A 57,286-nucleotide genomic window follows, 5' to 3' on the forward strand; every position below is an offset into this window, starting at 1 on the left:
TAGCCATAACCGCCTTAAAGCTAGAATCAAACTAGCTAAGCTACACAGAAAAATTAAGTTTTTAAGAACGGACTTTTTCTATAAACTAGCTAACTATTTGGCTAAACAATACACCCATGTTTTCATTGAGGATTTGAACATGAAAGCGATGTGTAAGCTGTGGGGTAGAAAGATTAGCGATCTAGCTTTTAGTGAGTTTGTAGCTATCTTAGAGAGAAAAATACAGGTGCACAAGATTGATAGGTTCTATCCAAGCTCTAAGACTTGTTCTAATTGTGGGACACTCAAAGAGGATTTAAGCCTAAAGGATAGGGTATTTAATTGCCACTCTTGTGGCCTTTCTTTGGATAGAGATTTAAACGCAAGTATTAATATTCATAGAGTTGGGGCATCAACTCTTAGAGTAGAGGCTGTAAGACCCGCCTAGCTGGCAAGCCTTGATGATCCTAGAATCCCCTAGCTTTAGCTATGGGGAGTATGTCAATTGCCCTAGAGTGTTAAGTGCTTTATTAATGTTGATGGTGTGCTTTTCAAAGTCTATATCGCCCCATTGCAAGGCTAGTATTTCACCCACTCGCATACCACTAAAGAAGGCTATTGTTAAATAGGTCTTTAAGTAGGGTTGATCACACCCTCTTAGGATTTCTAACACCCGATCTAAGCTAAAGACTTCAATTTTTCTAGGGGCTGGAGCAATTGTGATCTTTTGCTTGTAGTAGGGGGTCTTTTCTAACTGGCCTCTACTCACTGCAAACTCTAAAAAGCTTCTAAGTAGCGTGGTTAAGTGCACAATGCTATTTGTGTTGTAATTATTGTTGATAAGGCCTTTATAAAAGTTGCTGATGTGATCATGGTTTAGCTCAGCTGTGGGCATTTTCACATCTACTTCTAATAACTTCACAATGGCTTTAAGGCGCTTTTCTATGCTATATTGTGAGCTTTGCTTATAACCAATGTAGCGCTGCTTATATTCCTCTAGCGTGCTAGCTAGTGGTACTTCTAGCGGATCAATAAATCTTTTTCTAGCCTTTGCCGCCTTCACTCTGTCCTCTAGCTGATCTAGTGCTCTAGCGCGGTTTTTCTCTGTATCTTTTAGCTTTAGGCTTTTGCGTACTCGCTTGCCATCTTCTGTATAGTATTCAGCATAAAGCTGATCTTTTCGTGTGTATACACGCATGTAACTCCCTTGTTTTAAATTTGTTAAGGCTACTGGCCTTTGTGTGATCACTTAACCAACCGCTCCTACAAACCTATAAAACCCTATAAATCTATAGACTAAGAGCACGGAATTTTTGTTGTACTCCTGTTTCAATCATGGTTGGTTACTAGTTGACTTGTTTTTAAATCTGCTAATAGAGTTATCTATCCTCAGGGCTCAATTTAGCGGAGTTCCCTACTAAATGCTTAAACAGGTTTAATAGAAGAGATTAGCTTTTATTTTCTAAAGTTCAAAATATTCTGATTATGGTGGTTTATTTTATAAGCAAATGGATAGCCAAAGGGATATAATGGTTTGTTCTCCTGTATTAACGCCACATTTCCGCAAAACTCGTATCCACAATCCACCATCAATCTGATAACATCGCCAACGACATTTGTTTCCTTCTTGTTGACGGTAAAATCACTAATCACGATAGAACAGTATCTCCTACCTTTTAAAATTCTCTTGATTCCACCAAACAATGTGTACAAGGCCTTTAAAAAATCTCCATAAGTTTTTAAATTTTCTAAGTCTAGTCCACTGTTATTATAAGAGACAATCCCCAATCTTGCTCCATTTCTATATCCTTTTATACTCTTGTTACTCCTTATACCCTCTGATTTATTTTTTAAAATATTATAGTAGGGTGGGGAGGTAACTACATAATCTATGCTATCCTCCTGCAACTTTTTCACTAAATCTAAGTTATGGCCCAAAATATACTGGTAATGGTCATGTTCAATTGCACCCAGTGTACTCAGTCTATTTTTGGCCAACTGATAATACTCTTTACTTAAATCAAACCCAATACCATATCTCTCTAAGTTGTAAGCAGCAATTAAACTTGTCCCACTACCACAAAAGGGATCTAAAATAGTCATGCGTTTCTTTGTAAAAAGCTTGATGAGTTTCTCAATGTCTTTGACTAAAAAAGGTGCAGGATGTTTGAAAGCCTCCTTATCAAGCCCACATTTTTCACTAAACCAAAAGCTAGAAGTTAATTTGAGCCATTCCTTACCTGTTAAATCATTTAAAGTGTTGCGTTTATCGTACTTTCCTTCTGCATTACCCATTAATTGCCTTTAGATAGGTAGCTAAGTTTGGATTCTTGGTATGATTTAAGTTATCCACATCGCTATAGGTGATGTATTTCCAATTGTGATCTCTTATCGCTTTTGTCAATGTGTCTTTGAGTCTGAGTAATTCATCTTTTCTAGCATCAGGGATTACGATGATTTTATCTACATTGCTATGCAGAACAGAAGCTCTATGCAACGCTGTGATGATGTTAGTTGAATTCTCAACCTCAAATATACACTCAATTTTATTGTCCTTTATGAATATGATGTCAATCATTTCTGCTCGGCTTATAAAATATTGCTCTTGATTCAAGTTTGAAACTTCTTGCAAATCTAGGACATCACAAATACTCCTCAAATGTATCTCTTGTTCTTTAATCACGATTCTTTCTGGCTGTTCTCTCTTACCCACATAAATCTTATAGCCAAGTTTTTTGCCTATGTTGCCAATATGGTAAATGTATTCTGTGTGTTTGGTAGCTTGCAGGACACTTTCTGCGTCTTTGTTATAAACATAGCCACTACTTGACTTGAGGGCAAATTTTTTTAAACTTGCTTGGATACTGCTCTGTGTAGGTGTCAGACCATTAGGGAAGTTTTTGTAGATCGCTGCAAGTGCATCATCTAGTGTGATCAACGCTTTTGTTTTAAGCGCATACAGTATCACTTTATCTACTCGATCGCTCAATGGAACATGATAAAGGGAAATATGCTTATGAGGCTCTTTTAACCACCATAGTCCATCTACCTTGCTAGCCTTGCCGCGCTGATTTGTAATGATAAAAGTCTTTCCAATTTCAGCGGACAAGGCTTTTTTGATGTCGCCATCGCAGTCATGGCTAAAGATATAGCCGCTACTTGTAATTTCAGCTAGTATGGCATCAAATAAGATGACAAAAGGAGTGGGTTCGTTTCTAGCAGAAATGGCTCTTATGCCTATCTTTACTATCATCTTATTAAGATTATCTAAAGATTTGCTTTTATCTGGAGTTGTAGTTCTTTTGGTACATCTAATGTAAAAATCTGTACCAGAAGTTCCATATGGATTTGCCACAACAGACTCTCCACTACGCCTATTTTTCTGGTGAATCACCTTCTCTATGATAAAACCCGCATCTTGCAAGCTTCTAATAAAACAATTCCATATTTGAATATCCTTATTGTGGAATGTGATAACCATTTTTCCATTATCTTTAAGTACTCTGTGTAGCTGTTTTAGAGCATTTGTAAATTTTATGCCATAATTTTTCAAGTCAAATTTTTTGTTGATTGTGATCTCACTGTTAAAATCAATCTCTCCAAATTTAACGTCATATTTCTTCAGCCAAACTAACCATAGATAAGACAGATCAAAATACTGCACAAGCCCGCCATAAGGTGGATCTGTCAATATAAAATCCACCGAATTCTCACTAACATAGTCTGTTAAAGTCAAGACATTAACACTCCCGTATTTTAAGCTAAAGGCATTGTCTGATTTCCTCTTATTTGCACAAGCAACCCTTTTGAGCTTTATTTTGTTTTTATCTATGTAGGTATTTGAACATTTCAAGGCACTCTCAACAGACTGTTTACCAAAACAACTGTTATAAAAAACAATGAGTGGATTTTGCTCCATCTGCCTACTAGAACACACATAGGCACTTCTACCCCAGCTTGTGGAGAAGTTTCTACGTGCTTGTTCTCTTCTTGGTATATTCATTTTACAACATAGATGTGTTGCCATCAAGAAACCAAATACTAAGAATTTCTTGATGTCCTTATCCTTAACTTTTAGAATTTTACTAAATACCAATGATAGGACATAAAGATTTCTCTTTGTCCAAATAAATTTAAAATTATTCCCCCCTATTTTTTCAATAAAATTTGCCGTGAATGAATAGCTGTCTAAAAATTCTTCGTCTATATAGTCCAATCCTAATTTTTGTAGATTGATTGTCTTTGCAAACAATAGCGCTTCTAAATCTTGCTGTATCTGTACTCTGCGCGTACTATTTTTAAATTTATATTTTTTGTATTCACTCAGACACACTTCGTAAATCTCGTTTTTATCGTATTTGATATTGTGGATAATGCCATCATACTCCCACAATTTTTTATAATATTCATCATCTCTCACACTAGCAACAATTTCTAACGCTACTTTTTTAAAACTATCATGATCAAAATCTGAAGTATAAACCTCAATAAAAAATGAACTCAATGGGTTTAGATCAAAACAAATGGCCTTTCTATTAGCTCTTAATGCTTCAATTGCAGACATCCCACTACCACAGAATGGGTCCAAAAATACGCCATCTGGAGGTGTGAATGCTTGAATGTATGCATGCCAAATATTATGGGGCTTCTTACCCCAATACTTCATTGCCGTATAAACTGCGGGGCGTTTGCTCTCAACAAGCGCATTATTAATAGGATTTTCTAACATCTAGTGTCCTTTTGTCTATAAATTCTACAAACTCGCTGGTGTGGCTGGTTTTTTATGCTATTACAGCAGTCTTCTTTCCACTTGTATTAACTAAAGATATGTCAAAGAATAAGCAGGTTGTTCCCAACACATCTTAGCATAGGTGTTAGCATAGCCAGATTTAGGGCGCAGTGTTGGGGGTAAGTCTCTTTTATCTTGCTTTTAAATATTTCATGATCGCGATGAGTTGTGGGTTATTCTTAGGACTGGCATGTTCGCACAGCAAATCGCCACGCACACAAACTCTAAAAAGAAATTGTTAGCAAATTGATAGGAGTAATCACCACTTTCACCACTTTCAATGCATGGTAGATCATCTATGGCAAGTCTAAGAGTAATGCAATTTTAAATTGTATCACTTTATTTTATGCCACATCACAGAAGTATCGCTTGGACAAGACAAGCCCCCACACTCGCTAAAACAATCCCTTTTTAAAACTAAGCTTGCTGTTAAATTAAAATTTGCCCTATAACCCTTCTATCAAATCCACACTAAAGACAAACCTACTAACACCAACAAACCTAGCAACCGCCTAATTTGTCCTAAAAATGTCCCTATAAATCCTTAAAGGCTTAACAATGTACTAACGAAAATATTGTTATAGCGCTACAGACTCAAGCATGGTAATTTATAACCATGCTCTTTAATCCTCTACAAATGCGAAATGATCACCTCGCCAAATTCAGAACTAGAAACCTCGCTAGCTCCTTCCATCAAACGGGCAAAGTCATAAGTAACTTTTTTACTCGCAATGGCTCCTTGCATGCCCTTTACAATCAAATCAGCAGCTTCAATCCAGCCTAGATGGCGCAACATCATCTCCGCGCTTAAAATGATTGATCCGGGATTGACCTTATTTTGCCCCGCGTATTTAGGTGCGGTGCCATGTGTGGCCTCAAAGAGCGCGACGCTATCATTTAAATTAGCCCCCGGAGCAATGCCAATACCCCCCACCATAGCCGCTAGCGCATCTGAGATATAATCCCCGTTTAAATTCATGGTAGCAATCACATCATATTCTGCGGGGCGTAATAAAATTTGTTGTAAGAAGGCATCTGCAATCATGTCTTTAATCACAATTTCTTTACCGGTTTTGGGGTTTTTAAGGGTACACCAGGGGCCTTTATCTAGCAACTTAGCGCCAAATTCTCTTTGTGCTAGGGCATAACCCCACTTCATAAACGCCCCCTCAGTGTATTTCATGATATTGCCCTTGTGCACAAAGGTAAGACTATTCCTATTATTATCAATGGTGTATTCAATGGCTTTACGCACAAGTCTTTCTGTGCCCTCTAGGCTGATAGGCTTGATACCAACGCCACTAGTATGGGGGAAACGGATTTTAGAAACTTTGAGTTCTTCTTGTAAAAATTTGATGAGCTTTTTGGCCTCTTGACTGCCTTGAGCAAACTCAATACCTGCATAGATGTCTTCGCTATTTTCTCTAAAGATAACCATATCCACTTTGCCCGGCTCTTTAACTGGACTAGGGCTACCATACCAACGCACAGGTCTTAAGCACACATAAAGGTCCATTTTTTGGCGCAAAGCCACATTTAAAGAGCGAAAACCCTCCCCCACAGGAGTGGTCAAAGGCCCCTTAATAGAGACTTTAAAATGGTTGATCGCCTCAATGGTATCGGGCAATAGCCATTGTTCCTCTGGAGTGAGCGCGCTCTCATTTTTAAATTTGTTATAGCACTTCTCGCCCACAAACACTTCATACCACGCAATTTTCTTAGCTCCCTTATAAGCTTTTTGCACGCTCGCATCCACCACCTTTTGCATCACAGGCGTAATATCCACACCGATTCCATCGCCTTCAATAAAAGGAATAATGGGGTTATTTGGCACATGCAATTTATCCTCTTTAAAAGTAATGGCCTCGCCCTCTGTAGGCTGAGATAGGTATTTTGGGTTATAAGACATGAAAAACTCCTTGAAAATAGTATGCCTGACATTGTAGCACAAAGCTAGTTTAAAATCTTTTGGCTAAAATGGGGCTTTTTAAGCAGGGGAGCGTTTATGGCTGGTGAAGTGAGTTTGGATTTGGCAGATTTAATAACCTTCAGCAGAAATCCCACCCGTCTTTAGCGGGTGGGATGAATGCCACCTACCCTTGATTCTCTATATATCTTTTGATGGTTTCTGGATTAGCCTCTCCTATGGAACAAGCAAAAAAACCATCTGTCCAAAAAGTTCTCTTGTTCCAAAAATGCCTTCTCAAGAGTGGAATAAATCTAGACTCTCTCCAAATTCTATAGGTGGTTATCTGCTTGATTCTTAGTATTATTGAGCTAATAGAGATTCTAGGGATATACTGAATCATCAAGTGTAGATGGTCTTTATCTGTTTCCATTGCTATAATGAGAAAATCTGAATTTTTCTCTATTTCCTCAACTATAGATTTTATAAAAGTAGCTATCTCTCCTATGAGTAACTTTTTTCTATATTTACACACCAAAATCAAATGAGCTTTTAGATTGTGCTTACTTCTATTGGTAGATAAATAGCCTTTCAGCTTATAGTGGTTTTCTTTCATTAACTTAACAAACCTCTTGGAGTTAGTTTTATACAGTTATTATATGATTGTTGTATAATAATATAAAATAATTAAGGGAATAAAAAATTGCTTAGGGCAATGAAATTTAGAATTTATCCCAATGCTGAACAAAAGGTATTGATGCACAAGCACTTTGGTTGTGCTAGGGTGATTTACAATTATTTCCTAGAATACCGCCAAAAGCAATATGCATTGGGCATTAGAGAAAATTACTTTAGCATGCAAAAGGTGCTCACTACTCTTAAAAAACAAGAGGCTTATTCTTATTTGAATGAGTGCAACTCTCAAAGCTTGCAAATGGCATTAAGACAACTCACTACTGCTTTTGATAGGTTTTTCTCTAAACTAGCGGATTATCCTAGATTCAAATCTAAAAAATATGCCAAGCAGTCTTTCTGTATCCCCCAACACTTAGAAATAAATCTAGAATCTAATCAGATTAGGTTGCCAAAATTCAAAGAACCCATCAAAGCCAAGTTCCATAGATTTTTGTCTAAAAACTTTGCAATCAAACAAGGCTTTATCTCTTGCGTGACGGATAGATACTATTTTTCTGTAAGCTATGAGGATAACAAACCTATACCCAAGCCTAAAGTTATTCAAAAAGCTGTAGGCTTGGACATGGGTTTAGAATCTTTGGTGATAGCCAGTAATGGCGTGTTCTATCCCTATAAAAAGTTTTTCCAAAATCTACAAATTAAACTCATCAAAGCCCAAAGGAGGTTATCTAAAAAGCTAAAAGGTTCACACAACAGCAGAAAACAAATAAAGAAAGTGGCACAAATCCATGCTTCTATCAGGAATAGCAGAGAAGACTACTTGCATAAAATCAGTAACGAAATAACCAATCAATACGATCTTGTTGCAGTAGAAACCTTGAGAGTTAGAAACTTGGTTAAAAACCATAAACTGGCTAAGGGTATTGCCAATGCTAGCTGGTCTAGGCTTGTTAGTCTATTAGAATACAAAGCTAGCTGGAAAGGTAAAACTCTACTTAAGATTGATCAATACTTCCCTAGCTCTCAAATCTGCTCTACTTGTGGAAGTAATACAGGTAAAAAGCCACTGCATATTAGAAATTTTGTCTGTCCTTGTTGCAAAACACGCCACCATAGAGACCTAAATGCGAGTATCAATATTAGAAACTATGCTTTAGGTATGCTAGATGATAGGCATGCAATCAAGGTAGACAAAACTAGGGTAGGGATTACCCGAAGTTACGCTTGTGGAGATTCCTCTAATGGGGTAGTAACTCAGTATGGTTTATTACTAGATACTACTAGTTATGGATCGTTGAAACAAGAAGCCCACCCGTCTTTAGCGGGTGGGTGATTCACTGTCTAAGGCTTTGGGGCAAGTGAAAGAAAACACCGCGCATGAAAGCCATGTACTCAATGTTTTAATCGCAGGTGGCACGGGCACGGGCAAAAGTACCTTGATCAATGTTGTCTTTGGTGAGGAAGTCGCTCGCACGGGACAAGGCGCGCCCATCACCCAAAAAATAGAGTGTTACAAGCAAGAGGGCTTAACAATCTATGACACAAAGGGGCTTGAGATGAAAGACTTTAGCACCACAAAGCAAGAGATTAACAATTTTTTGGAATGCAAACGCCAGCAAGATGCTAACAAGCAAATCCACATTGCATGGATGTGTATCCAAGAGCCAGCAAGGCGCATTCAAGAGGGCGAAGTGGAGCTTTACCACTTGTTAAAAGAGCATAAAGTCCCTACCATCGTGGCAATCACCAAAGCCCAGCAAGACAAGGATAACAAGGGGGAGAAGTTTTCTAGTGTGGTGCAAGAGTGCTTTAAGCTTGATGAGGCACATTTACAAAGGGTGCGGGCTTTGGAAGTACAAGACGATGAGGGGGAAGTTAAACCAATCATGGGGGTTGATCAGCTCATGGAGAAAACCAAAGCCCTTTTACCCCAAGGGCTCAAGGCAGCGTTTAATCGCAAACAAAAATACGACCTAGAATTGCGCCGCAAACAATGCAAAGAAGACGCACACAAGGCAATCGTGGGCTACACCACAGGTGCGGTTGCTATAGGCGCGACCCCGATCCCCTGCTCTGACTTTGTCCTACTCGCCCCCACGCAAATTGCCATGATCATGCACATTAGCAAGATTTACGGGCTAGAGATTTCTACACAAAACGCTGAAAAACTCTTGGGGGTCTTTGTGGGCGTGCTAGGCGTGGGCTATGTGGTGAGAACGGCTGTGGGTGGCGTTTTAAAGTTTATCCCCGTAGCTGGTAGCGTGGTCGGTGGCGCGATTAACGCCACAGCAGCTGGGGGCACAACGACTTTGATGGGTAAGGCGTATGTGGCGTATTTGGACGCAAACATTGAGGACTTAGAAGGGGCAATACAGGGTTTTAACGCTAAGGTATTTCAAAAATACCTAGATATGGTAAAATCCGTAAAGTCCTATGTTTAGAAACCCTATTTTAATCTTAAGGCAAGTATAATCTAGTCTAAAACACGAAAGGAAAGTCATGTCTATTACGCTGATTAATAATGAGACCAATGAAAAATTTGAGTTTGAAACTATCGCACGCACAAGAGGCCCTCTGGCGGTGGATTTTTCTAAGCTGTATGAAACTGCTGGGATCGTCTCTTATGATCCGGGTTACTCTTCTACGGCTGGATGCCAGTCTACTATTAGCTATATTGATGGCAAAAAGGGTGAGCTTTACTATAAGGGTTATCCCATTGAGGAACTAGTAGCCAAGTATAAATATGTAGATGTGTGTAAACTTTTACTTACCGATGAACTACCTAAAGATGAGGAAGAGTCTTTAGCCTTTGAATTAGAATTACGCCACAGAAGTTTTATCCACTCCACACTGATGAACATGTTTGCAGCCTTCCCCACCAATGCCCACCCTATGGCTAAACTTAGTAGCGGGGTTTCTATTTTAGCCACCCTCTATTTTGAACATGACACCATGAAAAATGAGGAGGATTACCAAACTATGGCTAGGCGTATTGTGGCTAAGATGCCTACTTTAGCAGCCATTTGCTACCGCAATGAAATTGGCGCGCCCATTATTTACCCTGATGTAGGCCGTAACTATGTGGAAAATATTTTATTTATGCTGCGGGCTTATCCCCATGAGCGCCTGCGCTACACCACAAAGGGCGAGACTGAGATCACTGCTTTAGAGGTAGAGGCCTTTGATAAGATTTTGACATTGCATGCTGATCACGGGCAAAATGCTTCCTCAACAACCGTGCGCAATGTTGCCTCTACAGGGGTACACCCCTATGCTGCTATTAGTGCGGGAATCTCTGCACTCTGGGGGCATTTACATGGCGGAGCGAATGAAAAGACCTTGATCCAACTCCAAGAAATTGGCGATGTGAAGAATGTGGATAAATACATTGCCCGCGCTAAGGATAGAAGCGATCCCTTTAGACTTGTAGGCTTTGGACACCGGGTGTATAAAAGTTATGATCCCAGAGCGCGGATTTTAAAACAGCTCAAAGATGATTTACAGGCTAGGGGCATTAAGATGAATCCAAGACTTGATGAAATTGCTGCTAAAATTGAAGAAGTTGCCCTTAAAGATGATTATTTTATTGAGCACAACCTCTATCCTAATGTAGATTTTTACTCAGGCACTATTTTAACAGCCCTTAAAATCCCCACCCGCTTTTTTACCCCCGTCTTTGTGATTGCGCGTACGGTGGGCTGGTGTGCCCAACTTCTTGAGCATGTCAAAAACCCCAAAGCGCGCATCACACGCCCAAGACAAGTTTATATGGGTAGATAGTTGTATACCCGTATTTTAGGGCTTTTTAGACCCGCTTCTTTTTTTGTTGCCTTGCTTTTTTATGCCATTATCTCTCTAATTATCTTCCATGTGCCCCTCTTGGACTACATTACAGATCACAAGGGGGGATTTGGTATTATTTTTGGTCTAAGCATTGCTTATATCTGCACCACTAACATGGTTTTAGTGGCACTCTCTTGCTTAGGTCTTAAATTTTTGCGCATAAGCTTAGCTTTTTTAACTTTCTGTAATGGGGTGGCACTCTACTTTATAAAAACCTACCATGTGTTTTTAACCAAAAGCATGATGGGCAATGTTTTACACACAAATTTTCTTGAAACCAGAGATTTATTAGGTTTGCATCTGTGGTTTTTTGTGTTTTTAGGTTTGGCTTTAGGGAGTTTGTTTTTTTTTATCCCATCAAGAATACAACCCTTAAAAATAAAGCTCTTATTTTTCTAGGTTCAGCCTTGCTCTTTTTTATCTGGAGTTTTACCCACGCCAAGCAGTGGCTTTTTTTAGACAAGCATGCTAAATACATAGGGGGGTTAACTCTACCCTACAGCTATAGCATCAATCTTATCCGTGCTGCTTTTAACTCTTTTAACACCTCCCCCCCTAAACTCTTTTCTAATGCTAAGGCGCAAAGTAAAAACCAAGTCGTGGTTTTAGTCATTGGGGAGAGTGCTAGACGGGCAAATTATGGCATTTATGGCTATAACAGACCCACCACACCCAAATTACAAGCACGGTTAAATAAACATGAAATCCTAGCCCTTAAAGCTACTTCTTGTGCCACTTATACCACAGCTGCGCTAGAGTGTATGCTCACCTCTAAAGAAGGCTATGAAAATTTACCCTCTTTTTTGCACAGGCAGGGGGTTAGTGTGGTGTGGTTAAGCCTTAATAATGCTGAACCACCCATGCGCATTGATTGGCATCCTAAAGAATACAAATGGCAAGATTGGCTACACTCTTTAGGCGTGCCTCCCCCCTTAAATTTTGATCAAGCGTTAGCAAAATCTCTACCCTTTTTACTCAAGCGCTATCAAGATAATCTTTTAGTGGTTTTACACCTCAAGGGCTCCCATGGCCCACTTTATGTAGATAAAGTGCCCCAAAATTTTGCCCCCTTTAAGCCCATTTGTACCCACAAAGAACCCCATACCTGTAGCCTTTCTAGTCTGATTAATGCTTATGATAACACCATTGCCTATAATGATTTTGTGCTTGATTTATTAATCCAAGAATTAAAGCAAAGCAAACGGCCCGCCTTACTCCTTTACATGAGTGATCATGGTGAGAGTTTAGGCGAACATGGCATGTATTTACACGGCACACCTTTTTTAATCGCCCCTGATTTCCAAAAGCAAATTCCCTTTATCATCTTTACCAATGGCTTTAAACCCTCCCACCTCCCCTCAAATCAAATTTCTTATACCCAAGATATGATTTTTTCAAGTATTTTAAATGCCTTTGGAATGCAAAAAAGCAACGCCTACAACCCCGCATGCGATCTATTCAAATGAAATTTAAAACCCTCTATCCACAAAGCTTTCCTAAACACCTCCCCATTAAAAGCCTAATCTGCTTCTTTTTAATCTTTCTTATCGGAGTGATTACCCCCTTTCCTAAAGTACCCAAACAAGAACGCGTACCTCTAGCTTTTGAAATCACAGAACACTACGCGCGTTTCATGCCTACTTTGTTTTCCTTTGCCTACCCCATATTTAAAAAAGATCCGGTAGGTTTGATTCAAATTATGCATGTCAGCATTGCCACCACCATTACTACACACTCTTTAAAATGGGCGCTTAATTCTGTAAACCTTTTTGATCGCCGTCTAGGGCAAAGGCCTAATGGGGGGAATAAAAACATGCCAAGTGGGCATTCCTCTATGATTTTTTGCGCGCTAGGCTTTTTGGTGCGCCGTTATGGCGCTCTTTGGCTGTGGTTTTTGCCCTTAGCCTTTTTAACTATGGGTGCGCGTATTTATTACAACGCCCACACTATCGGCGCGCTTTTAGCCGGTCTAGCTGTGGGGGTGATCTGTGCGCTTTTATTAAGTAGCCCTAAAGAAAAATCCAACTTTTAGCATAGTGATTAGCTTAGCTTAAAGTGCTAAAGATTTTCAAATAGGGCTTTTGTGCTTTGTTTAAAGTCTTTATAGGGCTATCCTATTTGCGTTTATAAATCTCTGGGTGGGTGGTTTTAAAACGCCTATGAAACCAAAACCAGCTTTCCGGGTGTTCTCTAATGATTTGCTCGCTTAAACTTGCTTGTGCCTGCGTGGCTTCTAAAATATCAGCTTGGCTATCCTCTGTATTTTTGGCTCTAATGGGAGGGTAGTAGCGCACATAGTAGTGGCTATAATCCTCATTAAAATCAATGATCACGGCTACAATATCTATATTAAAGCGCCGTGAGAGTAAAGAGGCAATAGTGGTGTGTGTGGCGTCCTCTCCAAAGAATTTAACCACCACGCCCTCCTTAGGCGAAATGTTTTGATCTATTAAAATCCCCACTAAACCCCTGCCTTGATTATAAATTTTTAATAGTTCTTTAAACGCCCCTGTTTTATTGATAAAACGCACCCCAAAATCCTCGCGGTGTTTGATCAAAAGGCGATTAATCGCCTCAAATTTGGTCAGACGCCCCAAAGATCCGCGATCATATTGGCTATAATACTGCGCCAAAGATGTCCCCACCGCCTCCCAGTATCCAAAATGCATGCCCATTACTACCGCTTGGTTATTTTGCTCTAAAGACTTGAGTACATTTTCCTCATCAATGCGGGTAAAACATGCATCATAAATATCTTTTTTTAAAAACACCACCCGCATGCTCTCTAAAATCATAAAAGCAAAATTAGAATAACCCCGCTTGATAATGGCTTGTTTTTCAGCCTCGCTTAAGCTATCTTTAAAGGCAAAATCTAAATTAGCTTTGGCATCAAAATAGCGCCGTCTATCTAGTTTAGCTAACACAAAACCCACAAAATGCACACAACCCACAAACCAGCGATGGGGGATCTTAGCCAAACAAAAACCTAGTAGATTTGTGATCCATTCAAGCGCATAGATACAAAAAATCCGCCCCTCTTTTTTTAACACTTCTTTCATACTTTCCTTTCTAAAACCTGTAAAATCGCTTCTTTAATTGCAATAGGGGGGATTTCTTGGATAGAAAAATCCTTTTTATCGTAGTTAGCTTTGGAGTTGGCACATAAATAAACATGCCCCTCTCCTTCTAATTTAAAGCGCTCAGGGGGGGTGTTGCCATAAAGAGTTACTGAGGGGATATTAAGCGCCCAAGAGAGGTGTACTATGCCTGTATCCCCACCCACCACTACAGACATCTGTATCATCACAGATTTAATCTGATCTAAAGTAAGAGGGGGGAGTAATTGTGTGGGCAAATGGGGGCTAAGTTTTTCATAGAGTTTCTTAGCTTGCTCTCTTTGCTTATGGGCTAAAAGCCATATCTCTAGCGCATACTCTTTTAAAGCAAGCCCTAATGTATAAAAACACTCTAAAGGATAGGTTTTATTAGGCCTAGAGGTTTCAAGTACAAAGAGTACCTTTTGAGAATCCTTTTTAGTAAAATCTAAAGGGGGGTAGGGAGGGCAGAAAAAAGCTTGTTGTCTGTTTTGCAAACAATCTTGCCAATTACAAGGTGGGTAGAGGAGATTAAAAGCCTCTTGCAAGATTTTTTGGTTGCGCTTAAGAATGTGTTGTTGGTAGGCAATGTTAACTGTATGGCTGTAAAACAAACTAGCTAGTGATTCTCTAATAGATTGCCTATCAAAGCCTATAAATTTTTTCTTTCTTAAAAAAAAACCCAGTAGGGCAGATTTGATCAAACCTTGCATGTCAATGACTAAATCAAAGATGCCCAAATGGTGCAAACTTTTATAAAAGCGCCAGATTTTTAAAGGGTTTTTAGAGTGCAGGGTTTTTTTATAAGGCAGGGCGTGTAAAACATCAAGGCAGGGGCAGTTTTTTAAAAGGGGCGCAAAGGTTTCATCAATAAACCAGTGGATTGTTACTCTGTAGCGTTCTTTAAGAAAGGGCAAAAAAACAGCGCTTAGTACAACATCGCCCAAAGAAGAAAGCCTAATAATGGCAACGGTCATACAAACTCAATAGAAAGATCAACGGGCTTAACAAGCTTACCCACCATTTCTTGACATAAATAAGGATCGCTTTGGCAGTGAATCTTGAGGGTTTTATGCTGGAGGCTGTAGTGTATTTTAGGGAGGCGAATCACACATAGGCTCTCTGCTAGGCCTAAAAGAAAGCTAAGCCACTGCAAGGTGAGAATGGGGGGCATGATGGCGCTTAAATGGGCGATATTGCTATCTTTAGGGATTTTTTTATGGCTAAATTGTACTAAAAGACAAATAATTGCCCTATCTTGGTGGGAAAAGCCATAACTTAAAGCGTTTAAACTCAAATAAGCGCTGTGTTTGTGGGCGTTGTAGAAATTTAAGATTTTACCAATGCTAGAGAGTTGCCCGGCGATTTTGAGGTGGTAGAGGTATTTTTCATCTACGCCATGTAAGGGTTTGAGGGCTTCAAATAATTTAGTGCATTCCTTTTTGACCTCTTGGCTGTGTTTGGAGTGGGGTAAAAAGCGATCAAGCAAGGAGAGTAAGGAGGGGTTAATGCCCTTTGGAAAGCTATGATTATGCGATCTAAGCATATCGCTTAAAAACACGCCTTCTCTAACCCCCACCCCGCTAGCCACCACCATACTTGCTTTAAAATGCTCTAAAAGCATGGTAAAAATAAGTGTCCCGCTTCTAATGCTATCAATGCGATCCTCTCCTACTCCTAACTCCTCTAACTCTGTATCTGAACTTGTGATGATTTGACTTAAAAGCTTAAGATTGGGGGCAACCTCCATTTCAAAGCCATGTACAATTTCAATAGGGTAGTTACTCTGCAACATCACCACTTTAGCTAAAGCGCGAATCGTCCCGCCCACACCAAAGATACAGGTTGTTTTAAAATTAGAGGGGATTTTGGCAAATTCCATGCGGATAAAATCTCTAGCCAAACTTAAATTACTTTTCTTATCAAAGAAGAGTTCTTTTAAGCGAATCGTGCCTAAGTTAAGCGAAATTAAACCCTTGATCTTGCCATTTTCAATTAGAGCACATTCAGTACTCCCCCCGCCAATATCAATAGTAATCCCGTCTCTGCGGTGTAATAAATTTGCGCAAGCAACCCCCCCATAAAAGGCTTCCTTAGCCCCATCAATGACTCTAACCTGCAAACCACACACCCGTTTAACTAAAGCGATAAATTCTTGAGCATTGGGCGCATCGCGCACCGCAGAAGTGGCTACGCATAAAATCTTGCGGCTTTTATATTTTTGCGCAATTTCTTTAAAATCATTTAATGCCCGCAAAGCGCGCTTCATGGGGTTTTTTTGTAAAACACCTTTGTGTTCGTAAGTACTCTGAGAAATGCGCACTTTAGACTTGATCTCATAGAGTAGATAAAATCCAAACTGGCTAGTTTTTTTAAAAATGGCCATGCGTACAGAGTTTGAACCAATATCAATAACCGTGGTAACCTTTGCCATGAAGGGTTAGATTTTTTCTTGGAGAGTCTGGTATTTGTACTGGAGTTCCTCTTGGCTTTCTGTATTGTGTGGATCAAGAATGATCGCATCTACAGGGCACACACTCACACAACCGGGCTCATCGCTATAACCCACGCATTCTGTGCAACGATCTGGATCAATGCTATAAATCGGATCGTCTTGATCAATGGCCTCTGTGGGGCATTCCTCGCGGCAAGCATCACAGGCGATACATTCTTGATTAACTAGTAAAGACATATAAAACTCCTTATAAATTTTTAGGGATTTTCAAAGACAATAGACAAACTCACCCCCACTAAAGCCTTTTGGCAGGCTTGGGGTTTTTTAATGCCCATGTCAATTTTATTAATGACAGGAAAACACTGCTTAAGCCAGCTTGTGATTTCTAATAAAGCCTCTTCTAAAAGCCCATAATGGGCTGTGGCAAACTTATTTTGTACCACCTCTAAAACATCCATGTAGTCTAAATATTGGGGGGCTTTTTGCTCTTTAGCAGGTGTGTAGTGATAATCAATGCACAAATCTACAACAATGGGTTGGGGGTTTTTTTGTTCGCTCTCAAGAGTGCCAATAATCACCTCTAGTTGGTAATCTTCTATATGCAGCGTCATTTAAGTCAAAGTACCTTTTTTTCTTGCCCGCTTAATAGTTTTAATAAATTAGGCCAGTGCTTATAAAGCGTGATACAAAAAACAAGCACCATAGGGGTTTGTGTGCCTACTTGATTTAGAATATTAATAGAGGCGGGTAAACCTAGCTTTGGCAAAAAGAAAATAAGAAGAGTCGCGCTACCCACCCCTACAATGGAGGCTAAAGAGGAAATTTTTAACACCTTGCCAACAAAGGCCCAAAGAGCCAGCCCTAATAAACTCTCTACTGGGATTAATAGTACCACTGCGCCCATTGTGGTACTCACACCCTTACCCCCGCTAAAGTTTAAATAGGGTGAGTAACAATGCCCTATAATGGTTAAAATAGCCACCATCCACTGGGCTGAAAAATTAAGCCCGGCAAGTTTTGCAAGAAATACCGTAAACACCCCCTTTAACAAATCTAGCACTAAAACCGCTGTGCCCATTTTCTTGGCTTTAGAAGAATCAATGGTAGTTAATACGCGCATGACATTCGTCGCGCCAATGCCTTTACTCCCCTGTTTGGTAATATCTACATTGTAAAGTACTTTCATGATCACATAACCAAAAGGAATCCCCCCAATGAAATAACCCAGAGCGTAAAAAATCACATTGATATTAGTGATAAATATCAAGAAATTTTCCATCAACTACCTTTACTTAGATTGGGCGCATTATAACACATTTAAAAGGTGCGGGTATAAGGACCTGTGATCCACACACCCTGATTTCCTAATAAAAAATTGACTTTGTAACTTTCTTTAATCCCTTGCTTTTTATTCTTTAAAGTGTGTTTAATCGCTAGTTCTATGGGTGGGAGTTTTAGGGGAGTGTTAGCTTTAACTCTAAAGGCTAGAAAAAGCGGGCGGTTATGATTAAAATCCCAACCTGTGCGCCATCTGGGCAAAGTGGTTTGGCTTTTAAGCAAACGATTGCCCACCTGTACCTCAAAAGAGGCTAAATAGTAGGTGCCGGGTTCTAAAAGGCGGCTTTCAATCTTGGCTTTTTTGAAGGTATCTCTCCAGAGTAAAAAAAACCAGTTATTGCTCCCTAGCACAAATTCCTTTGAATTCTTTTCCCCTAGTTTGCGCCAATAAGTTTTGATCGCTGTGCCTTGATAGCCAATATCAAAAGTAACCAAACTAGCAACATGGGAGGGTTTAGGTGTACATCCAAAAAGCAATAAAATAAAACACAGATAAAATAATTTCATGCTCAAACTAGTGTAGCCTTTTTAAAGATTAGCCGCTATCAATTTCTTTTTAATTTTAAATCTTTGCTGGCTAAAAAAATATCCACCTCTTTAGCATGCCCTAGCAATAAAAGAATATCGCCTTGTTTGAGAATAAGAGGGGATTCTAAATTTAAATTGTACTCCCACTGGCTAGCATGTTTGAGGGCCACAACTTTGAGATCTGCTTTAAACGATTCTAGAAAATCTTGTAAGGCCATGTCTGCATGGGTTGTATCCACGCTTAAGCGCACCATACGCATATGAGTTGTGATTTCCATTACATCTAAAAGCGGGTTTAAACTTAATCCCTTCACCAATCTTTTAGCCGCATCTCTTTCTGGATAAATCACGCGATCGGTGCCAATTTTAGAGAGGATTTTTCCATGAATTAAGGTGGAAGCCTTTGCAATCACTTCAGAAACACCGCATTCTTTAAGAGCCATTACGCTTAAAATGGAGGCTTCTACATTTTGCCCGATACTCACAATAGCCGTATCCACTTGGGCAATCCCGGTATCTTTAAGCGCTACAATGTCTGTAGTATCAATAATAAAGAGATTATCACAAATCCCTCTAAAATTTTTAATGCTATCTTGATTAATGTCGGCTGCGACGACTTGTTCCCCATTTTCTATCAATCCGCGCGCTACATGCGATCCAAATTTGCCTAAACCTAAAACCGCATAAGTCTTCATAAAACCACTCCTTCTTCTGGATATTTAACGCTATGTGTCTTGCTTTTGCGCACCAAAGCCATGCTAAAGGCTAAAACACCCACCCTTCCCATAAACATTAAAACCATTAAGTATAGTTTACCAAAATGGCTAAAATTAGCCGCTAAAGAAAGATCGCCTCCATTGCCTGTACTAGCCCCTACTGTACCAAAGGCTGAACAAACCTCAAAAAGTAAATTGATAAAAAATTGATTGTGTGTATCCTCTGTAGCGCTTAAAATCATGATAGAGATAGTGATATAAAACATGGCAATGATGAAGATTAAAAAAGATTTTTTGATAAGTTCTTGGGGGATAGCGCGTTGGAATAAAACCACTTCTTTATCTTTAAGGGCGCAATAAGCATAAAGAAGTAGCAAAGTTAGGGTTGTAACTTTAATGCCCCCTGCTGTACTCCCCGGTGCTGCTCCAATAACCATGAGTAAGGCGCTAAAAAATAAGCTTTGATCATGCAAACCAGACATATCAATGGTGTTAAAACCTGCTGTTCTAAGATTAATGGATATGAAAAACACGCTCATGATTTTATGTGGCCAACTTAAAGTACCTATGCTAGTAGGATCGTTCCACTCAAAGAGCAATAAAACCGCCATACCAAGCAAAATACAAACACCCGTAGCGATGAGTACGATGCGCGCATGGACACTGAGTCGTGAGTGTTTGTTATAATTATAGCATTCATTCAACACCAAAAACCCTAGCCCCCCTAGAATGATCAACGCACAAATCACCAAATTCACCGCTACATTATCCCGGTAATCTGCCAAATTAGAGGAAAATATACTAAAACCGGCATTATTAAAAGCCGAGATTGCATGGAAAATCCCCGCCCAGAATGCTTGTTTAAAAGGCATTTTAAAGATAAAACAACCCGTTAAAACTAATGCCCCAATTCCCTCTATAACTAGAGTGAAAACAAAGATCTTTTTTAAATAAGAGACCACCCCTTGCATATTTGGATAATCTAAAGATTCCTTAAGTAAAAGCCGCCCTTTAAAATTAACCTTTTTACCAATGAGTAAAAGCAAGAAAGTAGCTAGCCCCATGTAACCAAAACCACCGGCTTGAATTAAGCCTAAAATTACAGCCTGCCCATAGCCTGTTAGATCGCTAGCCGGATTAATTGTAATGAGCCCGGTTAGACAAACCGCTGAGGTGGCCGTGAAAAAGAGATCTAAAAAGGCGATGGGCTTAGTGTGCATAGGGGCAAGCCCAAGCAAAATAGCCCCAGTGAGAGCTAAGAATACATAGCTGATAACAATGCTTCCAAAGATTTTATTCACAACCGCTATTCAATCCTAGAATTAATGCGTGTTGAAAAATTCTTGGATTTGTGTATTTTGGTGGGTTTTTAATAAGGCTAGTTGCAATAGTATACGGGCTTTTTGGGCATTAAGATTATCAGGGGTAACAAAGCCATAAGCTAAATCATCAACTTCGCCTAACTCCACCACCCCACTCCCGGTACGGCTTGCGCGCACTACAACTATTCCTTGTTTTACAGCCTCTGCCATAGCCTCAAGCATAGCGCTACTAGGATTGCCATTACCCATACCAGCCACCACAACCCCCATAGCCCCTTGATTTATGGCTGCTTTTAATAAAGAAACACCACAGCCTACATGGGTATAAATTAGCCCAACTGGGGGGAGGGGCTCTAAACTAGTTAGGGCTAACTGGCTTTGTAAAGTGTGTTTTCTTAGAGGTTGCATGTAGAAATGTACTTTTGCATAATAAACACTCCCTATAGGTCCACAATTAGGCGAAATAAAGGTGTGTAAACTGCTAGTGTTAGATTTAGTTACTTCACGCGCTGCATGGATAGTATCATTCATAGCCACTAAAACCCCCTTGCCCGCACTCTCAGAGTGGGCGGCTATGGCTAGGGCGTTATAAACATTTAAAGGCCCATCTGCGCCCATGCTTGAGCCATTACGCATCGCCCCTACAAGTACCACAGGTTTATAAGTTTGCACGGTTAGATTAAGAAAATAAGCGCTCTCTTCCATAGAATCTGTGCCATGTGTGATCACAAAACCCTTTATATCTTCTCTAGCTGCTAGGGTGTGGATGCGCTCTAATAATTTAAACCAAGTATTTGTATCCATATCTTGCGAGCCGACATTGCTCACCTGCTGGCTTTCAACACATACCCCTTTTGGAATTTCTAAAGACCCAAGAATACTAGAAATATCCACCTTAGCACTCTTATAAGTCCCCCCAACAGGGCTATCCCCAGCCCCTGCAATTGTCCCACCTGTAGCCAATACCATTACTTTTTCCACGCATCAACTCCTTTTGGAAACGCATTCTATCTAAATACATTTAATTACAAAGGTTATACTAGGAAATTTCTAAAAACTTTTGGGTTGTTTTAAGTTGGCGCATTTGTAGACCTAAAGTTTGTTGTTCTTGCTTAAGACGCTCAATAGTCATGCCAATTAATGCCTTAGCGCTTTCTAAAACCTCCAAATCTAAACAGCTATGATCTAAAAAAGGGCAAGTCTCTACTAAATAGGAAGCTTTTTCTAAATTATCCTCTAGTAGCGCAATTTTAAGTTCATCGGCCCAATTCATTCTGGTGAATCTCCCTCCAAGCTTCTAATAGCCCTTTGGCTACGCGCATGACTAGATCGATCTTATTAGTATCATTTTCTACATTGGCTTGGGTGAGTACTTTAATTTGGTGGGTGTATAGCCCTGTTAAATACACCGCAACTTCCCCGCCCCTTTCATAATCTAGGATATTTAGAAGTTCTGTAAAAATATCCGTTACTTTATTGATGTAGGTAATTTTTCTCTCAATATCCTCTGCCTCAATATAACGCTTAGCTTGGGCGGCAAATTTTAAGATACCTTCATAGAGCATCTCAATGAGTTTAGCCGGAGATTCTACCGTTACGGCATTTTGCTGGTATAAGCTGTATGCATTTGCTTTAAACATCATTTTCCCTTTCAGATTTTAATTCTTTTTGGCGGCTGCTTGATCGATCATCATTTGCACCGCATCAAAGGATTTATTTGCCTTAGAAATGCGCTCATCATAAGCCGCAAAGCGTTCTGCCATCATGTCATAACGGGTTTTAAGCATTTCCATTGCATTCTCCTTATCTCTTTTTAAATTTTTAGCGTCTTGATCTAAAGAGTCCTCGTATAACTTCAATCTAGCGTTACCACCATCGACCAAACCTTGTAAAACTTTATCTAACTTGATAAAAATCCCGTCTTGGTGAATCTCCTTACCCCCCATGCTCTTAACATCGCTACCATAGAAAAAATCTTGAGCGGCTTGTGGATCAGCATTAAGCGCATTAGTGAGTCTACCCTCATCTAAACTCATTTTTCCATGCTCATCAAGCGTAATTCCATATTTCATAAGACTATCCACACCCTTAGCCGTTGTGATGGTAAAAGCAATGGCATTATTAATAGAAGAGCGAATTGTACGGATATCCCCCACGCCATTAAACACACCCGCAATTTTAGTATCTGGATCGTAGCGGGTTGTTTCATCTAATTTAGGGATTAATGCATTATAGGCTTTGACAAACTCTTTAATGTGATCAACAATGGCTTTACTATCACGGGTAATACTAATAATGGCTGGTTTGCCCGGCTCAGTTTTGGCTAATAAACTCAAAGATACGCCATTAATCACATCATTTACTTCATTTGTAGGGCGGGTGATAGTCGCACCATTGTAGGTAAATCTAGCATCAGAGGCACTTTGTAGTTTTTTAAAGGCAAAGAGATTGTGTAATTTAGCATAAGTTTGGCTTAAGCCCTCAGACAAACCCAAACTATTTACAGCTGCCTTACCATCAGCGCCCACACCGGTTATACGCAATTCACCGCTTTCACTATTAAGGATTAATTTGCCGTCTGTGCCTAAAGAAGCGTGCAACCCTTCAATGCCATTAATCGCCCTAACAATGGCTTGGGCATTAACATCGCTAGAATTGCCCCGCGCAGTGATAGCCCCCAAATTAATAGCTTGCCCATTAAAATTAATAGTGCCCTTGATTTGACCGGAAGCAATGCCTGTTGTACCCTTAAGTAAATCTTCTTGATCTGATTTAGTTTTAACAAAACCTAGTTCAGCTGCTTTAGCCCCTCCAACTTCAATTTCTAATCCCCTTTGATCATTAAGCACTAAAGACTTTCCATCATTAATTAAGCCAACATTAATCTGCCCGCTATCTACTAAGTCTTTAGTTTGTGCATTATCCTCTAGGGCTTTTTTAATGGCTATTTGTAGGGCTTTATTTTTATCTTGCACAGAAGCCTTATCAAGATTAAGACTAATAGGGATTTTAACCACTCCACCCTTATCATCTCTGAGCTTGATAAAAAAATCATCTTCTGTACTTTTTCCATCTTGTGTAGTGCCCCCTATGGCTAAATTAATGGACGCATCGCTAGCAAGAGTAGAAATCACACTAGAGCCAAAATACACGCGGTTATTAGCCCCGGGGTTTTTAGTGTTAATCATTAACTGGTAGGGTTTATCCCCCCCGGTTTTCATCACAATCCCCATCACTTCACCACCTGTGGCATCTGTAATGGCTTGGGCGACATCGCCTACACTCATGCCAGCTTTAATATTAACCGTGTAGTTTTTATTGTTGGTATAAAAGTGTAATTTGGTATTAGCTTGGCTAAAAGCATCATCGCGATCTCTAAAATGCGTACCCACCTCGTTAATATCCCCTTGTGCTAGATCTTCAACTTCTACTTTAATATCTTGCACAGGAATACCCGGGCTTACAGTGGCCTTAAGCGCTCCACTGCTCACGCTACTACTGCGACTAGTGTAAGTTGAATAATCTGTTAAGGCATTAACGGGTGCTTTAAGATTAGCAAGCAAAGTTTTAATCTCAACTAAGGCCTTTTGTTTTTCCAGATTAACTTCCATTTTTCGATCAATGGGAGCCACCATAGTTTTTTCATCAGCACTTTTAAGTTTATCAATTACATCGTAATTTAAAACCTTGCTACCAATCCCTAAAGAACTTAACTTTCCAATTGCCATGACTTCACTCCACCTTAGTGAACTCTAACCTCTTTTATCAAAGATAATCCCCACAATATCATGCATTTTCTCTGCTAACCTAATTACCTCTTGCGAAGGAATTTGGCGGATAATTTTATCTCCATTTGAATCCTTGATAGTAACCACTAAACTACGAATCTCTTCATTGTAGCTAAAAGTCAAGTCAGATCGAATCCGCTTCATCTCTTCGTTGAGCTCTTTACTTAGCTTCTGCAAATCCTGTTCCTTTGGAGGTAAAACCTCTTGCTTAACCTCTGGCTTAACTTGTTTAGACAAAGAGACTTGATCAGCATGGACAACCTGATCGGGGTGGTGTGTATCTAGGTGGGTTGTTAAGGCAGTAGAGACATTCCCAATTTCACTAGACACGGGTATTCCTTATTATATTATTTACCCAGTCTAGATCGGCACTCCCTTATTTTTGTTTATACTAGATCTATTGTGTGCGCGCAATGATCTCTAAGGGATTGATATGCTTATCTCTAAGCGTTACTTCAAAACTCAACCGTTGATCAATCCGGCCAATTACATAACCCTTTTGTATCCTAAGACCATGTTTGATCGTGGGGGCGATTTTATCTAATTGAGAATAGATCGTATGCATACCATCTTTATGCTCAATGATAATCACCTTTTTAAGAATGGGTACTTCTTTAGCATAAACCACCCGTCCATCAAAAATATTGCGTACAACGGCATTAGGTTTAGTAGAAACTAGCGTAACAGATTCATTAAAAACTTTGAGCTTATAAACTGGATCAAAATAGGGGCCAAATTTTTGTACAATTCTATAACTAGCAAGAGGCGCGATAGTCTTAGGCCCTGTATAAGAAATAGTAACAATATCGCGATAAGAACTAGCCACTTGCCGTACTTCTAAAGGCGCTTCTATACCGTCAATAGAAGGTGATGGGGCTTTTGCTTTGCTTTTGCGTTGCCGTTCTAATTCTTTTTGCTTAATAATATTAAGCGAGGCTAATAGCTGATCTAATCCCTTGCGCTCTTTATCTAGGGTTTCTAACTTTTTATTATAAACCACCAACTCAGCGCGCATATTTTCAATTAATTTCTTTTGCGCAGATACCATGCTTTGTAAATTTTGTTTGCGATCTCTTTGGGCATTGATAGCCGCGCTGATTTGGTTAATGTTGTTTGTGATTTGGGCAATTCTAGCGCTAATTTGTTCCTCTTGTAAATTAAGATTAGCTAGTTGTATCCTAGAGTTTTTGTTGAGGTAGGTAAAGACGGTTTGTAAAATAATATCCTCAGTGCTAGCCAAATGCTGTTTATCCAAAACCATAGCAAATAAAATATCTTTTAATAAGATATTAGTCATCGCATCTTGGATTTTATGGCGGCTTTTTTTCAAGTTTTCTAAAAAAAGGCGGTGTTCCTCTAAAGATTTCTCTTGGGCGAGATTTTGGACTTGGTTTTTATCAATATTTCTTTGAATCCCTTGAATTTGTCTGGATAGCTCCTTACTTTGCTGGTATTTTTGATTAATCGCATTACCCAAGCTATTTAAATGGTTACTGAGTTTGGTTTTTTCTAAAGTGGTCTCTTGTAGTTTACTTTGATTAAAACTAATGTTTTTATTAATTTCCTCAATTGCCTGCCCATATAATACCCCCATAAATAAACACCATAAACTCACTTTCCATGTTTTCATACCGCTCTCCTTTGAATCACAACCACCCACACACACACCAAAGATACACTAATAGAAGCGCTTAAAAAAATAAATAAATCCTCTTGCCATATGAATAAATTACGATCAATCTCTAAAACCTGTAAAATCATTTGGAATTTCTCTTGCATGGATAAATACAAACTCCCTAATGCAACAACCATGCTAGCTAGAATTGAATCAACCAAAGCTAATTTGAATAAAAAGCCATTTTTAATACGCATAGGCGCTCCTAAAAGCTCCATGATTTCAATGCGTTTAGCATATTTTAAATTCCATACGCTGATTTGTTTGATCAGCAGCAAAATAGAGAGAATCACCACAATAGAGGCAAATGCTAGGGTATTCTTTTTTAATAGTAGCAAAAGCCTATATTCTTGATCATGGGTTTTACTAAAAACCTCTACTTTTTCAACTCCCGGAATTCTAAGAAGTTTTTTATGAATGGCATCAAGTTGTTCTAAAGTGGGGAATAGCGATAGCTTTAAAGAATAAAAAAGGGGTAAACTCTTTTTAAGATTAGCGATATTAGCTTGGGTGAAATTTTGCTTAAGTCTTTCTAATAGCGTATCCGGGCTAATTAAAGTTAAAGAAGCGCTATTGGGGATATTTTGGCGGATAAACTGCAAAGAAAGGGGTTGTCTACTAACAATAGTGATAGCATAATTCTTAGATAATTTATCCTCTCTGATACTAACAGCACGCTCCACAAATAAAATACTTTCCAAACTAAATAATAAAGCTATCAAAGGGAGAAGAAAAGCCAAATGCTCCTTAAGTGTATTCATGGATCTCTCCATCTTTGATATAAATCTTGCGGTAAGGAATATTAAAATTACTCGGGATTCTGTGAGTAACTACCACAATTGTAATGTCTAATTGTTTATTAGCCCCCTTAAGCAAGCTCCAAATCATATCGCTAGAATAATCATCTAAATTACCGGTAGGTTCATCAGCTAGAATTAAAAAAGGTTTGTGCGCAATGGCTCTAGCCATAGCCACTCGTTGTTGTTCGCCTCCGCTAAGCTCTAAAGGGTAGCGATTAGACTTATAAAGTAAATCTACATGGGCTAAGAGTTTTTCAGCCTGAATACTGCATTCTTCTTTTTTATAGCCATTAATAATCATGGGCAATTTGATATTTTGCTCCACTGTCCACTCTTCAATGAGTTTATAATCTTGAAACACCACCCCAATATTGCGCCGTAACTCATTGATAAAGGTTTTAGAGGCTTTATTAACGCTGATATTACACACCTCTAAATCCCCTCCTAAAATGGGTAAATCCCCATATAAAGAGCGCAGTAAAGTACTCTTGCCACTCCCACTAGCTCCTGAAATAAAAACAAAATCCTTGCGCTCAATCTTAAAATGCGCGCCCTTAATCACCCATTCATCGCGCTTATAACCTAAGGATAAATCCCTAGCAAAAATAATACTACTCAAAATACACCTCCTACCCCAACATTTCCTCTAACTTTTGGTGAGCATAGCGGTGGGCTTTTGTGTTAAAAGGCAAACCCCCTATATACTCTAAACTCCCTTTATTTTTATCCAATACAAGGACTTTATTTAAGGGCGCTTGCAAATCTCCTAGACTCACCACCAGTAGCCATAAATTCTTATATTCTAGCACATCTACAACTTTCAAAAAGTAATCTTGTTTAATAACCTGATTGTGCCACAAAGTACAAGCCTTAAGAGAAGGGTTAATAGAAATTTTTGCACTATTTTCTAATAGCAAGGGCTGTATTGATCTATTAGGCATGTCCTGTACTTGTAAATACAAATCATAAATATCTTTATGCTGTCTTTTCCAACGGGCTTCATACTTGCTAACTACCATTTCCTGCGCGCTATTTTTAAAGACTTGCATGGTGCAATGGGGTAAATCAAGTGCTAAATGTAAACTCTCTTTAAAATAATCAAAATTATCTGTTCTAAGCCATAAAAGGCTTTTGGGGCGTAGTATAGCTAGCATATGTACAAGGGTTTTTGCAGTCCAGATACGGCGTTGTGGATTTTTAGGCCAAGGCACTGGAAAATGTACATCTAAACCCACACAGCGCTTTGGTAAAACTTCTAAAAGAGTTCTAGCATCTGCATAAGTGATATAAAGATTTTGTAGCCCTAAAATTTTAATTTGGCGCAACACTTGCTCTATAGAGGGTGTATGCACTTCCACACCGATATAAAATTTATCCGGGTTAGACATGGCTTTATTAAGCAAATGGCGGCCCGATCCAAAACCAATTTCAAGATGAAAAGAAGAAGGAATTTTAAAAATACCCCAATCAATTAAACAAGCACAGGGTTTAGCTAGATTAAAACCTAAATTTCCTTCTATATTTTGGCAATAAAGCGCTAAAACACGGAGGGCTTGTTTGAGAATGCTAACAGGAATAGGTCGTGTAGATTTTTCCCCTTTAAATAAAAGCCCCCTTTCTTGTTCTATCTTTAGAATACAAAAATCATAAAACCCCTCACTAGGATAATGCACGCGTAACATGCTTAAGTGCGGATTTCTCAAACTCCTCGCTTCATAGAGGAATATAAACCCTCCCTCTTTAAAGGGAAAAGTGGGTAATTTAGCACTACTAGCGATAAAATGTGGCATGGGCTACATAAAAATACCCTGTACTTAGCGATCCAAACGCAACTCTACTTCTTTACTTGGCCGCGATTCTAGCCCGTCTGCATCTACACTCACCACTTGGTAGCGGTATTTTCTGCCACTTACCATATTTTTATCAATAAATTGGGTGTTTAAAATATTGCCAAATCTTAAAGGCTGGGAATTAGAATTGCCATCAAAACGGTAAACCGCATAATCTTTTACCCGCCCATCTTGGATACTCTGCCACTGAATAATAGCCCGTCCATCTTCAATCGTACCTTTAGTGATAACAGGCGTTGTAGGCCGCGCTAAAGTCATGCCACTAATTGCTCCAGCTGGCATAGCCCCCTCTAATCCATATTTATCCACAGCCACTACTTTATAAAATCTTTGTACCCCGTCTAAATCTACTAAGTCTGTATAATTTGTATCCTTTGTTTCTGCAATGCTTTTAAATTTCCCGTCTGCACGATCGGCTGCATAGATTCTATAATCTACAACATCGCTTTGATCTGAAGGACTCCATGTAAGTTTGATCTTGCGTGTTAAATCTGTACTAGCTTGTACATTGGATAAATCCTTAGGTACAGCCTTTGTTCTACCCACCACCACTGCACTAGGCAAAGACTTAGCGCCTTCAAAACTTTCAGCAATCACGCGGTAGCGATGCTCTTGCCCGTCTGCTAGATTTTTATCAAAATACTCTACATACAAGCGATTCTTAACCACCCCAATATTAGAAAACTTCCCATCAGGACCCTCCCTTTGGATAATGTAACGCGAAATGCTCGGATTAGGGTGTGGACTCCAAAAGATTTTAACCTCTTTAGGCCCCTCTTGGCTAGCAAAAACACTTTCTACAGGGTTGATATAAGATGTATTCACACTAATAGCTTGAGACATGTTAGAAACCCCGCCATTTTTGCCAATGGTGGCGATTTTGTAATAATACTGAGTCTGTGGGGTTAAACCCTCATCGTAGTAATGGGTGGCAAGCGGGTTTCTAACCATTCCCACCCGCCTATAGGTCTGATCCTTTTGCATGCGATAGATCGCAAAACCATCAATAAGCGAGGGAGTAGAAACAGGTTGCCACTCAAACCCTACAGATTGTACATCATTAATTGTTTTAATGCCCTCAACTACGGGTAAACTCGCATCGACTGTTTCTTCTGCCTTGTGGAATGAAAGGGTGTGGTTTTTACGAGGGGTTGAACAATTCACAAACAGTAGCGTTAAACAAGCCAAGAATATAATCTTCCCGGATAAGGCCATCCCAAGCAACCCCTTGAAATTCTTTTTCTAGGCATTCTACCATATCCTCTAAAATTTGGGCTTTAAAAAGTAGTTTCTCTTGGCTTGTAGGGTGGGTCATATAGAGCAAATAAGCATGCAATAAAATACGCCCCTTGTAGTTATCTTTTTTACCATATAAAGTATCCCCTAAAATGTGGCGGCCTAGACTCTCTAAATGGGCGCGTACTTGGTGTGTACGGCCACTGTATAGCTTAGCTGCAATGAGTTGGATTCCTCGTACATTGCTAAGCAAAGGGATAAAATCTGTCTTAGAATATCTGCCCCCTTTTATATTTTGTCTAAGCGCGTCTAAATTAGTCATCTTTAAACGATTTTTAGGGTGTCGCCCTAAGTGGCACTCCACACGCATAGGTTTTTTTAAAGGTTCTGTAATGAGAGCTAAGTAATAACGACCCATTTCTCTTATTTGTAATTGGGTGGCTAGGTTAGCATGGGTGGTGTTATTTTTAGCAATCACAACTGCCCCACTTGTATTTTTATCTAAACGGTGCACAATACCACAACGCGATTCACCACTAAGGGTAGAAAGAGTAACTCCCTTAGCTTGTAAATAATCCACTAAGGTAGGCTCATGTAGACTTGTGGCTGGATGCATTGCCAAATAGGGGGGTTTATTAAGCACTAAAATATCTGCATCTTCATAAAGAATTTCTATTTTTAAATCTGTAGGCTTATAAACTTCTAGGGGCACTTGGGAGGGTTTAAACACCACCTCATCGCCTATTTTAAGCTTTAATCCTCCCTTTAAAATTGTTTTATCATTAACCTGTACCTGTGAGGATTTAATGCATTGTAAAATCTGATTTTTTGCCACCCCTAAAGATTTAGTTAAAAAAGTATCTAGCCGCTCCTCTTGCATAGCGGTAAAAGTCTGTTTAATCTGTTTCATCGCTATTGTTCTTTTGACATACTCCCCATAGCTAAAGCTAGGGGATTCTGGGATCATCAAGACTTGCCCGCTAGACGGGTCTTACAGCCTCTACTCCAAGAGTTGATGCCCCAACTCTATGGCGGACATTATAACACAAAAAACGCCTTATATCCCCATAGCTAAAGCTAGGGGCTTTACGGTGCGAGTGGTAATCTTATCTCTAAGGTTTTAGGCTAAAGCCCCTAACACCATGCCCACATACTCCACCTTTCCTTTAAAATAGACTTCATTCTCTTTTAAGTACAAGCTTAACTTTTCTTGGCTGGGGGGTATGAGAGTGGCTTGTGGCATTAAATGGTGTTCTTGATAAGCAGCCATAAAAACAGCAGCCATACCCGTGCCGCAAGCCAGAGTAATATCCTCAACTCCTCTTTCATAGGTAGCTAGATAGATTGTGTGATTATCTAGGATACAGGCGATATTGACATTGGCATTAAAGCGCTCTCTTAGCGTTTGCATTAAAGCTATCTTAGTGCTAGGAATTTGTTTTAAAGAGGGTACGAAATGTACTAAATGAGGCACACCAGTATCTAGTAAATACCAAGTTTTCCCCTCTAAATTTAGGGTTTGTAACCATTTTGGTATGCCTAAATTACTCTGCACTAGGGCTAATGTTTGGCTTAAACTTTGCACCTGTACTTGGATAATCCCAGCCTTACTTAAAAAAGCATGCTGGCAGGGGGCTAAACCTTGCTTGTAAGCATAAAACCCAGCACAGCGGCTAGCATTCCCGCACATGCTAGCTTCACTCCCATCGGCATTATAAAATTCCCAAGTGTAGGCTAACTCACTATGTGGGAGCAACACCACCAAACCATCAGCACCAAAACCATAATGGCGGTGGCAAACTTGCTTGGCTAGCGCGCTATAACCACCTGATTTAAATTGGCTAGTGATTAAAAAATCATTGCCACTTGCGCAGTACTTATACAGGTGCATGCTTAACCTTTTTAGGTATTATAGTGCAAAAAATGGGTTAGGTGATGCGACCGGTATACTTCTTTTGGCTTCTTTTTGGCATAGCTTTTTATTGGATGCTTTATCTGTATGAGGATTTCTTAATGGATTTACTCATCGCTGGGCTACTTTGCGTAACTGTGTTTTGGCTTAAAGAGTTTTTTGATAAACACATGCGCAATCTCTTTAGTTCTTTGCTTTGCGTACTGGTATTATTAAGTTGTCTAGTTATTCCGCTTTATTTTCTTGTTTATAAAAGCATGGATTTTATTTTCCATCTAAATTTAGAGCGGCTCTCTTTCTTTGTGAATAAATTTAAAACCGACCTATTGATGTATATACAAGACTTCCCCACCCTTAGCCAATACGCGCATAAAATTTTATCCAATGTTTCTGCACAGGCTCTCATGTCTTATATCTTGCATTTTAGTAGCGAAATTGGCAAGTACAGCTTGAAATTTGCTAGCGATACGGTGATGGTTTTAGTGTTTCTATTTTTATGTTTCTTCTATGGACAGACTTTTTACAGCTATATTTTAGAAGTACTCCCCTTTGAAAAAATCCAAAGCAAGGGCATTTTTAGAGAAGTAGCCGGGGTTTTACGGGTGGTGCTACTCACCTCTATTATTAATGTTGTATTACAAGGGGTTGCTTTTGCGGGGTTGGTGGTGTGGTTTAAACTAGATTGGCTCTCTTTAGGGGTTTTATATGGATTATCTGCGCTCATTCCTATTGTAGGCGGGGCGTTAGTGTGGATACCTGTGGCGTTTTATGAGATGTACCGGAATAATATCACAGGCGCGGTGGTGATTGCGCTTTATTCTGTTATTTTAATCGGAGGGTTAATTGATAGCTTAATTAAGCCATGGCTAATTGGGTTTATCAAACGGCGGGTACTTAAAGTTTCTCTTAAGATCAATGAAATATTAATATTCTTTTCTATTCTGGCTGGTATTAGTAAGTTTGGGTTTTGGGGGATTGCTGTGGGCCCCACTATTACTGCTCTTTTTATCGTGCTCTTGCGGGTGTATGAAAAAGTTTTCACCTCCACAGCGCGCAAAATGCCCTCACAAGGGATTTAATTAATTTTAATTACCTCTTATACTCTTAAAGATCTCTTGAAAAATCTTATAATAGCGCAAGGGAGTAAAGTAACACTTTTTCTCCCACCTTTCAAAAGACATGCAATCAAAAAATAACCCCAAAAATTTTAACGATCTTAGATTAGGGGTATCCCCCAATAGAAAAGTACCATGCCGTGTTTTCTTTAAATGTCTTATCTTAAATTTGTGGGGGAAATGAAGGGTTATAAAGTTACCATAGGTTTCATACTCGCTAAATCCGCTATATGATAGATCATAATTAGCTATGCTCTCAAGAATAACACGCCACCAAAGCGATCTCTCTCTCTCTCTCTCTCTTTAAGCAGATCATCAAGTAATTTTAAAACCAAAGATTTTTCAAACAAAAAATGCTCTGCAATAAAGGAAAAATCCACTTGTTTTTGAAAGCTCCATAATTTATCTATAGTATCAAAATAGGGCTGGTGGTGTTCTGTGGTCGTGTCTATTAAAACTTTCCCATTCTCTATAATTGGGATTTTGCGCAAAGGTACACAATCTGCGTCCCAAACAAGATACTTAGAACCCACCTTATCTGTCTGTGCTATAGCAAACTTTAAAAACTGCTGGAAATACCAACCACTCCGGTTAACATTAGCGCCTCTGGATTCTAAATAGTCGTGTACACTTCTTAAAGTCAAACCTTGACTAATCTGATCTTCATCTAAAATCTCTAAATCTGCACCAGTAATTTTAGAAAAATTTTGCCTATGTGTGAGAATGAGAATTTTTCTATAGGGGAGATTTTTTAAGATAAAGGGTAGGGTTATATTAACAAAAAGCCAAACAATATCTGTTTTGACAGGAATAACAATATCCACCCTCTCTATACTCTGTTTTTGCATCATCTAAAACCTTTCTCAAAAGGGCTATTTTACCAAAAAGCCACCCCTTAACTTTTCTTTGTTAGAATGCTCGCTTTTTTAAACCCCATTTTTAAGGAATTGCTATGTACGCATTTAAAACTCTTTTATGGGCTATAACCCTTACATTTCCCCTTTTAGCTCTAAATAACCCGCCTCCTCCCTTAATAGGCAAAGAGCACCCCATTAATCTTGAAGGCGTGGGGCATAAATATTTAAATATCGCCTATGCTAGCCAATCAAAAGCCCAAAAGCTAGATATTTATTTACCCAAAAAAGGCAAAGCCCCCTACCCTGTAATTCTAGCTATCCATGGGGGTGGGTTTGCCTTTGGGGATAAAAATAGCGGGGAAATTAACTCTGCTATGCAGGCTCTTAAAAGAGGCTATGCTGTGATCTCGGCTAATTATCGCCTCTCTAAAGAAGCCCCCTTTCCCGCCCCTATTTTTGATCTTAAAGCAGCGGTGCGCTTTATTAAAGCCCATGCATCAGCCTACCAGCTCAACCCCCACATTATCATCGCTTGGGGCTATTCTGCTGGAGGTAATTTAGCCGCCATGCTTGGCACAACAGCAGGCCATCCTGAGCTTGAAGATTTAAATTTAGGCAATGCAAGAGAAAATAGCCATATAAGCGCGGTAATAGATTTTTATGGCCCCATTGATTTTAAAACCATGTATACACAAAAACAAGCACATATGCAGTTGCGCAATCCAGATACTTCCCCTGAATCGCGCTATCTAGGCCAACCCCTTAGTAAAATTAAAAACTTTGTAGATTTCTCCAGCCCACAAAGCTATGTTAGTAAAAAAAGCGTACCCTTTTTTATCATGCACGGGCTTTCTGATCCTTTAGTGCCCCCTGAGCAAAGCGCTATTTTTGCTAAGGTTTTAGAAAAAGCCATTGGGCCTAATCAAGTGCGTTTTGTGGCTTTAAAGGGAGCAGGGCATGGCGGAGAGGCTTTTGAAAAACCCCAAAATTTAAATTTGGTCTTTGATTTTCTTAAAAAGTTGCATTTAGCACCTTAGCTTTAATTTCTATTTAGATTAAATTTATAGAATAGCCCGCCTTTATATCATTAGAAAGGAAAACATGAAAACTTTAGTTGTTCTAGCCCATCCGGATCTAAGTACTTCTCGTGTCAATAAAGCCTTAAAAAATGCGATTGAAAATGAACCTGTTGTTATTAGTGATCTGTATGGCAAATATCCAGACTCTAAAATTAATATTCCAGCCGAACAAGAACTTTTGTTACAAAGTAATAAAATTGTCTTCCAATTCCCTATCTATTGGTATTCCTACCCACCCTTGCTTAAAAAATATTTTGATGATGTCTTTGCCTATGGCTTTGCTTATGGTTCTTCTGGGCAAGCTCTAAAAGGTAAGGAGTTTTTCCTTTGTATTAGTCTTGGTGGCAAGGAAGAATCTTATAGCGCGCAAGGAATGATGGGCTTTAACTTAGAAGAGTTGCTTAATCCGTTTAAGGCTACAAGCAAATTTGTAGGGGCTACTTATGGGGGACATCTTGCTGTTTTTGGGGCTACGCATGGTCTAGGCGATGCAGAACTGGCTCAGAAATGTCGCGAATATAAACAACTTGTCGCTTAATTACACATAAGCATGGCTTTTTAATATAACTATGTATCTTGAATAACTCGTTTAAGCAGGGGTAGCTGGGCTTGCATGCATAATAGCTTAGCTGCTTGGGCGGCTTTGATTTTAGCCTGCATGATTTGATCTAAATCTAGTGTGTGTAGAACTTCTAAAAGAGATTGGATTTTAAAATCTACCCCCACTCTTCCTATTTCATAATTTTCTATTAAGGTTTTTACCTCTACTAGTGGCGTACTCAGCACACATAAAGCACTTTGGATATATTCAAAGAATTTATTAGGCAAAGCGTATAAATGATTAAGAGAATTATCAGGGAGGGTTAATAGCCCAATATCATAGCTTTGTGTTGTAGGAATAATGGATTCTAAAGGGAGGGGTTGTTTAAAATCTATGGGCAAACCTTGAGATTGTAGGGTTTTTAGATGGCTTTTAAAGTCTTGTAAAAAGCTAGGGTGTTTACTTAAGCCTATGATTGTCAAATGATAGGGCAAGGATAAATCTTTAAGCCCTTTAGCTAATTCTAAAAGATTATCAGAATAGCGCTCTGGAGCTAAAAGTCCATGGTAGATCAAGCGGATACATTTAGGATTTATAGGACTTGCAAAGAGGTTAGCATAAAAGGGAGTAGAATAAATAGTGTAGTTATTTTCTAGCTTAAAATTTGTATAGGTTTTTGCATAAAGTTTAGCAATGGAGGCATTTATACTAAGAGTTTTATGCGCTTTGTGTAGATAGTGGTTGCAGATATGGGCAAAAAGGGGGGCTGTGAAGTGGTGGTGATTAATTAAAGCGGGGTAAAACTCTCTTAAATCTACAATGAGGGGGGCAATATTTTGTATCTGTTCTAAAATAGCCGGCAATAGGGCTAAATCCTCTATAAAGAGCGCTTTAATTTTAATTCGTTTGTAGCGTAAATCTTGTATGAGGGTTTTTAGTTTTTGGAGCATTTCTAGGCGGTTTGGCGTCCATAAAAGGGGGGTAAAATTTTTTTGTTCCACCCAAGTTTTTAATTGTTCTTGCTTGGCTAGGCTGCGGCTAGCTGAACCTAGCAAAGGAGAAAAGGGGATAAAATGAGTGCTAAGATCACAAGGAGGGGGGGAGAGAATAAAAAATTGTGCTTTTGGATAAAGATGCATGAGAGCTAGAGCTAAACGCCTAGGTCTAGGGCTAGTAGATAAACTACTCTCAGAGACCATGATTAAGGCATTAATGGTTTTTTCCTTAAAATGGCATAACTAGCCGCTACCTTATTCTTATAATAAATTTTAATTGTTGCGTGTTTACTCTGTTCAATGAGAAATAAATTGCCTCCAGAATTAATCCCATAAAATCTTAAGCGCAGGGCAATTCTAGGGGAGGTGGTGTTGATAGTTTCAATCCCTCTTTTATGAAGGGCTAGGGCTAATTCCTTAGCCACATAGTGGGTACTTACAAATTTATTATACCCTCCCCATAAAAACATGCTTTCTAATAGTAATGTCCCAAAAACTAAACTATAACGGATATAGTAGTGGCTACGGAAAATAGGTAAATGTAAGCGGATACTGCTAAGCGCTTTTTGTAATAAGATAGGCATGCCAAGAGGCCCATAGCTTAAAAATTCTGGGGGTAATTCTTGACGCAAGGAGAGCAATAAGGGCAATAAAAACCCCACAGCCCCCACCACACCAATTAAACTATCTTGTTTGTATTCCTTAATGGCTTGGGTATAAAGTGCATAAGGGTAATAAATACACAAACAAGGCGAGTATAAAATGAGCATAGTAAAGAGTGTATTTAAAAAAAAGCCCTGTGGCGTGCCTGAGACAGATTTAAAGGCGTATAAATTAATCCATAAGGCTAGAAATAAGATCAACATGTGTGTCATTTGCTTATGTTTAAAGGCGTATAAAAAAAACCCGGTTAGTAAAACCACATAACTTGCATCTAAAAGGGCAACTAAAAGGCTTAGAACATAAAAAAGCCATGTTCTATAAGCCAGTAAAGATAAAAGCGAAAGTGTAATAAGTAAACTTGCCTTACCTAGTAAAATCGCGCCTAATTGAACCCCGGGCAATAAGCCAAAGGTTAGAGCAACAAAGAGGGGATCGTAGGGTTTTTGGGGTTTCTCTTTAAGGCTTAATAAATAAATTAAAATGATGTTAAGCGCATGGAAAAACAGACCCGGTAAGCGCAAGGCTAGATCTTTGGGTAAGAAATAGGCTAATCTAACAAAGGTATGTAAGGCTTGTAATAAATAGCGATCTAACAGAGTTTCAGGGGTGCTAAAATAAAGCAAAGCCTCTCTATAACTCACTGAAATTTCTAGACTTTTATAAACCCCCATAGCAAGGCTAGCAGCCACTGCAAGGATTAAATAGATAAAGTAAAGAGGTTTATTAGAGTGGCTTGGAAGACTCAATTTTTAAACCCAACTATTTTTGTTTTTTAATGGCAATTAAAACCCCAGAACATACAATAAGCCCCATGCCAATTCCTACCCACAAGTTTGGCCATGGATCTCCAAGCAAAATACCAAAAAGGGTACTCCAAAGAAGACGGCTATAAACCATAGGTGAGATAAGCCCGATAGGAGCAATCATGTAGGCTCTGGTTAAAAAATATTGCCCAAATACCCCGCTTAAGCCAATGCCAGCTAAGCGCCACAAATCCCAATGCCAAATATTCCCGCTAAAGCGCATGGGGTGATAACCTGTAGCAAAGGGTGGCAAATGGATAAAAAAGCCTAAAAAACCCAAGAGACACATACATGAAGCAACGGCAAAGACAATCAAAGAGCCATCATAATATTCTTTTAAGCGGTGCAAACTTGAGTAAGCAACCGCCACAATTAAGCCATTAAGTACACCCGGGAAAATCTGTACCCATGTGAGACCACTTGTTTGGGGGTTTGAGATAAGAATCACCCCAAACATTCCTAATAAACCTGCTAAAACCACCCGAAAGCCCACCGGCTCTTTAAATAGAAAAAAGGCAATTGCAATTGCAAAGATAGGCGAACTTTGGTTAAAGGCGGTAGCATTTGCTAGCGACATGGTATAAATATTATAAGAAAATAAAGACATGCCAAGTGCCCCTAAAGACATGCGCCCTAATAAAAGCAAAGCAGCGCCCTTTTTGTAGGGCTTAAAACTAAAGGGTTTGAAACAATAAAAGATCATTAAAAATACGAGCATGAAAAAGGCGCGATAAAAGATATTTTCAGAAGGGGAGAAATACCCGCTTGCTATCTTCATTAAAGCCCCCATGATTCCTAAGGCTAGCCCACTTAAAAACATATACAATAAACCTAGTTTGACATTCACTATAAACTCCTAAAAGGGCTATATTAACACGGATTGTTAAAGGCTTTGGAGGATCTTTAGGAGTAAATCTTGATTTTGCATAGCACAAAGTTCTTTAGCAGCTTGGTTGGTGTTTTGTTTATAAAGTGTGATGTCTTCTAAGCTCAATTGGTGTAAAGCTAGGGCTAAATCTTGTGGGCTACTTGTTTGACTCACCACCCCAATTTCATAGCTTTTGATAATGGCTTGCATTTCTACATTGGGTACAACACAAAGAGCTAAACGGCTTTGGATATATTCAAAGAATTTATTGGGCATGGCGTATTTGATGTTGAGATTGCGTGGCGGGCTAAAATAAAGCCCAATATCAAAGGCATTGCTAAAGGGAATAATTTGTTTAAACTCCACAGGTGGGATAATCCGGATTTGTTCCATGTTGAGGATTTGTTTAAGCTGTTTTAAGCGCGCAGGAGTACCCACTAACATTAAAGTTAGAGAAAAACGCGTATCGCCTAAAGTTTGTGTGAGATATTCCATCATAGGCTTAAGCATTTCAAAGCTGCGGTTTAAACTAGCGCCCCCATGGTAGAGGATTTGGATTTTATGAGGGTTAGTTGGCTTAGGGGTAAGGGCGTGGTAAAAGGGCATGGAGTAAAATACACTGCTTTGTATTCTCTTTTTAGCATAAAGTGCTTGCACGCCTTTAGAGACGCTTAAAATATGGTTGCATTTTGGCATGTAAGTCTCAACTAAACGGGTAAAAAAACCTTTGAAAAGATAGCGCCAGCGGATATTACTGCTATCTTGATCGGGATAGTATTCTCGCGCATCTAAGATCACCTTAGCCTGTTTTTTATAAGCTAACACGATGGGCAAAAGCACCAAATCAAAGCAAAAGATGAAATCAAAACTTGTTTCATTTAAAACTTCTACAATTTTTAAGCGATTAGAGGTATAGATAAGGGCATGGTCATTTCCTAATAAAACATCTAAATAGAGCTTACATTCTTGCATTAAATTGCGTTTAGGATAGGGTGGGTAGGTAAAAATTTGCATGTTAGATTTAGATTTTAAAGGGGTTTTACTAATCCCCATAAGACTTACATGGTGTTGTCCTTCTAAGAGTTTGTAGATACGATAAGGGCGCGGGCTGGTTAATGGATTGGCCGCTACAAGCAAAAGGGTTTTTGGTTTCAAAATATGCGCTTTTATGAGGCATTATACAAAAAAATAAAAGGGGATAGCTTTAGATTGTTAGCTAGCAAAAGGTGGGGCAAAATTACCATTAGCGCTATAAGCCGGCAAGCTTAAGCTAAGCGGATAAAGGGCGCCATGCCAAAGGTTTTGTACTACAATCGCGAACGAAGCTAGATAGGCAAGTTTTGGTGATCCTCTCAATCCTGCAAGCTTAAGAACACGGGGAGTGTGTGGGTATTTAATCATTTTCTGCAAAATCCCACTTGTCTTTAGTAGGTGGAATGAATGCCACCTATTCCCACTATTTTGTGGTACAACACTCGCATACATCTGTATCTAGCGCAGGGAGTGCTAAAAAGTTACGCTTTTGGCAGATGATGCGATTTGACCTGAGAGAATGCATTGGTAGCTTAAACTCTGTAAAATCCCTACTATAGAGATATAGAGTGAGACTCTTCCTATGGGCAATATAGCAAGCCTAAATGTCTTTAGCATTTGGGCACTTCACACAACCAAGCGCAATATAAGAAAAACACCGGTGGGTTAGTGGCATTAAAATATATCAAGTATTGATTTAGGTTTTTTTAGTAGGCTAGTGGGGCTCTGGTATTGCTCGTGGATGGCAAGAAAGAGCTCTACAGGCTAAGTACTTTCCTGCTTTGTTAGTTTTATGTTTCATTTCAAGTAACCCTTGTTTATAAGCCTGCAAGGCATTTTCCTCTAAACTCCATCTTTTTTCAGACGGGCTAATGTCTCTGATTAGTTCTGTTTTTCCTCCAGAGCTTATAAAATCCCAAGTGTGCCCAAAAATCTGTACCTTGCCTTTATAAGAACATTCATTATCTTCAAAACTTAAACCATATTGATCAGCTTCTGGATCACCCGGATATTCCTTAGAATTTAAGAAATACTTTTCCATATCCTTTGTATTTTTTGGATGGGTCTTCTACTCTCTGTAAAGAGAGCACATGTATCTCTCCTGTGGCTTTTTTGAGCCGTTTTAAGGGTTTATAAAAGTAAGATTTTAGAAAAGAATCAAGTGTTGCTTGATGAGGAGATTCATAGAGCATGCATATCGCCATTGCTATTCCAGTAGTGATTTTTTGAGAGCAAAGGCAAACACAAAACTAAGATAATAAGACAACTTTTAAGATTCATAAATCTCTTCTTCACTTTTATAAGGGCTAATTTCTCCGTGATATATATCTTGATCTTACTTAAACTAGGCATTTATCAAGAATGCTGTAGACTATCTAAATGAAAAAAATATTATGGATTTGGGTGTTTTTTAGCTTTTCTTGTTTGCAGGCTTGTTGTTTTGAGGGTAAGGTAGATTCTAGTTTTAGTACTAAGGACGAAGGGTTTTGTTTGGGGGTTATAGAGAAAAAAGAGGAGGAAAGCGCGCTTTATAAGGGTTTTTGTTTAGAAGGTTTTAGCCAAATAGAGCTTTACAATACTAATAATCCTAAAGTTCTTAATTTTGTCCTTTATAAAAATAAGCACCCGGCACTTCTTTTTGAACCCCCAAAACCTGATACAAAAAACCTCTTTTAAATTACCTCACTTTGCAATTTTTAAAAGATCGTTTTTATTTAACCCAATTCTCAGATAAAACAAATATCTTTTTTAACCATGTAGGCTATGAGTTTCCCATGTATGCTGTTAATAATGCGCTTCTAGATGATCTCTTATCTAAACAAGCAAATACAGAGTTCAGCAGAACAGACACCTACACAACAAAGATCACGCTTGATAATTCACCCTACACTCTTATTAATCAGACTACAAGTGATCAATCTCAAAAGAAACTCTCTAGTTGATTAAAAGGGGGAATACAACGCTGCGGGGGAAATTTTGTTTAGATGGCTTAGGTAAGGCAAACTTTGTTTATAAGAAAAATTATATCACCCTATAAGGTTATAATGGGGTGTTTTATCTGCACCAATACAGCGAGCAAAATCTTAAGGTAAATAAAGATGGTTCTATGAAAGTTCTAAAAACACAGATTATCTATCGCCAAAACAGAGACGATCCACAAAATAAAAACCCTATCACGCTTGATACTCTTAGCAGCAACTACCAATACCAACTGCTTAAGCTATCAAGCGAGGCTTTGGTAGCCCTAAATGTACTTATTTGCCAAAGCGCCCACCGGTAGTAGGATAACCATAAATTGAGCCATCTTTAATTTTCATGTGATCTTCCCAAGGCAATTTGTATTTACCTGCGGCTAAATCTTTAATATAGGTTAAACCGGCATCTGGCTCACCACCGGGTTTGGCCACATATCCGCGGTGGCCTAGATTGTAAATGTTATTTTCTAAGCCCCAACTCAAACGGGCATTATCTGCCATTTTAGGATAAATTTCCCCAGTTACAATTTCCCAAGGATTTCTATGGCCTTGAACTAAAGTTGTACCATCAAAGTTACAGATTTGTCCTTCACCAAAGTAGTAAAAGACATTATCATAACCGGCTAAATTCACACTCACGGTATACATCAAGTTATGCCATGCATTAGAGCGGTTGGTTAAAATCCATTGATCATTAACTTGTGTGCTATAGCCTGAGATACGGATATAAACATTACAACCCTTATAAGCCGCCTCGCGCGCTAATTCTGGAATCATGCCATCATGGCAAATGCACACAGACAACTTAGATCCGCCCGGACCCTCACATACGGGCATACCTAAATCCCCCGGATACCAAGGTTCGATAGGATTCCAAGGAAAGAGTTTGCGGTATTTTAAAATGATTTCACCCTTTGGGTTAATAATAATAGCGGTGTTATAGGGGTTTTTATTAGGATCGGGGTTGCGCTCCATAATAGAAAACACACCAAAAACGCCCGCTTCTTTACAAGCTTTAGCATACAATTCTGTTTCTTTTCCGGGTACATCTAGGATAAATTCCTCACTGATCCATTTAGCGGTGTTTAAACCTTGTGTGCTGTATTCAGGGAAAATAATGAGTTCTACACCCGGATAGCCTGCTTTAGTGGCATGCAAGGTTCTAATAATGCTTTCAATGTTTTTATCAATATCTGCCCGGCCATTAACCACAGGAACGGGAAACTGAATCGCTGCGACTAAAAACCCCTCAATGGGTTTACCCATACTGCCAATACTGCCCATGAAAACTCCTTAGAATAAGATGTGTGGCCAATCTAGCCACAAGGGCATACTAGGGCAGAAGTTCTAATTTAGGGTAAATAAAAAAGGGGTAACTCTTTTGGAGGTGTGTTACACCTCAGCCCCCCTCCTAGTAGATTTAAGATTTTTTAGTGGTATTTTTGATGTATTGATCAGCTAAATACAAGCCATGCCCACTCTCACCCATCAACTTAACTTTGTCTAAGAGATTTTTAAAGAGCACTTCTTCTTCATGCTGTTCAGCCACATACCATTGTAGAAAATTAAAGGTCGCATAATCTTTGTGGTTTAGCATGTGATCTACCAAAGTGTTGATAGCGTGGGTGATGTGCTGTTCATGTTTATAGGCTTTCTCAAAGATTTCTACCAAACTTTGAAACGCATGCTCAGGGGCTTTAACTTCCTTGAGATGTACGCCCACCTCATTTTCATTTAAATAGGTGATGATTTTGGTCGCATGGGCGTATTCATCACTGGCGTGATTAAATAAAAATAACCCCGCTCCATCAAAACTATGGGTATAACACCAAGAACTCATGCTCATATACAGATTAGCAGAATAAAACTCATCCATCACTTGGCTATTGAGCAACTTAACGGTTTCTTGAGGCAACATAAAAACTCCTTTTACTAATTTTGTATCATTATTATATACTAAATGAGAAAACAAAGTCAAGAGTTTTAGCCTAATTTTTCTTATAATTTTATATATTTTGAGAATTTAAAGAGCAGCGCAGAATTGAGCTACATAGTAGGCTAAAAGAGAAAAAATATAGGCCACAGCTGTAGTAAAGACAAATAAATAAAGTACAAACTTAGCCCCGCCTGCTTCTTTGCCAAAGGTAATAGTAGCCGCAAAGCAGGGGATATAAAACATAATAAAAACAATAAAGGCAATGGCTGAGGGGAAACTTACATTTTGGGCTAGGGTTTTTCTAAAACGCATTTGATCTTGGGGGTTATTGCCCAAAGAATAAAGCACGCCCAAAGTAGAGACAACCACCTCTTTAGCCATAAAGCCAGTTACTAGCGAGATAGAAAGTTGCCAATTAAAATCCATAGGTTTAAAAACACCGTGGATAGCCTGCCCTATACGCCCTACTAGACTATATTCAAGATTACTTTTTTGTAAGTTTTCCTCTAATAAATGCAAAGCCTGCTCTTGTTTAGAAGTTTCTAAGGGGTGGGCTTTGAGTTGGTCATATGCGATTTTATAAGTTATAAGCGCTTGGGGGTCTTTAGGATACTGTGAGGCAAACCAAATTAAAAGAGCTCCGGCTAAAATATAAGTACCTGCTTTTTTAAGATAAGAAAGTGATCGCGTATAAATACTCATCCAGATCACCTTAGGACTTGGCATGCGATATTTTGGCATTTCCATAACAAAGGACTCTTCTTGCCCTCTAAAAACACTGAGTTTAAGAAATTTTGCCATTAAAAGCGCGACTAGTGCCCCGGTTATATAAATCATGAAGAGTACAAAAGAGGCGTATTTATCAGGGAAAAATGTCCCTACAAAAAGTACATAAATAGGTAGCCTTGCGCTACAACTCATAAAACCAATGACAAAGAGAGTAATAAGCCTTTCACGCTGGTTTTGTAGTGTGCGCGTTGCCATGTAAGCAGGTACAGAACAGCCAAAGCCTGTAACTAGTGGGATAAAACTTTTACCATGCAAACCAAACTTATGAAAAATCCCATCTAAGAGAAAAGCCACACGACTCATGTAGCCTGTGGCCTCCAGAAGTGAAATACCCAGATAAAGCACCATAATTAGTGGCAAAAAAGAGAGCACCGCCCCCACTCCACCGATGATTCCATCGCCTAAAAGCGAAGCTAAAGCTGTGTTGCTTATATGTGTTTTTAAATAATCACTTAGTAGAGTAAATCCTGTTTCTATAAAACCTTGTAAACCTCCCCCTAACAAAAAGCTTAAAGAAAACACTAAAAACATCAGCGCTAGAAAGATAGGGATACCATACACTTGGTGCATGAGGTATTTATCAATGGCTTTTGTGTAATTAGTAGAAGCGGGGGTTTGTTTACAAACTTGTTTAGCTAATTGTTTGCTAAATTTAAGGGTTTCTTGGTTGAGAATAACAGAAAGAGAGCTTTCTTTTAAGGCTTGGCATAAACGCTTTTCTGTTTGTTCTTTAAGTTGTGTGATCATTTCTAGGGGATTTAAAACACTCTGTGGTAAAGATTGTTCTAATAAGAGATAAGCGCCCTGTTCTAGGCTAAGATTGCGCGAATTTAAATAAGCGTGTAAATTTTCTAAGTGATTAGTGTTAAGTTGTTTGGCTAAATGATCTAATTCTAGTTTAAAGGCGGGGCTATAAGTGATTGTAGGGGGGGTGTAGGTTTGGTGATAGAGTGTGATGAGGTTTTCTAGGATTTTTTCTGTATTTAAACGCGTATGAGCGGAGGTACAAATGCAAGGAGCACCTAGAGTTTTAGAAAGCATTTTAATATCAATTTCTAATCCTTCCTTACATGCCTCATCCCACATATTAAGGGCGATGAGAATCTTATGTTGGTTTAAAAGCTGGGTGGTAAGGGTGAGGTTGCGCTCTAAATTGGTACAATCCACTACATTTAAAATAAGATCGTAAGGCTCATGATCTAAAAAGCGCTTGGTGATCTTTTCCTCAATGGTAAAATCATTAAGCGCATAAATACCGGGTAAATCAATAATGGTGATAGTGTAGCCGCCATAAACAACACTAATTTCTGTTTTTTCTACTGTAACCCCCGCAAAATTGCCCACTTTTAAATGCGTACCACTCATAGCATTGATGAGCGAACTTTTCCCTACATTGGGCTGTCCTACTAGCGCGACAACAATCGTTTCCATAAAGCTTAAAACCTTAATTTTATTATGATTATTAAAATTATAACTAGCTAATTATAGCCAAAAACCTATTTTTAAAGCACACTAAATTACAAGTTAAAAACCTCACTCTTTCAAACTAGCTAGTTGTAGTATCTGGCAACTCCCTTCAATTAAATCAAAGATTTTTAATAACCCCTGTAATTCGCGGTGATACACCACAATCCCACAGCCCCTAATAAAAATAAAATGCCGTTTACTAGTTTGTAAGTAGTGTAAAATATCTGTAGAAGAGCGATCTTTCCAATCTTTATAGTTTTTAGGATCATAGATTTCAATTTCTTGCCCTAAAAGCGAACAACCCAAATAATCTTTAGGGATTAAATGATCATGGTTTAATGAATAGGCGATCGCATGGGGGGGTCTTGCATAGGCAATAAACCGGGCTTCTGTAAAATACTGGTAGATACTTGCATGGATACTTGTATCCATGCTTGATTCTTGCCAGCGATAATCTAATTTGTCATGTAAAACAATAAAAGACTCTTCATCTAAATTATCAAAGACGGCATTGTTTTTATTGATAATAAAACGCGTAGCGCCCATGCGCGCTGAAATTGAACCGCGAAAAATGCTAAAAAACCCTTTGCGAAACATGGAAAGCGATACTTTTTGGAGTTGCTCGAGTAATTTTTGATCCACTTCGCGTACATAGACATTCATGGCAAAGATTCTAACACATCTAGTTTTAACGGGGTAGACCATTTGAGTAGGACGCTACTTCCATGCGCTAAAGAAGTCTTAATTGGGAGAGATAAAACCTGAGATTCAAGCATGAGAGTAAGGGTATTGTTATTACTATTTAAGACTTTAGCTAATAATCCATCATCACAGCGTGTAGGGGTTTTTATTTGGCATACATGGCGCTTTGATTGTTCTTGTATGCATACAAGGGTATCTGCCATTTTATAAGCCTCTATTGGATCGTGGGTGATCATAAGAGTTGTAAGATTAAAATGTACACTTAAATACTTGATCTCTTCTTGTAATTTTGTGCGCATATTAGAATCAAGGGCATTAAGCGGTTCATCTAAACATAAAATCCCTTGTGGGCTATCAAGTGCTCTAAGAATAGCACGCGCTAGGGCAATTCTTTGGGCTTGTCCACCTGAGAGGGTGTTAATTCTGCGTTTTACAAGCCCTTTTAATTCCATTAGATCAATAATGGCATGTATTTTTTCTAAATCGCGCTTATTAGCAAAGGTGATATTTTGATACACATTTAAATGGGGAAAAAGCCCATAATCTTGGAAAACAAAGCCTACAGAGCGTTTTTGAGGGGGGAGGCAGATTTTTTTATCTGTATCTAACCACACTTCCTTATTAAAACAAATCCGCCCCCTATCTGGTCTTTCTAATCCAGCTAGCATGCGCAATAATGTACTTTTGCCCGCTCCAGATTTGCCTAAAATCCCTATAATTTGCGGGGTTTTTAATTTCAGATCAATCTCTAAATCAAAGTCCCCACTAGCGCCACTAAGCTGCTTGTTAAGTGCTATCTCTAACACCTGCTCCCTTTAAGAGTTAAGTCTAAGACAATAGCGCAAATGATAGAGGGTAAAATCAAGCCCGCTAGCCTCTAAAGCTAAATGTGGTTTAAAGGGGGCATAAGAGCCTTTAAAATCTGCTTTTTTAGCGTCTAAATAGGCGCGCGCATGACTATCTTTTGTATAAAGAGGTTCGCCCACAATGGGAAAACCTAGCGTACTTAAATGCAGGCGAATCTGGTGTGTACGGCCTGTAAGTGGGGAAATTTGGAGTAAAGTTTGGTTATTAAGAGCATCAAAGCAAAGGATTTTAATCGTCGTGGCGCTAAATTTACCCCGTCTATTAATTTGTGATCGCACACCTAGATCGCCTCGCACACTAGAGGGTTCTAAAATAGGCAAGATGATACTAAAATCCCCGCTAGCATAGTTATACATATTCCCTCGTACTAAGGCGGTGTATGTTTTTGTAATTTGGCGCGTACTAAAAAGTTGGCGCAAACTCTTTTCATGCTCTCTATTTTGACTTACTAAAACAATGCCGCTAGTTTCATAATCTAGGCGGTGAATCAAGCGCGCTTCTTGGTTATGGCTATAAACACTCTCATAAAGGCTAAAGCTGTGGGTGTTTTTGGGATGGGAGTAGAGATTTTTAGGCTTGTAGTAGGCTTCAAAAAAGGGGGTGGAGAAAAAGGGCTTATGCAGGGCTAAAGGGAGTGCTTTAAAGAAAGTAAGGGCGATTAAACCTTGTATTTTTTGGGATTTTTTAAGAGGGCTTTGATCTAGTGTTTGCAGACGACCCCTATCAATGTGGCTTTGGGCTTTGGCAACACTACAGCACAAGGTATTAGCGACAAATTTCCATGCCTTAATGGGTTCTTTGATCTCAAAAATTTGGCGTACAAAGGGCATTACATGCAGGCTTGTACAAAGGCTTTTAAAAGAGCATTAGGAGCAATTAGGCGCGAGGTAAACTCGGGGTGGTATTGTACCCCCACATAAAAGGGCATATCCTCTAAAGCCATAGCCTCAATGATAACTTGGTTGTTAGTATCCACACTCTGCCCTACCACTTTAAGCCCGTGTTGTTCGTACTCTTTAAGATAGCTCTTGTTAATCGTGTAGCGGTGGCGGTGGCGCTCCTCTATTTCTAAAGCGCTGTAGGCTTTTGCAAGAATAGAGTTTTTATTAAGAGTGATTTTGTGCGTGCCAAGACGCATGCTTGAGCCCTTAAGGGTGGTGTTTTCTTGTGTTTGGAGAAGATCAATGACCTTATGCGGGGTGTGTTTAAATTCTAAAGAATGCGCGTCTTTTAAACCTAATACCTCCCTTGCAAATTCTACTACCATGAGCTGTGCTCCCAGACACACACCTAAAAAAGGTATTTTATTTTCTCTAGCATAGTTAATTGCATTAATCATGCCCTCCACCCCGCGCCCTCCAAATCCACCGGGTACTAAAACCCCCTGCATGCCCTGCATTTTTAAAGCCACTCTTTGTTTTAACTGCTCTATGCTTTCTCCCTCTTGTAACTCTAATTCCTCACTATTGATAAAAACCACCTCTACTTTAACCTGTAAATGCGCCCCCACACAAACCATGCTCTCTAAATAGCTTTTATAAGATTCGCTTAAATGGGTGTATTTGCCCACAAAGGCAATCGCAATAGTGCGTTGTGGGTTCAAGATATTGTGCACCAGATCTTGCCAGATCTGTAACTGGGTTTGATCTAAAGAGGCTTGCATAGAAAAATGCGCAAAGAGGGCTTTAAGTAACCCTTCTTGTAAATAATTAGAAGGGCAGGCATAGATACTAGGGGCGTCTTTGGCTTGAATCACATTTTCTATACACACATCACAACTACTTGCAATCTTAGCTTTTAAATCTGCCCCCAAATCCTGAGCGCAGCGGGCTAGAATGATATTAGCACTCACCCCCAAACGGCGCAACTCAATAATAGAGTGTTGGGTGGGTTTGGTTTTAAGCTCTTGGCTGGTGGCAATGAAGGGTACTAAAGTTACATGGATATTAGCCACCTTGCTACTGCCCAGAGTATTCTTAAGCTCACGGATAGCCTCCAAATACACCATTCCCTCAATATCCCCCACAGTGCCCCCCACTTCCACGATTAAAAAATCCTTCCCCTGCCCTAGTTTTAAAATACGCTCTTTAATTTCATCTACAATATGAGGGATTACCTGTATTGTTTTGCCTAAGTACTTGCCCTGTCTCTCTTTTTCAATCACGCTTAAATAAATTTGCCCTGTCGTAAAATTATTCTCTTTAGAAAAGTTCTTATTTAAAAAGCGCTCGTAATGCCCAATATCTAAATCTGTTTCGCTCCCATCAGCGGTTACAAAAACCTCGCCATGCTCAAAGGGGCTAAGCGTACCCGGATCAATATTAATATAGGGGTCTATCTTTAAAATATCTACTTTAAAATGACAAAGTTTAAGTAGATGGGCTAGTGAGCTACTAGCTACTCCCTTGCCTAAAGAACTTAATACCCCCCCTGTGATAAAAATAAAACGCGTGTGCATGTCCCTTCCTTTTTTAGATTTAATAAAGGTCTACAACTAAGTAGTTTGTCTTTTGATCAATCTTGTATTGGTATTGCCCATCTAGGATAATAAAAAAGCGGTAAAAATTATCATGGGTTTCTAGCGCGATTTGCTCTACATATTTTTGCCCCACCATAAGCCGTTTATCAAAATCTTGCTCGCCTCGATCGATGTCTAGTACCAAACGATAGGGTTTTGTCAAAATAAAAGAACGCTGGATTTTAGCGCTTGTGCGCAGATAAAGCCTATTTTTATGAGCCCAAAAATCAAAATTGCCTATATGATAGATATTTTCCTTAGGGCCTAAAATAGCCCCTTCTTGGCTGAATGTGAAAGGATAATGCCAGTCAATATACTGGTTAATATCAATTGTTTTTGTATGGATTGAGGCGTCTAAATCTTTATAGGTGAGGGTGATTTTAGTGAGTACTCTAGCAGTGGTTGGCAAAGTGATTTTGACATGCCTAAAATAATCCGGTACGGCATTTGCTAAATGATTGGTCATGTTATTTTCTGATTTCATCAAAGGTTCAAATGGATCTTCACGGGCAATTAAAGCCCCTAGTAATAAAAGAACGCATAACTGTTTTAACATCAAACACCCATCATCTTTTAGGGGGCTCTAATTCTTTGAGTTCAAAGAGCTGTTTTTGCAGTTTAGCATTTTCATACTGCAGATTTTGTACGCGGGCTTGTAAATCGCTTTGTTTGCGCTTAAGGGCTAAAAGCACCTCAATAGAGCTATCCCCAAAAAGCAAACTCCCAATATACATTCCAAAAGCAACAATGAGTGAAAACCCTAGCAACACCCCCCTATAAATATAGAGAAATTGCCAAGTTTTACCCATTTATTCCCCCTCTGGCATAGCCCACTCTACATCAGACTTATTAAAAAGTTTTTCTTTAATTTTACCGGCAATTTCTGTGGCTAAATCCCCGTCATTTTTTAAGCTTAACTTAGCCGCTTCTCTCCCCTGCCCTAATTTTTTATCCAAATAGCTAAACCACGCCCCGCTTTTTTCTATCACCTCTAGTTTAACGCCATAATCAATTAATTCCCCCGCTTGGCTAATCCCATCGCCATACATAATATCAAACTCCGCTTCTTTAAAAGGGGGCGCTACTTTATTTTTAACCACCTTGACTCGTACGCGATTGCCAATAGGGTGTTCGTTTTGTTTAAGAGTAGCAATGCGGCGAATATCTATACGCACACTGGCATAAAATTTAAGCGCATTGCCCCCTGTAGTGGTTTCAGGGCTTCCATAACCCATAGTCCCAATTTTCATGCGAATCTGGTTGATAAAAATTAGAGTGGTGTTCATCTTGTGTAAAATTCCGGTGATCTTGCGCAAAGCCTGACTCATCAAACGCGCCTGCAAACCCACATGTTGATCGCCCATGTCGCCCTCAATTTCTGCGCGGGGGGTGAGCGCGGCTACTGAATCCACTACAATCACATCTACTGCACCGCTACGCGCTAAAGTCTCTAAAATTTCTAAGGCTTCTTCTCCGGTATCTGGCTGGGAAATAAGTAGATTATCTGTATCCACCCCTAATTTTTTAGCATACTGCACATCTAAAGCATGTTCAGCATCAATAAAGGCACAAGTGCCCCCCTCTCTTTGTGCCTGCGCGATGATGTGTAAAGTTAGGGTGGTTTTCCCGCTTGATTCGGGTCCATAAACCTCCACAATGCGCCCCTTAGGCACGCCTCCAATCCCTAAAGCCATATCCAAACCTAGCGATCCGGTAGAGGTGGCCTCAATGTGCTCAATTTCTTTATCGCCCAAACGCATCAGCGCCCCCTTACCAAATTGTTTATCAATCTGTTTAATCGCTAACTCTAACGCCTTTTGTTTTTGTTCGTCCACAACGACCCCTTACTCAAGTTTTACAGCTGGGGATTTTAACAAAGAATAGCTAAAACTAACTTACGCAGGTAGTTTTAAACAAATGTTTATTTTTTATATGGCAAAATTAAGATAATTTTTGTGATTTTTGGGAGAGGATGCGCGGTATTGCGGTGGCTTTAATGGTGGCGCTGTGTTATGCGGGGTGCTTACAACCCATGCAAGACCCTCAAGATGAAAAAGTAGACTCGCAAGTACGCTGTGGCTTTGGCTCTAGTGGGTGTTAAGCTCAAATGTTAAGGAAGAATTGTTGGCAGAGGTGATAGGTGTTAAAAAGGGGGGGCGTGTTTGGGATTTACAAAGTGAAAATTTGGAGGCTGGGGAGGCGATTTATTTTGATAATAGCCCGCCTGCTTTAGAGATTATCCGCCACTCTTGTGCGCATTTACTAGCCCAAGCAATTAAACAGCTTTATCCGGATGCGCAATTTTTTGTAGGGCCTGTGGTGCAAGAGGGGTTTTACTACGATTTTAAGACCGCTTCTAAGATTTCTGAGGACGATTTAGGCGTAATTGAGACTAAAATGCAAGAGATCGCTTCAAAAAAACACCCCATTCTCAAACACATTATGAGTCGCCAAGAAGCTTTAGAGCGCTTTAAAAACGATTCACTCAAACATGCCGTGATGTCTAGGATTGAGGGCGATAGTTTTAGTGTCTATTCACAAGGGGAATTTGAAGATCTGTGCAGAGGCCCCCATCTACCCCACACCGCCCTTTTGCAGCATTTTAAACTCACCAAACTTGCTGGGGCTTATTTAGGCGGTGATGAAAAAGCAGAAATGCTTACCCGTATTTATGGCATTGCCTTTGCCACTAAAGAGGCGCTTAAGCAGTATTTGCACCAGCTAGAGGAGGCTAAAAAGCGCGATCACCGCAAACTCGGGCAGGAATTAGGGCTTTTTTGTTTTGATGAGGATTTGGGGGCGGGTTTGCCTATTTGGTTGCCAAATGGAATGCGTTTGCGTATGCGTCTTGAAAATCTTTTAAGTAAAGCCCTTTTGCAATATGGCTATGAACCGGTAAGAGGGCCTGAAATTTTAAAAAGTTCTTTATGGCAAAAAAGCGGGCATTATCAAAACTATAAAGAAAACATGTACTTTACAACCATTGATGAGGTGGAATATGGCATTAAGCCTATGAATTGCGTGGGGCATATTAAAGTTTATGAACATGCTTTGCGATCTTATCGCGAGTTGCCTTTGCGTTTTTATGAGTATGGCGTGGTACACCGGCATGAAAAAAGCGGGGTTTTGCATGGACTCTTACGCGTACGCGAATTTACACAAGATGATGCCCATATTTTTTGCCGCTTTGATCAGATCAAAACAGAAGTACTCTCTATTTTAGAATTTACTAAAAAAGTCATGGGTGTTTTTGGCTTTGAGTATGAAATGGAACTATCTACTAAGCCACCTAAATACATTGGAGAGGATCACATCTGGGAGCAAGCCACTAACGCGCTTAAACAAGCTCTAGAGGAACACAATATTCCTTTTGGAATTGATGCAGGCGGGGGGGCGTTTTATGGGCCCAAGATTGATATTAAAATCACCGATGCGATCAGGCGCAAATGGCAATGTGGCACGGTGCAGGTGGATATGAATTTACCCGCGCGTTTTGATTTGAGTTATACTAATGAAGCGGGGAATTTAGAACAACCCGTGATGATTCATCGCGCGATACTGGGGTCTTTTGAGCGCTTCATTGCCATTTTAACCGAACATTACAGCGGGAATTATCCCTTCTTCATCGCGCCGGTACAAATTGCTTTAGTGCCGGTCTCTATGGATCAATTAGAGTATGCACAAGAAATTTATCACAAACTTAACAAACGGGGTTTTTTTGTATGTGTGGCAGATAAAAATGAGACTTTAAGCAAAAAAATTCGCTCTTTAGAAAAGCAAAAAATCCCCTTTATTGTGGTGGTGGGAAAAGAGGAAGTAGCACAGGGCAGTTTAGCCATTCGCGATCGCGCTTTAGGCAAGCAATATACAATGTTGCAAGAAGAATTTTTTCAATCTATGGAGGCAAAAATGCAAGAGGTTAGTTTTTGAGTAAAGAGGAAGTTTTATTAAACCATGCGATTCGTTTAAAAGAGGTGCGCTGTGTGGGGGAGAGAGGCGAGCAGTTTGGAATCATTTCCTCAGAGGAAGCTTTGCGTATTGCAATGAGTAAGGGCATGGATTTAGTGCTTATCTCGCCTAGTGCTAAGCCCCCAGTGTGTAAAGTGATGGATTATGGCAAATTTTGCTACCAGAGTGAGAAAAAGCAAAAAGAGGCTAGAAAGAAGCAAAGGCAGATTGAAATTAAAGAGATCAAACTTTCTACCCAGATTGCCCAAAATGATATTAATTATAAAGTTAAGCATGCCAGAGAATTTATTGAGGAGGGCAAACATGTTAAGTTTAAGGTGGTGCTTAGGGGTAGAGAGAGCCATGATCCTAAAGCGGGGTTAGCGGTTTTAGAAAAGGTAGCAGAGATGATGAGAGATATTGCCAATGCCGAGAAAGAACCTAAAGCAGAGGGTCGTTTTGTGATGTGGCTTTTTGTACCACAAAAAAAGTAAATTTATCAGAAAGGAGAGAAGATGCCCAAGATGAAGACTAACCGCGGAGCAGCGAAGCGTTTTAAGGTTAAAAAGAACCTGATTAAGCGGGGCAGTGCTTTTAAAAGCCATATTTTGACTAAAAAAAGCCCGCAAAGAAAAGCCAACCTCAACGCCCCCCACTATGTGCATGCTACAAATTTGCGCTCAGTAGCAGGGCTTTTGTGTAAAGCTTAAGTTTTTCCCCCTCCAGCAAAAAGGGAAAGTTTGATGATAATCACACCTTAAAAGGTAAAGGAAAGTTATGAGAGTTAAAACCGGAGTGGTGCGCCATCGCCGCCACAAGAAAGTTCTAAAACAAGCCCGAGGGTTTTATAGCGGGCGTAGGAAACATTTTAGAAAGGCTAAAGAACAGCTTGAGCGCAGTTTATGTTATGCCTTTAGAGATCGCAAACAGAAAAAGCGCGATTTTAGAAGTCTGTGGATTGTGCGTATCAACGCCGCTTGCCACATGCACAACACAACTTATTCGCGTTTTATACACGCGCTTAAAAGTAGCCATATTGAGCTAGATAGAAAAATCCTAGCTGATATGGCGATGAATGATATGCCGGCCTTTTCTAATCTAATAGAGCAGGTTAAAGCCCATTTACCCAGCGCCTAAAAACTCTGATCAACTTAGAGTAAAAAGCGCCCCTTTTTTGGGGGTGTGTGGTTTGCAAAAAAGGGCGTTTGCTGGCTTTGTAGTTATTGCTACAAAAATTAATTTTATAATATTATTTTTTTTTGGTTAGTTTTTGTATTTTTATGTTTTTTTTAATAGCATAATGCTAGAATTCTGGCGCTAGAAATCCATTTAAACTGAAGGAACCTAATGAAAAGAACAATGATAGCCATTCCCCTAGCTACAGCACTTTTAGGTGCTGCAGAAAGCCCGCAGTCTCCAACGAAGAAGTCTGATCACAAACATGCACAACATGTACGGATCTCTAAAAAGCACACCTCTAGCTCAGGACGCGGGGAAAGGAACGCCTTTTTTGTAGGCGCGGATTACCAACTGGGTATGTTTACCTCCACTGAACAAGCTTGTGCAAACGCGGCTCAGTGTGCTGGGAGTGCAGCGGGCAGTAGCACCGATATTAGTGGAGATTCTACCTCCGTTAGTTGGGGTAACATGGGTAGCCACACCTTTAAGGGAAATGTAAACGCCCGTAACCATGTTACTAATGGTTTTGGGGTTGTAGTAGGGTATAAGCACTTCTTTAAAAAGTTGCCTGAGCTTGGAATGCGTTACTATGGCTTTTTTGATTATAACGCTTCTGATTACCGCTACTTTAAAAGCATTGATCCTAATAGCAATTGGAACAATAGCATGTATCACCCCACTAATATTTTTGCCTACGGCGTGGGGACAGATGTCCTTTTTAACCCCCAAATCTTTAATAAAGAAAATTTCCACTTTGGCTTCTTTGCAGGGGCTGCCATTGGTGGGTCTTCTTTTGGTCCTATGAACTGGTATTATAAAAAGCTAATGGAGACCTACGCCGGGCATATGCGAATCTCTAGCTTTAACTTCTTCCTTAATGGCGGGATTCGCTTTGGCACAAAACATAATGGCTTTGAGGTAGGCATTAAAATTCCGCTTATCCGCACTAACTACTACACCGCTTTAGGTAATATACCCGCCGGTCTTCCTTTCAAAGCAACTTTGCAACGCGACTTTGCTTTCTACTGGCGCTATCTCGTTGACTTCTAAGATTTTACTTTTGCCCCTTATGGGGCTTATGGAGAGCAAGCAACACTGGTGTGTGCCTTGGGCTTCAAACCCAAAGAGCGTTTAGGTGTTCTAAGCGCTGCGAAGTTCGATTCTTTGGCTCTCTTGCCAATCTAAGGTTTTTTAAATGCAACAAATTTTTTTATGCTCGATCTCTAATGTGAGTAGCGGGGATTGTAGCGAAGATTGTGCTTACTGCACCCAAAGTTCCCACCATCAGGGTAAAATCCGCCGTTATAAATACAAAAAAGAACAAGAAGTTTTAGAAGAAGCCAAATACTTACATGCTTTAGGCGCACTAGGCTTTTGTTTGGTAACCTCGGGGCGCGGGCTTGAGGATCAAAAATGCGATTATATCGCTAAGTTAGCTAGAATAATTAAGCAAGAAGTGCCCCATTTACACCTCATTGCTTGTTGCGGGCGTGCAGATATTGAGTCTTTAAAATATCTTAAAGAAAATGGCATTGATAGCTACAACCACAATTTAGAAACCTCAGAAAAGTTTTTTAAAAATATCTGTTCTACCCACCCTTTTAAAGAGCGTTATCAAACCTGTGAAAATGTGTTAAAGGCGGGTTTGAGTCTATGTTCGGGGGGCATTTTTGGACTAGGTGAGAGTGTAGTTGATCGCATAGAATTTTTAAGAGTCTTACAATCTCTAAGCCCTGCCACCACCCCTATTAACTTTTTTATCCCAAGCCCCTCTTTGCCCATTAAAGAGAGCGTTTTAAGCCCAGAGGAAGCCCTAGAATGTGTGATTTTAGCTAGAGAGTTTCTGCCTAAAACGCGCTTAATGGTAGCTGGAGGGCGTGAAGTGGTCTTTGGCAAAAACCAAAGAGAGATTTTTGAGTACGGCGTAAATGCCATTGTTTTAGGGGATTATCTCACCACAAAGGGTAATGCCCCACATCACGATTTACAAATGCTTAAAGAATATGGCCTAAGCATTGCTACTAGCTGTGATGGGTAGGCTTTTAGAGCGCATAGAACAATTTTTTAAAGGCATTTTGGGTTT

The 57,286-nt window shown here is 39.5% G+C and carries 63 protein-coding genes and 1 tRNA gene (1 of these 64 cut by a window edge); 22 read left to right on the plus strand and 42 right to left on the minus strand.

Features of this window, described 5'->3' with window-relative positions; genetic code table 11:
* On the plus strand, positions 1 to 427 hold a 427-nt coding region (locus G6Q00_RS00770), incomplete at its 5' end, for an RNA-guided endonuclease InsQ/TnpB family protein (RefSeq protein ID WP_163531598.1).
* Positions 428 to 466: 39 nt separating this feature from the next.
* Here the strand turns inward: G6Q00_RS00770 and G6Q00_RS00775 are convergent.
* The 5 genes from G6Q00_RS00775 to tnpA all read right to left on the minus strand — a co-directional run bounded on the left by G6Q00_RS00775 (position 467) and on the right by tnpA (position 7,290).
* Complete coding sequence (locus G6Q00_RS00775) at positions 467 to 1,177, minus strand: tyrosine-type recombinase/integrase (RefSeq protein ID WP_163531599.1); 711 nt, start codon at positions 1,175 to 1,177, stop codon at positions 467 to 469.
* A gap of 257 nt (positions 1,178 to 1,434) precedes the next feature.
* Positions 1,435 to 2,274: a DNA methyltransferase gene (locus G6Q00_RS00780; protein ID WP_163531600.1), complete on the minus strand. Its 840-nt coding sequence runs from the start codon at positions 2,272 to 2,274 to the stop codon at positions 1,435 to 1,437.
* Positions 2,267 to 4,708: a DNA methyltransferase gene (locus G6Q00_RS00785; protein WP_163531601.1), complete on the minus strand. Its 2,442-nt coding sequence runs from the start codon at positions 4,706 to 4,708 to the stop codon at positions 2,267 to 2,269. Before G6Q00_RS00785 ends, G6Q00_RS00780 begins: the two co-directional genes overlap by 8 nt.
* 691 nt (positions 4,709 to 5,399) lie before the next feature.
* Complete coding sequence (icd, locus tag G6Q00_RS00790) at positions 5,400 to 6,677, minus strand: isocitrate dehydrogenase (NADP(+)) (RefSeq protein ID WP_163498782.1); 1,278 nt, start codon at positions 6,675 to 6,677, stop codon at positions 5,400 to 5,402.
* A 184-nt stretch (positions 6,678 to 6,861) separates the two neighbouring features.
* The gene (gene tnpA / locus G6Q00_RS00795; RefSeq protein WP_163531602.1) at positions 6,862 to 7,290 is read right to left on the minus strand and encodes an IS200/IS605 family transposase; all 429 of its coding nucleotides are present in this window, start codon (positions 7,288 to 7,290) and stop codon (positions 6,862 to 6,864) included.
* Positions 7,291 to 7,377: 87 nt separating this feature from the next.
* Between tnpA and G6Q00_RS00800 the strand changes: the two genes are divergently transcribed.
* The 6 genes from G6Q00_RS00800 to lpxE are packed head-to-tail and all read left to right on the plus strand — an operon-like array spanning position 7,378 to position 13,185.
* Positions 7,378 to 8,643: an RNA-guided endonuclease InsQ/TnpB family protein gene (locus tag G6Q00_RS00800; RefSeq protein ID WP_163531603.1), complete on the plus strand. Its 1,266-nt coding sequence runs from the start codon at positions 7,378 to 7,380 to the stop codon at positions 8,641 to 8,643.
* 25 nt (positions 8,644 to 8,668) lie between these two features.
* The gene (locus G6Q00_RS00805) at positions 8,669 to 9,751 is read left to right on the plus strand and encodes a YcjF family protein (RefSeq protein WP_163531604.1); all 1,083 of its coding nucleotides are present in this window, start codon (positions 8,669 to 8,671) and stop codon (positions 9,749 to 9,751) included.
* 58 nt (positions 9,752 to 9,809) lie between these two features.
* Positions 9,810 to 11,090: a citrate synthase gene (locus tag G6Q00_RS00810; protein ID WP_163531605.1), complete on the plus strand. Its 1,281-nt coding sequence runs from the start codon at positions 9,810 to 9,812 to the stop codon at positions 11,088 to 11,090.
* Complete coding sequence (locus tag G6Q00_RS00815; RefSeq protein WP_163531606.1) at positions 11,091 to 11,552, plus strand: phosphoethanolamine transferase domain-containing protein; 462 nt, start codon at positions 11,091 to 11,093, stop codon at positions 11,550 to 11,552. It begins immediately after the preceding gene.
* Between the two features lie 8 nt (positions 11,553 to 11,560).
* Positions 11,561 to 12,619 carry a sulfatase-like hydrolase/transferase gene (locus G6Q00_RS00820; RefSeq protein WP_240330906.1) on the plus strand — a complete coding sequence of 353 codons (1,059 nt, stop codon included), beginning with the start codon at positions 11,561 to 11,563 and terminating at the stop codon, positions 12,617 to 12,619.
* Positions 12,601 to 13,185, plus strand: coding sequence for a lipid A 1-phosphatase LpxE (lpxE, locus tag G6Q00_RS00825; RefSeq protein WP_163531607.1), 585 nt, complete (start codon positions 12,601 to 12,603; stop codon positions 13,183 to 13,185). Before G6Q00_RS00820 ends, lpxE begins: the two co-directional genes overlap by 19 nt.
* An 82-nt stretch (positions 13,186 to 13,267) precedes the next feature.
* On the opposite strand, the gene G6Q00_RS00830 is transcribed toward lpxE, so the two are convergent.
* The 21 genes from G6Q00_RS00830 to dapF form a co-directional block, all read right to left on the minus strand.
* Positions 13,268 to 14,212, minus strand: coding sequence for a lipid A biosynthesis lauroyl acyltransferase (locus tag G6Q00_RS00830; protein ID WP_163531608.1), 945 nt, complete (start codon positions 14,210 to 14,212; stop codon positions 13,268 to 13,270).
* Positions 14,209 to 15,225 carry a lipopolysaccharide heptosyltransferase I gene (gene waaC / locus G6Q00_RS00835; RefSeq protein WP_163531609.1) on the minus strand — a complete coding sequence of 339 codons (1,017 nt, stop codon included), beginning with the start codon at positions 15,223 to 15,225 and terminating at the stop codon, positions 14,209 to 14,211. The genes G6Q00_RS00830 and waaC overlap by 4 nt, the downstream gene beginning before the upstream one ends.
* Positions 15,222 to 16,682 (minus strand): Ppx/GppA phosphatase family protein, encoded by a 1,461-nt coding sequence (locus tag G6Q00_RS00840; protein WP_163531610.1) that lies wholly within the window; start codon positions 16,680 to 16,682, stop codon positions 15,222 to 15,224. The genes waaC and G6Q00_RS00840 overlap by 4 nt, the downstream gene beginning before the upstream one ends.
* Positions 16,683 to 16,688: 6 nt before the next feature.
* A complete protein-coding gene (locus G6Q00_RS00845; protein ID WP_163498774.1) occupies positions 16,689 to 16,940 on the minus strand; it encodes a YfhL family 4Fe-4S dicluster ferredoxin in 252 nt (83 codons plus the stop codon).
* A gap of 20 nt (positions 16,941 to 16,960) precedes the next feature.
* Positions 16,961 to 17,314, minus strand: coding sequence for a dihydroneopterin aldolase (locus G6Q00_RS00850; RefSeq protein ID WP_163531611.1), 354 nt, complete (start codon positions 17,312 to 17,314; stop codon positions 16,961 to 16,963).
* Positions 17,315 to 17,319: 5 nt separating this feature from the next.
* A complete protein-coding gene (plsY, locus tag G6Q00_RS00855) occupies positions 17,320 to 17,982 on the minus strand; it encodes a glycerol-3-phosphate 1-O-acyltransferase PlsY (RefSeq protein WP_163531612.1) in 663 nt (220 codons plus the stop codon).
* A 38-nt stretch (positions 17,983 to 18,020) separates the two neighbouring features.
* The gene (locus G6Q00_RS00860; protein WP_163531613.1) at positions 18,021 to 18,548 is read right to left on the minus strand and encodes a hypothetical protein; all 528 of its coding nucleotides are present in this window, start codon (positions 18,546 to 18,548) and stop codon (positions 18,021 to 18,023) included.
* 38 nt (positions 18,549 to 18,586) lie between these two features.
* Entirely contained in the window at positions 18,587 to 19,264 is a 678-nt protein-coding gene (locus G6Q00_RS00865) for a potassium channel family protein (protein ID WP_163498771.1), read from the minus strand.
* A complete protein-coding gene (locus G6Q00_RS00870; protein ID WP_240330907.1) occupies positions 19,261 to 20,586 on the minus strand; it encodes a TrkH family potassium uptake protein in 1,326 nt (441 codons plus the stop codon). The genes G6Q00_RS00865 and G6Q00_RS00870 overlap by 4 nt, the downstream gene beginning before the upstream one ends.
* A gap of 21 nt (positions 20,587 to 20,607) precedes the next feature.
* On the minus strand, positions 20,608 to 21,576 hold the full coding sequence (locus tag G6Q00_RS00875) for an asparaginase (protein WP_205426441.1): 969 nt from the start codon (positions 21,574 to 21,576) through the stop codon (positions 20,608 to 20,610).
* A gap of 70 nt (positions 21,577 to 21,646) precedes the next feature.
* Positions 21,647 to 21,880, minus strand: coding sequence for a hypothetical protein (locus G6Q00_RS00880; protein WP_163531615.1), 234 nt, complete (start codon positions 21,878 to 21,880; stop codon positions 21,647 to 21,649).
* Positions 21,864 to 22,247, minus strand: coding sequence for a flagellar export chaperone FliS (gene fliS / locus G6Q00_RS00885; RefSeq protein WP_163531616.1), 384 nt, complete (start codon positions 22,245 to 22,247; stop codon positions 21,864 to 21,866). The genes G6Q00_RS00880 and fliS overlap by 17 nt, the downstream gene beginning before the upstream one ends.
* An 18-nt stretch (positions 22,248 to 22,265) precedes the next feature.
* Positions 22,266 to 24,335, minus strand: a complete 2,070-nt coding sequence (gene fliD, locus G6Q00_RS00890; RefSeq protein ID WP_163531617.1) for a flagellar filament capping protein FliD — start codon at positions 24,333 to 24,335, stop codon at positions 22,266 to 22,268.
* A 24-nt stretch (positions 24,336 to 24,359) separates the two neighbouring features.
* Positions 24,360 to 24,731, minus strand: coding sequence for a flagellar protein FlaG (locus G6Q00_RS00895; RefSeq protein ID WP_163531692.1), 372 nt, complete (start codon positions 24,729 to 24,731; stop codon positions 24,360 to 24,362).
* A 61-nt stretch (positions 24,732 to 24,792) separates the two neighbouring features.
* Positions 24,793 to 26,025 carry a murein hydrolase activator EnvC family protein gene (locus G6Q00_RS08410; RefSeq protein WP_205426428.1) on the minus strand — a complete coding sequence of 411 codons (1,233 nt, stop codon included), beginning with the start codon at positions 26,023 to 26,025 and terminating at the stop codon, positions 24,793 to 24,795.
* On the minus strand, positions 26,022 to 26,831 hold the full coding sequence (locus G6Q00_RS00905) for a cell division protein FtsX (protein WP_163498765.1): 810 nt from the start codon (positions 26,829 to 26,831) through the stop codon (positions 26,022 to 26,024). The genes G6Q00_RS08410 and G6Q00_RS00905 overlap by 4 nt, the downstream gene beginning before the upstream one ends.
* Complete coding sequence (locus G6Q00_RS00910; RefSeq protein WP_163498764.1) at positions 26,818 to 27,489, minus strand: cell division ATP-binding protein FtsE; 672 nt, start codon at positions 27,487 to 27,489, stop codon at positions 26,818 to 26,820. Before G6Q00_RS00910 ends, G6Q00_RS00905 begins: the two co-directional genes overlap by 14 nt.
* A gap of 10 nt (positions 27,490 to 27,499) precedes the next feature.
* Positions 27,500 to 28,660 carry a tRNA (guanosine(46)-N7)-methyltransferase TrmB gene (gene trmB / locus G6Q00_RS00915; RefSeq protein ID WP_163498763.1) on the minus strand — a complete coding sequence of 387 codons (1,161 nt, stop codon included), beginning with the start codon at positions 28,658 to 28,660 and terminating at the stop codon, positions 27,500 to 27,502.
* 24 nt (positions 28,661 to 28,684) lie between these two features.
* Positions 28,685 to 29,935, minus strand: coding sequence for a fibronectin type III domain-containing protein (locus tag G6Q00_RS00920; RefSeq protein ID WP_205426429.1), 1,251 nt, complete (start codon positions 29,933 to 29,935; stop codon positions 28,685 to 28,687).
* Complete coding sequence (locus tag G6Q00_RS00925) at positions 29,862 to 30,857, minus strand: RluA family pseudouridine synthase (RefSeq protein ID WP_430750777.1); 996 nt, start codon at positions 30,855 to 30,857, stop codon at positions 29,862 to 29,864. The genes G6Q00_RS00920 and G6Q00_RS00925 overlap by 74 nt, the downstream gene beginning before the upstream one ends.
* Positions 30,858 to 31,076: 219 nt before the next feature.
* On the minus strand, positions 31,077 to 31,847 hold the full coding sequence (dapF, locus tag G6Q00_RS00930; RefSeq protein WP_163531619.1) for a diaminopimelate epimerase: 771 nt from the start codon (positions 31,845 to 31,847) through the stop codon (positions 31,077 to 31,079).
* A gap of 44 nt (positions 31,848 to 31,891) precedes the next feature.
* Between dapF and G6Q00_RS00935 the strand changes: the two genes are divergently transcribed.
* Positions 31,892 to 32,947 (plus strand): AI-2E family transporter, encoded by a 1,056-nt coding sequence (locus G6Q00_RS00935; RefSeq protein ID WP_163531694.1) that lies wholly within the window; start codon positions 31,892 to 31,894, stop codon positions 32,945 to 32,947.
* A 284-nt stretch (positions 32,948 to 33,231) separates the two neighbouring features.
* Here G6Q00_RS00935 and G6Q00_RS00940 read toward each other — a convergent pair whose 3' ends face one another.
* On the minus strand, positions 33,232 to 33,834 hold the full coding sequence (locus G6Q00_RS00940) for a DUF6492 family protein (protein WP_163531620.1): 603 nt from the start codon (positions 33,832 to 33,834) through the stop codon (positions 33,232 to 33,234).
* 101 nt (positions 33,835 to 33,935) lie between these two features.
* On the opposite strand from G6Q00_RS00940, the gene G6Q00_RS00945 reads away from it, so the two are divergent.
* Positions 33,936 to 34,877, plus strand: a complete 942-nt coding sequence (locus G6Q00_RS00945; protein ID WP_163531621.1) for an alpha/beta hydrolase — start codon at positions 33,936 to 33,938, stop codon at positions 34,875 to 34,877.
* Positions 34,878 to 34,941: 64 nt separating this feature from the next.
* The gene (locus G6Q00_RS00950; RefSeq protein ID WP_205426430.1) at positions 34,942 to 35,457 is read left to right on the plus strand and encodes an NAD(P)H-dependent oxidoreductase; all 516 of its coding nucleotides are present in this window, start codon (positions 34,942 to 34,944) and stop codon (positions 35,455 to 35,457) included.
* A gap of 29 nt (positions 35,458 to 35,486) precedes the next feature.
* Here the strand turns inward: G6Q00_RS00950 and G6Q00_RS00955 are convergent, their stop codons facing one another.
* From G6Q00_RS00955 to G6Q00_RS00975, 5 genes are all read right to left on the minus strand, one after another.
* Positions 35,487 to 36,659 (minus strand): capsular biosynthesis protein, encoded by a 1,173-nt coding sequence (locus G6Q00_RS00955; RefSeq protein WP_163531622.1) that lies wholly within the window; start codon positions 36,657 to 36,659, stop codon positions 35,487 to 35,489.
* Positions 36,660 to 36,661: 2 nt separating this feature from the next.
* Positions 36,662 to 37,864 carry a hypothetical protein gene (locus G6Q00_RS00960; protein ID WP_163531623.1) on the minus strand — a complete coding sequence of 401 codons (1,203 nt, stop codon included), beginning with the start codon at positions 37,862 to 37,864 and terminating at the stop codon, positions 36,662 to 36,664.
* Between the two features lie 13 nt (positions 37,865 to 37,877).
* Entirely contained in the window at positions 37,878 to 38,768 is an 891-nt protein-coding gene (locus G6Q00_RS00965; RefSeq protein ID WP_163531624.1) for a DMT family transporter, read from the minus strand.
* Positions 38,769 to 38,804: 36 nt separating this feature from the next.
* A complete protein-coding gene (locus tag G6Q00_RS00970) occupies positions 38,805 to 39,944 on the minus strand; it encodes a capsular biosynthesis protein (protein WP_240330908.1) in 1,140 nt (379 codons plus the stop codon).
* A gap of 592 nt (positions 39,945 to 40,536) precedes the next feature.
* Positions 40,537 to 40,863, minus strand: coding sequence for a hypothetical protein (locus G6Q00_RS00975; RefSeq protein ID WP_163531625.1), 327 nt, complete (start codon positions 40,861 to 40,863; stop codon positions 40,537 to 40,539).
* A 338-nt stretch (positions 40,864 to 41,201) separates the two neighbouring features.
* Here G6Q00_RS00975 and G6Q00_RS00980 point away from each other — a divergent pair, with 338 nt between their 5' ends.
* From G6Q00_RS00980 to G6Q00_RS00990, 3 genes are all read left to right on the plus strand, one after another.
* A complete protein-coding gene (locus tag G6Q00_RS00980) occupies positions 41,202 to 41,498 on the plus strand; it encodes a hypothetical protein (RefSeq protein ID WP_163531626.1) in 297 nt (98 codons plus the stop codon).
* Between the two features lie 11 nt (positions 41,499 to 41,509).
* Positions 41,510 to 41,764, plus strand: a complete 255-nt coding sequence (locus G6Q00_RS00985) for a hypothetical protein (RefSeq protein ID WP_163531627.1) — start codon at positions 41,510 to 41,512, stop codon at positions 41,762 to 41,764.
* A gap of 164 nt (positions 41,765 to 41,928) precedes the next feature.
* Positions 41,929 to 42,102 carry a hypothetical protein gene (locus G6Q00_RS00990; protein ID WP_163531628.1) on the plus strand — a complete coding sequence of 58 codons (174 nt, stop codon included), beginning with the start codon at positions 41,929 to 41,931 and terminating at the stop codon, positions 42,100 to 42,102.
* Here G6Q00_RS00990 and G6Q00_RS00995 read toward each other — a convergent pair.
* The 10 genes from G6Q00_RS00995 to recA all read right to left on the minus strand — a co-directional run bounded on the left by G6Q00_RS00995 (position 42,077) and on the right by recA (position 51,911).
* Positions 42,077 to 43,081 (minus strand): formamidase, encoded by a 1,005-nt coding sequence (locus G6Q00_RS00995; protein ID WP_163498754.1) that lies wholly within the window; start codon positions 43,079 to 43,081, stop codon positions 42,077 to 42,079. The two genes, G6Q00_RS00990 and G6Q00_RS00995, sit on opposite strands and share 26 nt — an antisense overlap.
* A 136-nt stretch (positions 43,082 to 43,217) precedes the next feature.
* Positions 43,218 to 43,715 carry a ferritin gene (locus tag G6Q00_RS01000; protein ID WP_163531629.1) on the minus strand — a complete coding sequence of 166 codons (498 nt, stop codon included), beginning with the start codon at positions 43,713 to 43,715 and terminating at the stop codon, positions 43,218 to 43,220.
* A gap of 105 nt (positions 43,716 to 43,820) precedes the next feature.
* A complete protein-coding gene (gene feoB / locus G6Q00_RS01005) occupies positions 43,821 to 45,953 on the minus strand; it encodes a ferrous iron transport protein B (protein WP_163531630.1) in 2,133 nt (710 codons plus the stop codon).
* Between the two features lie 102 nt (positions 45,954 to 46,055).
* Positions 46,056 to 46,652 carry a class II aldolase and adducin N-terminal domain-containing protein gene (locus G6Q00_RS01010; RefSeq protein ID WP_205426431.1) on the minus strand — a complete coding sequence of 199 codons (597 nt, stop codon included), beginning with the start codon at positions 46,650 to 46,652 and terminating at the stop codon, positions 46,056 to 46,058.
* On the minus strand, positions 46,649 to 47,497 hold the full coding sequence (locus G6Q00_RS01015; protein ID WP_163531631.1) for an ATP-binding cassette domain-containing protein: 849 nt from the start codon (positions 47,495 to 47,497) through the stop codon (positions 46,649 to 46,651). Before G6Q00_RS01015 ends, G6Q00_RS01010 begins: the two co-directional genes overlap by 4 nt.
* Positions 47,498 to 47,506: 9 nt before the next feature.
* Complete coding sequence (locus G6Q00_RS01020) at positions 47,507 to 48,388, minus strand: pseudouridine synthase family protein (protein ID WP_163531632.1); 882 nt, start codon at positions 48,386 to 48,388, stop codon at positions 47,507 to 47,509.
* Positions 48,388 to 50,016, minus strand: a complete 1,629-nt coding sequence (locus G6Q00_RS01025; protein ID WP_163531633.1) for a CTP synthase — start codon at positions 50,014 to 50,016, stop codon at positions 48,388 to 48,390. The genes G6Q00_RS01020 and G6Q00_RS01025 overlap by 1 nt, the downstream gene beginning before the upstream one ends.
* Positions 50,017 to 50,035: 19 nt before the next feature.
* Positions 50,036 to 50,632, minus strand: coding sequence for an AMIN domain-containing protein (locus tag G6Q00_RS01030; RefSeq protein ID WP_240330909.1), 597 nt, complete (start codon positions 50,630 to 50,632; stop codon positions 50,036 to 50,038).
* A gap of 10 nt (positions 50,633 to 50,642) precedes the next feature.
* Positions 50,643 to 50,885 (minus strand): hypothetical protein, encoded by a 243-nt coding sequence (locus tag G6Q00_RS01035; protein ID WP_163498747.1) that lies wholly within the window; start codon positions 50,883 to 50,885, stop codon positions 50,643 to 50,645.
* Positions 50,886 to 51,911, minus strand: coding sequence for a recombinase RecA (gene recA / locus G6Q00_RS01040; protein ID WP_163531635.1), 1,026 nt, complete (start codon positions 51,909 to 51,911; stop codon positions 50,886 to 50,888).
* Between the two features lie 137 nt (positions 51,912 to 52,048).
* Here recA and G6Q00_RS08695 point away from each other — a divergent pair, with 137 nt between their 5' ends.
* From G6Q00_RS08695 to G6Q00_RS01080, 9 genes are all read left to right on the plus strand, one after another.
* Complete coding sequence (locus G6Q00_RS08695) at positions 52,049 to 52,177, plus strand: hypothetical protein (protein WP_255298804.1); 129 nt, start codon at positions 52,049 to 52,051, stop codon at positions 52,175 to 52,177.
* Between the two features lie 20 nt (positions 52,178 to 52,197).
* Positions 52,198 to 54,006, plus strand: coding sequence for a threonine--tRNA ligase (thrS, locus tag G6Q00_RS01045; protein ID WP_163531636.1), 1,809 nt, complete (start codon positions 52,198 to 52,200; stop codon positions 54,004 to 54,006).
* Positions 54,003 to 54,518: a translation initiation factor IF-3 gene (infC, locus tag G6Q00_RS01050; protein WP_163498744.1), complete on the plus strand. Its 516-nt coding sequence runs from the start codon at positions 54,003 to 54,005 to the stop codon at positions 54,516 to 54,518. The genes thrS and infC overlap by 4 nt, the downstream gene beginning before the upstream one ends.
* A 21-nt stretch (positions 54,519 to 54,539) precedes the next feature.
* Entirely contained in the window at positions 54,540 to 54,734 is a 195-nt protein-coding gene (gene rpmI / locus G6Q00_RS01055) for a 50S ribosomal protein L35 (RefSeq protein ID WP_006565320.1), read from the plus strand.
* A 67-nt stretch (positions 54,735 to 54,801) separates the two neighbouring features.
* A complete protein-coding gene (rplT, locus tag G6Q00_RS01060; protein WP_163531637.1) occupies positions 54,802 to 55,161 on the plus strand; it encodes a 50S ribosomal protein L20 in 360 nt (119 codons plus the stop codon).
* Positions 55,162 to 55,371: 210 nt separating this feature from the next.
* Positions 55,372 to 56,253 carry an outer membrane protein gene (locus tag G6Q00_RS01065; protein ID WP_163531638.1) on the plus strand — a complete coding sequence of 294 codons (882 nt, stop codon included), beginning with the start codon at positions 55,372 to 55,374 and terminating at the stop codon, positions 56,251 to 56,253.
* A gap of 31 nt (positions 56,254 to 56,284) precedes the next feature.
* Positions 56,285 to 56,382, plus strand: a tRNA-Sec gene (locus G6Q00_RS01070).
* Positions 56,383 to 56,398: 16 nt separating this feature from the next.
* A complete protein-coding gene (locus G6Q00_RS01075) occupies positions 56,399 to 57,241 on the plus strand; it encodes a biotin synthase (protein WP_163531639.1) in 843 nt (280 codons plus the stop codon).
* 13 nt (positions 57,242 to 57,254) lie between these two features.
* Positions 57,255 to 57,286, plus strand: the 5' end (the start) of a protein-coding gene (locus G6Q00_RS01080; protein WP_430750778.1) for a YihY family inner membrane protein. Its footprint extends 820 nt past the window's final position; only the first 32 of its 852 coding nucleotides appear in the window; it begins with the start codon at positions 57,255 to 57,257; the stop codon falls past the right edge of the window.

The organism is Helicobacter suis, assembly GCF_902196125.1.
GTDB lineage: Bacteria > Campylobacterota > Campylobacteria > Campylobacterales > Helicobacteraceae > Helicobacter > Helicobacter suis_B.

Coding starts and splice junctions, on each gene's coding strand:
- G6Q00_RS00880 (WP_163531615.1), bottom strand. CDS start 21,880: ATGAATTGGGCCGATGAACTTAAAATTGCGCTACTAGAGGATAATTTA.
- G6Q00_RS00830 (WP_163531608.1), bottom strand. CDS start 14,212: ATGAAAGAAGTGTTAAAAAAAGAGGGGCGGATTTTTTGTATCTATGCG.
- G6Q00_RS00980 (WP_163531626.1), top strand. CDS start 41,202: ATGAAAAAAATATTATGGATTTGGGTGTTTTTTAGCTTTTCTTGTTTG.
- feoB (WP_163531630.1), bottom strand. CDS start 45,953: ATGGAAACGATTGTTGTCGCGCTAGTAGGACAGCCCAATGTAGGGAAA.
- fliS (WP_163531616.1), bottom strand. CDS start 22,247: ATGTTTAAAGCAAATGCATACAGCTTATACCAGCAAAATGCCGTAACG.
- trmB (WP_163498763.1), bottom strand. CDS start 28,660: ATGCCACATTTTATCGCTAGTAGTGCTAAATTACCCACTTTTCCCTTT.
- G6Q00_RS01020 (WP_163531632.1), bottom strand. CDS start 48,388: ATGCCCTTTGTACGCCAAATTTTTGAGATCAAAGAACCCATTAAGGCA.
- rplT (WP_163531637.1), top strand. CDS start 54,802: ATGAGAGTTAAAACCGGAGTGGTGCGCCATCGCCGCCACAAGAAAGTT.
- waaC (WP_163531609.1), bottom strand. CDS start 15,225: ATGACCGTTGCCATTATTAGGCTTTCTTCTTTGGGCGATGTTGTACTA.
- fliD (WP_163531617.1), bottom strand. CDS start 24,335: ATGGCAATTGGAAAGTTAAGTTCTTTAGGGATTGGTAGCAAGGTTTTA.
- G6Q00_RS00875 (WP_205426441.1), bottom strand. CDS start 21,576: ATGGTATTGGCTACAGGTGGGACAATTGCAGGGGCTGGGGATAGCCCT.
- G6Q00_RS08695 (WP_255298804.1), top strand. CDS start 52,049: ATGCGCGGTATTGCGGTGGCTTTAATGGTGGCGCTGTGTTATGCGGGG.
- G6Q00_RS08410 (WP_205426428.1), bottom strand. CDS start 26,025: ATGAAAACATGGAAAGTGAGTTTATGGTGTTTATTTATGGGGGTATTA.
- G6Q00_RS00785 (WP_163531601.1), bottom strand. CDS start 4,708: ATGTTAGAAAATCCTATTAATAATGCGCTTGTTGAGAGCAAACGCCCC.
- G6Q00_RS00860 (WP_163531613.1), bottom strand. CDS start 18,548: ATGAAATTATTTTATCTGTGTTTTATTTTATTGCTTTTTGGATGTACA.
- rpmI (WP_006565320.1), top strand. CDS start 54,540: ATGCCCAAGATGAAGACTAACCGCGGAGCAGCGAAGCGTTTTAAGGTT.
- G6Q00_RS01035 (WP_163498747.1), bottom strand. CDS start 50,885: ATGGGTAAAACTTGGCAATTTCTCTATATTTATAGGGGGGTGTTGCTA.
- G6Q00_RS01010 (WP_205426431.1), bottom strand. CDS start 46,652: ATGAATGTCTATGTACGCGAAGTGGATCAAAAATTACTCGAGCAACTC.
- G6Q00_RS01030 (WP_240330909.1), bottom strand. CDS start 50,632: ATGTTAAAACAGTTATGCGTTCTTTTATTACTAGGGGCTTTAATTGCC.
- G6Q00_RS00935 (WP_163531694.1), top strand. CDS start 31,892: ATGCGACCGGTATACTTCTTTTGGCTTCTTTTTGGCATAGCTTTTTAT.
- G6Q00_RS00955 (WP_163531622.1), bottom strand. CDS start 36,659: ATGGTCTCTGAGAGTAGTTTATCTACTAGCCCTAGACCTAGGCGTTTA.
- G6Q00_RS00905 (WP_163498765.1), bottom strand. CDS start 26,831: ATGAATACACTTAAGGAGCATTTGGCTTTTCTTCTCCCTTTGATAGCT.
- G6Q00_RS00775 (WP_163531599.1), bottom strand. CDS start 1,177: ATGCGTGTATACACACGAAAAGATCAGCTTTATGCTGAATACTATACA.
- lpxE (WP_163531607.1), top strand. CDS start 12,601: ATGCGATCTATTCAAATGAAATTTAAAACCCTCTATCCACAAAGCTTT.
- dapF (WP_163531619.1), bottom strand. CDS start 31,847: ATGCACCTGTATAAGTACTGCGCAAGTGGCAATGATTTTTTAATCACT.
- G6Q00_RS00865 (WP_163498771.1), bottom strand. CDS start 19,264: ATGAAGACTTATGCGGTTTTAGGTTTAGGCAAATTTGGATCGCATGTA.
- G6Q00_RS00990 (WP_163531628.1), top strand. CDS start 41,929: ATGAAAGTTCTAAAAACACAGATTATCTATCGCCAAAACAGAGACGAT.
- icd (WP_163498782.1), bottom strand. CDS start 6,677: ATGTCTTATAACCCAAAATACCTATCTCAGCCTACAGAGGGCGAGGCC.
- G6Q00_RS00995 (WP_163498754.1), bottom strand. CDS start 43,081: ATGGGCAGTATTGGCAGTATGGGTAAACCCATTGAGGGGTTTTTAGTC.
- G6Q00_RS01000 (WP_163531629.1), bottom strand. CDS start 43,715: ATGTTGCCTCAAGAAACCGTTAAGTTGCTCAATAGCCAAGTGATGGAT.
- G6Q00_RS00920 (WP_205426429.1), bottom strand. CDS start 29,935: ATGGCCTTATCCGGGAAGATTATATTCTTGGCTTGTTTAACGCTACTG.
- G6Q00_RS00940 (WP_163531620.1), bottom strand. CDS start 33,834: ATGATGCAAAAACAGAGTATAGAGAGGGTGGATATTGTTATTCCTGTC.
- G6Q00_RS01065 (WP_163531638.1), top strand. CDS start 55,372: ATGAAAAGAACAATGATAGCCATTCCCCTAGCTACAGCACTTTTAGGT.
- G6Q00_RS00975 (WP_163531625.1), bottom strand. CDS start 40,863: ATGGAAAAGTATTTCTTAAATTCTAAGGAATATCCGGGTGATCCAGAA.
- G6Q00_RS00845 (WP_163498774.1), bottom strand. CDS start 16,940: ATGTCTTTACTAGTTAATCAAGAATGTATCGCCTGTGATGCTTGCCGC.
- G6Q00_RS01075 (WP_163531639.1), top strand. CDS start 56,399: ATGCAACAAATTTTTTTATGCTCGATCTCTAATGTGAGTAGCGGGGAT.
- G6Q00_RS00945 (WP_163531621.1), top strand. CDS start 33,936: ATGTACGCATTTAAAACTCTTTTATGGGCTATAACCCTTACATTTCCC.
- G6Q00_RS00850 (WP_163531611.1), bottom strand. CDS start 17,314: ATGACGCTGCATATAGAAGATTACCAACTAGAGGTGATTATTGGCACT.
- G6Q00_RS00840 (WP_163531610.1), bottom strand. CDS start 16,682: ATGGCAAAGGTTACCACGGTTATTGATATTGGTTCAAACTCTGTACGC.
- G6Q00_RS00780 (WP_163531600.1), bottom strand. CDS start 2,274: ATGGGTAATGCAGAAGGAAAGTACGATAAACGCAACACTTTAAATGAT.
- tnpA (WP_163531602.1), bottom strand. CDS start 7,290: ATGAAAGAAAACCACTATAAGCTGAAAGGCTATTTATCTACCAATAGA.
- G6Q00_RS01025 (WP_163531633.1), bottom strand. CDS start 50,016: ATGCACACGCGTTTTATTTTTATCACAGGGGGGGTATTAAGTTCTTTA.
- G6Q00_RS00950 (WP_205426430.1), top strand. CDS start 34,942: ATGAAAACTTTAGTTGTTCTAGCCCATCCGGATCTAAGTACTTCTCGT.
- plsY (WP_163531612.1), bottom strand. CDS start 17,982: ATGGAAAATTTCTTGATATTTATCACTAATATCAATGTGATTTTTTAC.
- G6Q00_RS00810 (WP_163531605.1), top strand. CDS start 9,810: ATGTCTATTACGCTGATTAATAATGAGACCAATGAAAAATTTGAGTTT.